The sequence below is a fragment of the Duganella sp. FT27W genome (assembly GCF_009295655.1).
Lineage (GTDB): Bacteria > Pseudomonadota > Gammaproteobacteria > Burkholderiales > Burkholderiaceae_D > Rugamonas > Rugamonas zoogloeoides.
Window position 1 is genome coordinate 448,803 of record NZ_WHIV01000002.1, and the last position, 57,671, is coordinate 506,473.

At 64.6% G+C, this 57,671-nt stretch carries 41 protein-coding genes, 1 tRNA gene, 1 other RNA gene and 1 CRISPR repeat array (2 of these 44 cut by a window edge); of the genes, 13 read left to right on the plus strand and 30 right to left on the minus strand.

Annotation, left to right across the window (positions count from 1 at the left end; all coding sequences use genetic code 11):
* The 3 genes from casA to F8197_RS08270 all read right to left on the minus strand — a co-directional run.
* Positions 1 to 1,201 carry the 5' portion of a type I-E CRISPR-associated protein Cse1/CasA gene (gene casA, locus F8197_RS08260; protein WP_152881480.1) on the minus strand. 449 nt of this gene lie to the left of the window's left edge, so only the first 1,201 of its 1,650 coding nucleotides appear in the window; its start codon is at positions 1,199 to 1,201; its stop codon lies off the left edge, out of view.
* A gap of 235 nt (positions 1,202 to 1,436) precedes the next feature.
* On the minus strand, positions 1,437 to 4,199 hold the full coding sequence (cas3, locus tag F8197_RS08265) for a CRISPR-associated helicase Cas3' (protein WP_152881481.1): 2,763 nt from the start codon (positions 4,197 to 4,199) through the stop codon (positions 1,437 to 1,439).
* 205 nt (positions 4,200 to 4,404) lie between these two features.
* Positions 4,405 to 10,226: a CRISPR direct-repeat array (repeat unit 29 nt; unit sequence CGGTTCAGCCCCGCGAGCGCGGGGAACAC).
* Positions 10,227 to 10,524: 298 nt separating this feature from the next.
* A tRNA-Ser gene (locus tag F8197_RS08270) sits at positions 10,525 to 10,614 on the minus strand.
* A 135-nt stretch (positions 10,615 to 10,749) separates the two neighbouring features.
* On the opposite strand from F8197_RS08270, the gene F8197_RS08275 reads away from it, so the two are divergent.
* Positions 10,750 to 12,882: a TonB-dependent siderophore receptor gene (locus F8197_RS08275; protein WP_152881482.1), complete on the plus strand. Its 2,133-nt coding sequence runs from the start codon at positions 10,750 to 10,752 to the stop codon at positions 12,880 to 12,882.
* 75 nt (positions 12,883 to 12,957) lie between these two features.
* Here the strand turns inward: F8197_RS08275 and F8197_RS08280 are convergent, their stop codons facing one another.
* From F8197_RS08280 to F8197_RS08295, 4 genes are all read right to left on the minus strand, one after another.
* A complete protein-coding gene (locus F8197_RS08280) occupies positions 12,958 to 15,042 on the minus strand; it encodes a bifunctional diguanylate cyclase/phosphodiesterase (RefSeq protein WP_152881483.1) in 2,085 nt (694 codons plus the stop codon).
* A gap of 5 nt (positions 15,043 to 15,047) precedes the next feature.
* The gene (locus F8197_RS08285; protein WP_152881484.1) at positions 15,048 to 16,226 is read right to left on the minus strand and encodes an EAL and HDOD domain-containing protein; all 1,179 of its coding nucleotides are present in this window, start codon (positions 16,224 to 16,226) and stop codon (positions 15,048 to 15,050) included.
* 232 nt (positions 16,227 to 16,458) lie between these two features.
* Positions 16,459 to 17,076 (minus strand): response regulator transcription factor, encoded by a 618-nt coding sequence (locus F8197_RS08290; protein WP_152881485.1) that lies wholly within the window; start codon positions 17,074 to 17,076, stop codon positions 16,459 to 16,461.
* 6 nt (positions 17,077 to 17,082) lie between these two features.
* Entirely contained in the window at positions 17,083 to 18,444 is a 1,362-nt protein-coding gene (locus F8197_RS08295) for a cache domain-containing protein (protein WP_152881486.1), read from the minus strand.
* 186 nt (positions 18,445 to 18,630) lie between these two features.
* On the opposite strand from F8197_RS08295, the gene F8197_RS08300 reads away from it, so the two are divergent.
* From F8197_RS08300 to F8197_RS08325, 6 genes are all read left to right on the plus strand, one after another.
* Positions 18,631 to 20,709 (plus strand): carbon starvation CstA family protein, encoded by a 2,079-nt coding sequence (locus F8197_RS08300; RefSeq protein ID WP_152881487.1) that lies wholly within the window; start codon positions 18,631 to 18,633, stop codon positions 20,707 to 20,709.
* Positions 20,709 to 20,909 carry a YbdD/YjiX family protein gene (locus F8197_RS08305; protein ID WP_019922558.1) on the plus strand — a complete coding sequence of 67 codons (201 nt, stop codon included), beginning with the start codon at positions 20,709 to 20,711 and terminating at the stop codon, positions 20,907 to 20,909. Before F8197_RS08300 ends, F8197_RS08305 begins: the two co-directional genes overlap by 1 nt.
* A 126-nt stretch (positions 20,910 to 21,035) precedes the next feature.
* Positions 21,036 to 21,905: a ThiF family adenylyltransferase gene (locus F8197_RS08310; RefSeq protein WP_152881488.1), complete on the plus strand. Its 870-nt coding sequence runs from the start codon at positions 21,036 to 21,038 to the stop codon at positions 21,903 to 21,905.
* Complete coding sequence (locus F8197_RS08315; protein WP_152881489.1) at positions 21,902 to 22,987, plus strand: nitroreductase family protein; 1,086 nt, start codon at positions 21,902 to 21,904, stop codon at positions 22,985 to 22,987. Before F8197_RS08310 ends, F8197_RS08315 begins: the two co-directional genes overlap by 4 nt.
* 84 nt (positions 22,988 to 23,071) lie before the next feature.
* Positions 23,072 to 23,752 (plus strand): DapH/DapD/GlmU-related protein, encoded by a 681-nt coding sequence (locus F8197_RS08320; protein WP_152881490.1) that lies wholly within the window; start codon positions 23,072 to 23,074, stop codon positions 23,750 to 23,752.
* A 146-nt stretch (positions 23,753 to 23,898) separates the two neighbouring features.
* A complete protein-coding gene (locus tag F8197_RS08325) occupies positions 23,899 to 24,879 on the plus strand; it encodes a PEP-CTERM sorting domain-containing protein (protein ID WP_152881491.1) in 981 nt (326 codons plus the stop codon).
* Positions 24,880 to 24,940: 61 nt separating this feature from the next.
* On the opposite strand, the gene F8197_RS08330 is transcribed toward F8197_RS08325, so the two are convergent.
* Complete coding sequence (locus F8197_RS08330) at positions 24,941 to 26,146, minus strand: glycosyltransferase (protein ID WP_227012161.1); 1,206 nt, start codon at positions 26,144 to 26,146, stop codon at positions 24,941 to 24,943.
* A gap of 174 nt (positions 26,147 to 26,320) precedes the next feature.
* Between F8197_RS08330 and F8197_RS08335 the strand changes: the two genes are divergently transcribed.
* The 3 genes from F8197_RS08335 (at position 26,321) to F8197_RS08345 (ending at position 33,036) form a co-directional block, all read left to right on the plus strand.
* Positions 26,321 to 29,545, plus strand: coding sequence for a response regulator (locus F8197_RS08335; protein WP_152881493.1), 3,225 nt, complete (start codon positions 26,321 to 26,323; stop codon positions 29,543 to 29,545).
* A 1-nt stretch (position 29,546) separates the two neighbouring features.
* A complete protein-coding gene (locus tag F8197_RS08340; RefSeq protein WP_152881494.1) occupies positions 29,547 to 31,706 on the plus strand; it encodes a bifunctional diguanylate cyclase/phosphodiesterase in 2,160 nt (719 codons plus the stop codon).
* Between the two features lie 250 nt (positions 31,707 to 31,956).
* Complete coding sequence (locus F8197_RS08345; protein WP_152881495.1) at positions 31,957 to 33,036, plus strand: hypothetical protein; 1,080 nt, start codon at positions 31,957 to 31,959, stop codon at positions 33,034 to 33,036.
* Here the strand turns inward: F8197_RS08345 and F8197_RS08350 are convergent.
* The 4 genes from F8197_RS08350 to dnaX are packed head-to-tail and all read right to left on the minus strand — an operon-like array spanning position 32,988 to position 37,700.
* A complete protein-coding gene (locus F8197_RS08350) occupies positions 32,988 to 34,214 on the minus strand; it encodes a CaiB/BaiF CoA-transferase family protein (RefSeq protein WP_152881496.1) in 1,227 nt (408 codons plus the stop codon). The two genes, F8197_RS08345 and F8197_RS08350, sit on opposite strands and share 49 nt — an antisense overlap.
* Complete coding sequence (gene recR / locus F8197_RS08355; protein WP_056139262.1) at positions 34,211 to 34,801, minus strand: recombination mediator RecR; 591 nt, start codon at positions 34,799 to 34,801, stop codon at positions 34,211 to 34,213. The genes F8197_RS08350 and recR overlap by 4 nt, the downstream gene beginning before the upstream one ends.
* Positions 34,802 to 34,813: 12 nt before the next feature.
* Positions 34,814 to 35,149 carry a YbaB/EbfC family nucleoid-associated protein gene (locus tag F8197_RS08360; RefSeq protein WP_019922569.1) on the minus strand — a complete coding sequence of 112 codons (336 nt, stop codon included), beginning with the start codon at positions 35,147 to 35,149 and terminating at the stop codon, positions 34,814 to 34,816.
* Positions 35,150 to 35,183: 34 nt separating this feature from the next.
* Positions 35,184 to 37,700 (minus strand): DNA polymerase III subunit gamma/tau, encoded by a 2,517-nt coding sequence (gene dnaX / locus F8197_RS08365; RefSeq protein WP_152881497.1) that lies wholly within the window; start codon positions 37,698 to 37,700, stop codon positions 35,184 to 35,186.
* 164 nt (positions 37,701 to 37,864) lie between these two features.
* On the opposite strand from dnaX, the gene F8197_RS08370 reads away from it, so the two are divergent.
* Positions 37,865 to 38,530 (plus strand): hypothetical protein, encoded by a 666-nt coding sequence (locus tag F8197_RS08370; RefSeq protein WP_152881498.1) that lies wholly within the window; start codon positions 37,865 to 37,867, stop codon positions 38,528 to 38,530.
* A gap of 120 nt (positions 38,531 to 38,650) precedes the next feature.
* Here F8197_RS08370 and ffs read toward each other — a convergent pair.
* An RNA gene (gene ffs, locus F8197_RS08375) (signal recognition particle sRNA small type) lies at positions 38,651 to 38,749 on the minus strand.
* 15 nt (positions 38,750 to 38,764) lie between these two features.
* A complete protein-coding gene (gene ubiD, locus F8197_RS08380) occupies positions 38,765 to 40,249 on the minus strand; it encodes a 4-hydroxy-3-polyprenylbenzoate decarboxylase (protein ID WP_152881499.1) in 1,485 nt (494 codons plus the stop codon).
* Between the two features lie 507 nt (positions 40,250 to 40,756).
* Between ubiD and F8197_RS08385 the strand changes: the two genes are divergently transcribed.
* On the plus strand, positions 40,757 to 41,662 hold the full coding sequence (locus F8197_RS08385) for a lytic transglycosylase domain-containing protein (protein ID WP_152881500.1): 906 nt from the start codon (positions 40,757 to 40,759) through the stop codon (positions 41,660 to 41,662).
* A gap of 67 nt (positions 41,663 to 41,729) precedes the next feature.
* Here the strand turns inward: F8197_RS08385 and F8197_RS08390 are convergent, their stop codons facing one another.
* Entirely contained in the window at positions 41,730 to 42,464 is a 735-nt protein-coding gene (locus F8197_RS08390) for a class I SAM-dependent methyltransferase (RefSeq protein WP_152881501.1), read from the minus strand.
* 224 nt (positions 42,465 to 42,688) lie between these two features.
* Between F8197_RS08390 and F8197_RS08395 the strand changes: the two genes are divergently transcribed.
* A complete protein-coding gene (locus tag F8197_RS08395) occupies positions 42,689 to 43,477 on the plus strand; it encodes a polysaccharide deacetylase family protein (protein ID WP_227012162.1) in 789 nt (262 codons plus the stop codon).
* A gap of 4 nt (positions 43,478 to 43,481) precedes the next feature.
* On the opposite strand, the gene F8197_RS08400 is transcribed toward F8197_RS08395, so the two are convergent.
* The 15 genes in view from F8197_RS08400 to F8197_RS08470 are tightly spaced (at most 19 nt apart) and all read right to left on the minus strand, a layout consistent with a single transcriptional unit that may run on beyond the window.
* Positions 43,482 to 44,093, minus strand: coding sequence for a 4'-phosphopantetheinyl transferase superfamily protein (locus F8197_RS08400; protein WP_152881502.1), 612 nt, complete (start codon positions 44,091 to 44,093; stop codon positions 43,482 to 43,484).
* A 7-nt stretch (positions 44,094 to 44,100) separates the two neighbouring features.
* A complete protein-coding gene (locus F8197_RS08405) occupies positions 44,101 to 44,547 on the minus strand; it encodes an excinuclease ATPase subunit (protein WP_152881503.1) in 447 nt (148 codons plus the stop codon).
* Between the two features lie 12 nt (positions 44,548 to 44,559).
* Complete coding sequence (locus tag F8197_RS08410; RefSeq protein ID WP_152881504.1) at positions 44,560 to 45,792, minus strand: beta-ketoacyl-ACP synthase; 1,233 nt, start codon at positions 45,790 to 45,792, stop codon at positions 44,560 to 44,562.
* Positions 45,789 to 46,526 carry a 3-ketoacyl-ACP reductase FabG2 gene (locus tag F8197_RS08415; protein WP_152881505.1) on the minus strand — a complete coding sequence of 246 codons (738 nt, stop codon included), beginning with the start codon at positions 46,524 to 46,526 and terminating at the stop codon, positions 45,789 to 45,791. The genes F8197_RS08410 and F8197_RS08415 overlap by 4 nt, the downstream gene beginning before the upstream one ends.
* On the minus strand, positions 46,523 to 47,020 hold the full coding sequence (locus F8197_RS08420; protein WP_152881506.1) for a 3-hydroxylacyl-ACP dehydratase: 498 nt from the start codon (positions 47,018 to 47,020) through the stop codon (positions 46,523 to 46,525). The genes F8197_RS08415 and F8197_RS08420 overlap by 4 nt, the downstream gene beginning before the upstream one ends.
* Positions 47,017 to 48,210: a beta-ketoacyl-ACP synthase gene (locus F8197_RS08425; RefSeq protein WP_152881507.1), complete on the minus strand. Its 1,194-nt coding sequence runs from the start codon at positions 48,208 to 48,210 to the stop codon at positions 47,017 to 47,019. Before F8197_RS08425 ends, F8197_RS08420 begins: the two co-directional genes overlap by 4 nt.
* A 9-nt stretch (positions 48,211 to 48,219) precedes the next feature.
* On the minus strand, positions 48,220 to 48,759 hold the full coding sequence (locus F8197_RS08430) for a DUF3261 domain-containing protein (protein WP_229204949.1): 540 nt from the start codon (positions 48,757 to 48,759) through the stop codon (positions 48,220 to 48,222).
* Complete coding sequence (locus F8197_RS08435) at positions 48,759 to 50,003, minus strand: NAD(P)/FAD-dependent oxidoreductase (protein ID WP_152881509.1); 1,245 nt, start codon at positions 50,001 to 50,003, stop codon at positions 48,759 to 48,761. The genes F8197_RS08430 and F8197_RS08435 overlap by 1 nt, the downstream gene beginning before the upstream one ends.
* 19 nt (positions 50,004 to 50,022) lie before the next feature.
* On the minus strand, positions 50,023 to 52,395 hold the full coding sequence (locus F8197_RS08440) for an MMPL family transporter (protein WP_152881510.1): 2,373 nt from the start codon (positions 52,393 to 52,395) through the stop codon (positions 50,023 to 50,025).
* Positions 52,392 to 53,012, minus strand: a complete 621-nt coding sequence (locus F8197_RS08445) for an outer membrane lipoprotein carrier protein LolA (RefSeq protein WP_056139234.1) — start codon at positions 53,010 to 53,012, stop codon at positions 52,392 to 52,394. Before F8197_RS08445 ends, F8197_RS08440 begins: the two co-directional genes overlap by 4 nt.
* Positions 53,009 to 53,440 (minus strand): thioesterase family protein, encoded by a 432-nt coding sequence (locus F8197_RS08450; RefSeq protein ID WP_152881511.1) that lies wholly within the window; start codon positions 53,438 to 53,440, stop codon positions 53,009 to 53,011. Before F8197_RS08450 ends, F8197_RS08445 begins: the two co-directional genes overlap by 4 nt.
* Positions 53,433 to 54,998, minus strand: coding sequence for a histidine ammonia-lyase (hutH, locus tag F8197_RS08455; protein ID WP_152881512.1), 1,566 nt, complete (start codon positions 54,996 to 54,998; stop codon positions 53,433 to 53,435). Before hutH ends, F8197_RS08450 begins: the two co-directional genes overlap by 8 nt.
* A complete protein-coding gene (locus tag F8197_RS08460; RefSeq protein WP_152881513.1) occupies positions 54,985 to 55,926 on the minus strand; it encodes an acyltransferase in 942 nt (313 codons plus the stop codon). Before F8197_RS08460 ends, hutH begins: the two co-directional genes overlap by 14 nt.
* Positions 55,923 to 56,675 (minus strand): glycosyltransferase family 2 protein, encoded by a 753-nt coding sequence (locus F8197_RS08465; RefSeq protein ID WP_152881514.1) that lies wholly within the window; start codon positions 56,673 to 56,675, stop codon positions 55,923 to 55,925. The genes F8197_RS08460 and F8197_RS08465 overlap by 4 nt, the downstream gene beginning before the upstream one ends.
* Positions 56,668 to 57,671: the 3' portion of an AMP-binding protein gene (locus tag F8197_RS08470; protein ID WP_152881515.1), read on the minus strand. It continues 889 nt past the right edge of the window; the window shows 1,004 of its 1,893 coding nt (coding positions 890-1,893); its start codon lies off the right edge, out of view — the gene reads right to left on this strand; it ends in the stop codon at positions 56,668 to 56,670. Before F8197_RS08470 ends, F8197_RS08465 begins: the two co-directional genes overlap by 8 nt.

Genomic DNA, 57,671 nt, shown 5'->3' on the forward strand with positions numbered 1-57,671 from the left:
CGATCAATATGCCGGCCAGTTTTTGAAGATTTTCTTTCTGCTTCGGTGGGCAGTCGCTCAACCGGTACAAGGGAAAGGTCGTTTCGTACCAGCAGCGTGGCTTCATGTTGTCCATGTCATATCCGAACACCCAGAGCCGAATGGCCTCGCCCCGTTCCAGGACTTCCTGCTCGATAACGTGGTTGATGGTGGCCGCTGCCTGCACTTCCTTCTTGCTGCTCTGGCTACCCAAAGCCCAGCCCAGCCAGTTACGGTAACTGAATCCGCCGGGCTGGGGATGCACGGGCAACCAGCCTTCCTTGGTGTTGTAGTAAGGAGAGTACGGATGGCGCCATGGCCCCTTGTAGTTCAGCCCTTGCGGCTTGGTGACATAGCGCTGGAGCAGCTGCGTCGATTCGCGTTTGCAGATATCGCATTGCCCGGCACGCACGTCGTCAAAGTCGAAACGTATGCGGCGCGGCATGGCCCAGAATACGTGGTGCGGATGGACTTGCATCGGCTGGGTTTCGGTGCCGGAAGCCTGGATTCTGGCGATATCGGCCAACCAGGGAAAAGTAAAGAACGGCGCGGTTTTCTGCACATCGCCACTGCGTTCCAGGAACTGGCGCTGGGGCAGCACGTTCAACCACAGGTCGTGCCACAAGCTTTGCGCCGCCGACGCCACCAGCAGCGTGGTCAACGGACCGCCGCCGCGCAGGCTGGTGCGGTGGCCGGCTCCGCCCGCCGGTGCATTGGTTTGCAGCGTGAATAGCGCCGTGGCGGCACAATGCGGACACATGCCGTTGACCGTACCGCGCTTGACGAAATGGTCGGTATTCTTGTCCACGGCAGAGCCACCAGCCGCGTCGATCAGCAACGCATCGATGGTGCATTCGGCACCACCGTCCAGGCCGAGATCCTGCATGAAGCGCGGGCCGTCGCCATCGAACCTGAGCGCGGCTGCCACAGGCTCGAACCAGGCGGCCAGCTGCTCCGGCGCAGGCGGCGTTTTGAACCACTTGCGCCACTCCGCATTGGTTGTGGCCGGCGATACCGTTTGCAGCAGGCCGATCACGAACTGCGCCAGCGCGCCGTTAAAGTCGGCGCGGTTGGCGGCGAAACCGATGATGTCGGGCTCGCCGATTTGAGGAAGTGTTATCCAGTCTTGCCGACCATCGGCTCGGCGTACTGGCAGCCATTTCTCCAACAGCAGTGAGATCATTAAAGCCTCCGCCTAATTAAATTAAGTTGACTTAGTGGGGACAGAGAATCCACCCCAGTTAGAATAGCGTACTTTTCTGGCAACGGCAACCTGAAAGGAAATTTTCTTTGGGAGCGGTTAGCGGACGCGTAATCCAGTCGTGCTAGAGTGCGCACTTCCCCAAAGCTTGGGGATGAACCATTGACGTAGTGGGGCAGCAATCGCTACATAGCGTCGTTCCCCGCCATTGCGGGGCTCAGTCCGATGCAGCATCCGTTGCATCGGACTCCCTGATCCGCAATCCAAGCTCATCGTCGTACAGCCATGTCAACAAGCGCACGGACTTGTCGCGCTCATCTTTCGCTGCGCTCCAAGCCTGGCCTTGCCAGCTGCCATCGGGCCGCAAGGTGAGCGGCAGCAAGGTGCAATATTTGCCCTCCGAGGGCAAAGTCTTGAGCAACGCGTCGTACACCTCGCGTTCCTCGTCGCTGCCTGTCAATTCGATATTTCCCATTTTTCTGGCCGCCAGCTTGACCATGCTGTAAGGCCAGACGCGCTCATCCCAGCGCAGCAAGTGTCCATCCACCCACTTGGCCAGCATGACTTCCCGCGTTTCTTCGCCGAGGCGCGACGGCGTCTTGGTATCGGCCCACCAGTCGCCCACTTCGCCACGTGTGTAGCCTTTATCAAAAGGTAACGAATTCATTTGCGCCTGGCTGGCGTGTGCCCATCCTTTGCCTTCTGCCTTGATGGCGCCCTCGTGCAAAGTAGCCGGCACCTCTTCCTCGCCCGAGTACACCATTTCGATCAGGCGACGGGCATCGCCTGGCATGCTGAACTGCCCCTCCTGCAAGGCCTTGGCGGTAAGCCACATCTGGTCATGGCGGTCATAGACATATTGCGCGGCCTTGAAAGAGGCGCCATACCAGTCACCCGCTGGCGCCTCGGTCCAGGGCGGCGCCAGTACCCACAGACTGGAACCACCGCGCTGATCTACGACATCGCTCTGCCGCAACCGTTCACCCACGGTATCGCGGATGTGACGATGGGCACGTCCGGCCCGCTGCAGCAGCCGGTCGATCGGCGCCAGGTCCGAAATCAGTACGTCAAAATCGACGTCCAGCGACTGCTCGGCTACTTGGGTGGCGATCATCAACCTCCCCTGGCGTTGAGCTGGACTGCTTTTATCGCCAAATAACGCCAGAACTTTTTCCTCGGTCTTCAGGCGGTCGCCCAGTGCAAAGCGCGCATGGAACAGCGTGATTTTTTCCGGTGCAATGTGACGGACCAGGTGCGCGTACGCATCGACCGCATCGCCAACGGTGTTGCGGATCCAGCCGACACATTTGCCATCGGCCAAGGCAGCAAGGACATCAGCATATAGCTGCTCTTTGTCGCACAGGTAACGTACTTTTACGGTTCGGGAAACATTGGGCCGCGATGCCAGCTTTTCCTGCAAGAGCTCCGCATCGCCCTGGCACCAGCGCGTTGCCAGCGGATACGTTTCTTCGAGTGGCGGCAGCGCCAGGCCCGAAGTACTGCCCCCAGCATAGGCACGCAACAGGCCGGACTTCATTCGGTTCGGCAAGGTGGCCGATAGCAGGATCGCCGAACCGCCCATGCTTGCATGAAATCGCAGCAATACTTTCAGGACGCCTTCCATGTATAGGTCACAGGCATGCACCTCATCGATGATAAGCACCTTGTTGAACAGTCCCAGCAAGCGCAATGACTGGTGTTTGCTGTGCAGAACCGCCAATAAAGCCTGATCCACGGTGCCCACGCCGGCCGGCGCCAACAACACCCGCTTGTTGTGATCCGCCAGCCAGGCCGTGCAGCGTGCGCTGGCCGTGTCGTCACGCTGGGCGGCATCGCGCTCGCTTGGGCCAGGTGGCAACACCGACTCGGCAAACCGTTCAACCAGGTCCCTGAAACCGTGGCCCAGCGCCAGGCTGGCATCGCCGTCGAACAATTTTTGATAGACCTCGTACACGCGTCCGTACATGGCATTGGCGGTGGCCATGGTGGGCAAGCCGACAAAAAATCCCTGGGCCGCGCCCTGCGCCATCAAGCGATACGCCAGTATCATCGCCGCCTCGGTCTTGCCAGCGCCGGTCACATCTTCCAGTAAATAAATTTGCGGTGTGTTGGGTAGCTCGACGCTTTGCGCCCATGCCTGCAAGGGCGATGCATTCTCGATATAGGGAAAGAAGTCGCGCAGCGTTTTATCCTGTGCAACCGGTACCGGCAAGACTCCCGTAGCAGCCAGCGCTTCGCGTGCCTTGACGCGAGCCTCGTCCCAGTAGGCATCGAGGCAGCCGGACTCGTCGTGGTAGGCAAAGAAGACGGTATTCGAACCAAGCCAGTCGGCCAGCACCGTCAGGCCGGCGAACCACCAGGACAATGATGGGCTGATATCTTCAAAACCGTCGCCGGTTAGTTCCGGCACGCGCTTTGCCTCGTCACTGAGCAAGCGAGCGGCCATCGCCTTGATGAATTCAGCGACCGCACGTTCGTCCTCGCGACGAAAGTGATAATCGGTCTCGCCCCTATCCTTGGGCGGCATGCCATGATGACCGCAGACTGCCCGCATCCAGTCATTGATCGCTGGCCCGATGCCGGTCAGGCCGATATCGTCGAGTATGCCATCCCTGGCCACCTCTTTCCATATCCAGAATCCAAGCGTGTCGTGTCGCTCCGAATAGTTTCTGGCACTGGCTTCACGCCCCTGCAAATCCATAACAAGATCTGCACGCTGCAATTGAAATGTATTACTGAATTTCCCCAAATCATGCAGGGCAAGGAAAAAACTGGCTAGCGAAAGAAACGCTGCGCGCGAGCACTGCAGACGGTGGCAAAAAAGATCGAGCAGCGCGGGAGATTGCTCCAGAAATGCCTCACCAACTGCGGCCACGTCGAGGCTGTGATAAACCAGCCGATGAAATTTCGGCCCGCTATCAGCAGGTTTTGCCTTGCCCCAGTAGTTCCAGAATTGGTTAATTGCTGCATTGTCGGTCATTGGCAGATGCGGAGTTTTACAAAAAAAACAAATGTAATTTATTTTATTAGAAAATGAAACCTTTATTTTTTTTTAGCAATAATTTTTGTGGCGTTTTGGTGGCGGGGAGCACCCGATAAACGTGCCACTGTGGCGAAAGTCGCGCAGCTTAGCTCCTTGAATGCAGGGAACACATTGGTTTTGTCGAAGTTCACGCACAGGCCGACGGTTCAGCCCAGCGAGCGCGGGGAACACCCGGGAGTAGAGTTTAAGGTTGATTTTCCACGCGGTTCAGCCCCGCGAGCGCCAGGAACACGTCGGAGTCCTCGAACTCTTCGCGGATTTGGCCGGTTCAGCCCCGCGAGCGCGGGGAACACGACGGCGTGACGCTATGGGCGTGACGCCTGAATGGTTCAGCCCCGCGGGGAACACTCCGGCGCACCGGTGCGGCCGAGCCATTGCACCGGTTCAGCACCGCGAGCGCGGGGAACACTTCATGTTGCAGGCCACCTCCCCGAGCATCGACGGTTCAGCTCCGCGAGCGCGGGGAACACTGATACTGGTTGCCCAGGCCGTACCAGTAAGCCGGTTCAGCCCCGCGAGCGCGGGGAACACGTGGTATGCCCACAATAAATTCCACAAGTTGGCGGTTCAGCCCCGCGAGCGCGGGGAACACCGGCCCACCTGCCCCAGCGAGAACGCGAGCTGCGGTTCAGCCCCGCGAGCGCGGGGAACACCTCAAAACGTGGCTAGTTCGGTTCGCGTATTCCGGTTCAGCCCCGCGAGCGCGGGGAACACACCCTTGAGCATCATGGGCTCAACCGCGCCGCCGGTTCAGCCCCGCGAGCGCGGGGAACACGTCATGCAGCACCTCGACGCTGTGCTGACGGCCGGTTCAGCCCCGCGAGCGCGGGGAACACACCCTTGAGCATCATGGGCTCAACCGCGCCGCCGGTTCAGCCCCGCGAGCGCGGGGAACACGGCGGGTAGTGTCGGGCATGGCCACCTCGTGTCGGTTCAGCCCCGCGAGCGCGGGGAACACACGATGCACTGAGCGATACGCATGTCATAGTCCGGTTCAGCCCCGCGAGCGCGGGGAACACGCTGCTACGCCTACGTGGACCAACGTTCACGACGGTTCAGCCCCGCGAGCGCGGGGAACACTTCTCGATGACCGTCCGCGTAGCGTCCATGGCCGGTTCAGCCCCGCGAGCGCGGGGAACACATCGGCCGGCGCCCCGGTGCTCGTCGCCTACAACGGTTCAGCCCCGCGAGCGCGGGAAACACGAAGGGTTAGATCAAGGGGGCTTCGGCGCCGTCGGTTCAGCCCCGCGAGCGCGGGGAACACGGGTCGCGATGCGTCTGGTAACCAGCTGATCACCGGTTCAGCCCCGCGAGCGCGGGGAACACCTGCGCCGCTCATTGAATACCGCGCAAGCTGGCGGTTCAGCCCCGCGAGCGCGGGGAACACGATTTGCTACGCAAATACGTCTCGCCCGGTTTCGGTTCAGCCCCGCGAGCGCGGGGAACACTACTCGTTGCAGCGAAAAAGAAAATCAGTGAGCGGTTCAGCCCCGCGAGCGCGGGGAACACCTATTGCTCACCTGGCGAAATCTGCCGTCCTGCGGTTCAGCCCCGCGAGCGCGGGGAACACTTGCTGGCAACGCTGCGCACCGCATAGGCCGCCGGTTCAGCCCCGCGAGCGCGGGGAACAAGCGCCCCCGCCGCCAGTAACGTGCGAAGAATGCGGTTCAGCCCCGCGAGCGCGGGGAACACGTTCCTGAGAAGATACGCGGGTGTAGCCGAATAGGTTCAGCCCCGCGAGCGCGGGGAACACGGAACGCATCAGCTATCTGGAAAAAGAATTGGCGGTTCAGCCCCGCGAGCGCGGGGAACACTGTGCTGCTACAGGCACCACAGGGGCAGCAGCCGGTTCAGCCCCGCGAGCGCGGGGAACACCGCCACCAGAGCCGCGTTAGGAGCGGATGCGGCGGTTCAGCCCCGCGAGCGCGGGGAACACTGCCGCGCAGCGTGGACAGCGAGCCATTCAGGCGGTTCAGCCCCGCGAGCGCGGGGAACACGTTGAACAGGGCGCGCAGCAGCGACAGACTCACGGTTCAGCCCCGCGAGCGCGGGGAACACGACGCGGCCATTCTCTCGATCGGCGCCGTACGCGGTTCAGCCCCGCGAGCGCGGGGAACACGCCAACTCGGCCACGAAAATGACGATCCCAGGCGGTTCAGCCCCGCGAGCGCGGGGAACACTTGATCTGCTCTCCGCGCTCTTCGTACACTCGCGGTTCAGCCCCGCGAGCGCGGGGAACACGGCAACGCTCTGCACTATTTCATGGAGGGAAACGGTTCAGCCCCGCGAGCGCGGGGAACACCGCTCAGGCCACCGTCGCTGCGGAGATGGCCGCGGTTCAGCCCCGCGAGCGCGGGGAACACAATACCGATGACTCTCAATAATCATGAGGTGGCGGTTCAGCCCCGCGAGCGCGGGGAACACCCCACCACGTTTTTCAACCGGATGCGGCCCACCGGTTCAGCCCCGCGAGCGCGGGGAACACCACCGAAGACCGCAGCATGGTTCGCGCTCACTGCGGTTCAGCCCCGCGAGCGCGGGGAACACGCACGGGCGCCGGCGCCGAGCACAGTCCCAGCCGGTTCAGCCCCGCGAGCGCGGGGAACACACCAGAAAAGATTGCAGGACACCCGTGCTCGCCGGTTCAGCCCCGCGAGCGCGGGGAACACTATGCGAAACGCCATCTTAGCGCTTGTAATAGCGGTTCAGCCCCGCGAGCGCGGGGAACACTAGAACGGGACCTCCCAATCCGGATTAGCAGCCGGTTCAGCCCCGCGAGCGCGGGGAACACGACGGCAGCTACACGCCCGGCACATCGATCTGCGGTTCAGCCCCGCGAGCGCGGGGAACACGTGGAAGGCGTCGCGCTGGGTGATGATCTGGTCGGTTCAGCCCCGCGAGCGCGGGGAACACGGTATCGGGGATAGGCTGCAACTGGCCGCGTTCGGTTCAGCCCCGCGAGCGCGGGGAACACCACGGCTTACAGCGTGCTGCGCGCCAACTCGCCGGTTCAGCCCCGCGAGCGCGGGGAACACTCACGTTAAGTAGGAAACTCATGGACAGGACGCGGTTCAGCCCCGCGAGCGCGGGGAACACGTACCGCACACGCAAAGGGCTGGACACCAATCGCGGTTCAGCCCCGCGAGCGCGGGGAACACGATGCCAGCGCCATCGTTGATGGTGATTTTTCCGGTTCAGCCCCGCGAGCGCGGGGAACACGAAGTAATCCGTACCAGTTGGTACGAAGTACGCGGTTCAGCCCCGCGAGCGCGGGGAACACGTTGCACGGTGGCGTATGGCGCAGTCAATGTACGGTTCAGCCCCGCGAGCGCGGGGAACACTTCGATGTAGCCCACCACACGCACCTCCATGCCGGTTCAGCCCCGCGAGCGCGGGGAACACCAGTGAATAGAACGCGCCTGCTAGTGCGTCGTCGGTTCAGCCCCGCGAGCGCGGGGAACACGAATTTCACCGCGCACCAGCATTTGATCGTCGCGGTTCAGCCCCGCGAGCGCGGGGAACACTACCACGTAGTTGTGATGGCAGTTGATCGCTTCGGTTCAGCCCCGCGAGCGCGGGGAACACGACGAAGGATAGCCAGGCATACCATTAGAATTCGGTTCAGCCCCGCGAGCGCGGGGAACACAACCACGTGCGCATCGAAGGTTGATGGTCCAGCGGTTCAGCCCCGCGAGCGCGGGGAACACCCGGCGGCACGTCGGACAGAAAACGAAGGCCGCGGTTCAGCCCCGCGAGCGCGGGGAACACTTCCGCGAAAAGCTGCGGATAAGTCTCGCCTGCGGTTCAGCCCCGCGAGCGCGGGGAACACACCTTCCGACTATTACGAATATTTTTTCGAGCCGGTTCAGCCCCGCGAGCGCGGGGAACACCCGCCAGCAGCAGCGCCAGCAGTAATGCGCAGCGGTTCAGCCCCGCGAGCGCGGGGAACACGCACGCTGCTGCGCGGTCAGGCTCTTGCCGTACGGTTCAGCCCCGCGAGCGCGGGGAACACCCCATGTTTTTGAGCGCCTCCCAGTAGGAGAGCGGTTCAGCCCCGCGAGCGCGGGGAACACCGTATTACAACTCTGTACCAGACGGACAGAAGCGGTTCAGCCCCGCGAGCGCGGGGAACACTGATCCGCTCGATGCAATCCGCGATATCGTAGCGGTTCAGCCCCGCGAGCGCGGGGAACACACTAAATTCAACTTCCACATAGTGGCGAGAGACGGTTCAGCCCCGCGAGCGCGGGGAACACCCGCCGATCAAGCGATCACAGGTCGGTGATGGCGGTTCAGCCCCGCGAGCGCGGGGAACACCAGAAGGTTTGGAACCCCTGCGACAGCGGGAACGGTTCAGCCCCGCGAGCGCGGGGAACACGTGAGCGTCACCATGCGATCAGCACCAATGGTCGGTTCAGCCCCGCGAGCGCGGGGAACACTCAGTGGACACGTACACGTTTCCAGCGCTATCCGGTTCAGCCCCGCGAGCGCGGGGAACACGTTGCGGTGGACAGGTTGATTGCCGTCGAGGTCGGTTCAGCCCCGCGAGCGCGGGGAACACCTACGGTGCCACCGCTCGACATCGAGAAGATGCGGTTCAGCCCCGCGAGCGCGGGGAACACATTTCTCGAAGATGGGCAACATCAAAGTTGCCCGGTTCAGCCCCGCGAGCGCGGGGAACACATCGTTGCTGACCACGGTGGCGACGACACCCACGGTTCAGCCCCGCGAGCGCGGGGAACACGCGTTTGCGTAAGCATCCAATTTCTCTTGATGCGGTTCAGCCCCGCGAGCGCGGGGAACACCTGCTGGGCAGTATCGTGCCTGGCGTGCATTACGGTTCAGCCCCGCGAGCGCGGGGAACACGACGGCACGCAGCCGACCAAGCAACAGACGTGCGGTTCAGCCCCGCGAGCGCGGGGAACACGACGGCGGCAAGCGTTGTATCTCATTGGACAGCGGTTCAGCCCCGCGAGCGCGGGGAACACAGCCAGTTGCTGCAGGCGCGAGATGATGCCGCAGGTTCAGCCCCGCGAGCGCGGGGAACACTGATGCTCATATGGGTTTCCAATCCAAAAGGTCGGTTCAGCCCCGCGAGCGCGGGGAACACGACCAGACCAATCCGTTGCCGTCTCGCACCGGCGGTTCAGCCCCGCGAGCGCGGGGAACACCCGCGCCCATTCTCCACCGGCCTGCCCGCAGGCGGTTCAGCCCCGCGAGCGCGGGGAACACGAAACTGTCGTTCCGCAGTGGCTTTCTGGCGGCGGTTCAGCCCCGCGAGCGCGGGGAACACGAGCTAATCCGGCCCGTAAGCCAGATGCAGGACGGTTCAGCCCCGCGAGCGCGGGGAACACAACATGGCAGTAGCACTAAAGGAAGGAACGATCGGTTCAGCCCCGCGAGCGCGGGGAACACCCACTAACCGAGGCGCCAATGTTGATGATCCACGGTTCAGCCCCGCGAGCGCGGGGAACACCACGTCGACCAGCGCCGGCGAGGAATCGATCGCGGTTCAGCCCCGCGAGCGCGGGGAACACGCTGGTGAGCACGATATCCCTGATCCGCAACTCGGTTCAGCCCCGCGAGCGCGGGGAACACGTGCTGCTGGTGTGGGTTCATTGACGGTCGAGCGGTTCAGCCCCGCGAGCGCGGGGAACACCGCAAAGGTGCGTTTGCCACGGACGGATATGGCGGTTCAGCCCCGCGAGCGCGGGGAACACTTCGACCGCATCACCGGGCTACGTAGCAGTAACGGTTCAGCCCCGCGAGCGCGGGGAACACATCGGCGTCACGCGAGATATCACGGTCGTCGTCGGTTCAGCCCCGCGAGCGCGGGGAACACGCCGCAGTCCGAGCCGGACAAAAGCGGATCGTCGGTTCAGCCCCGCGAGCGCGGGGAACACCGCGTCGATGGTATCGGAAAACTCTGCTTTCCCGGTTCAGCCCCGCGAGCGCGGGGAACACTCCAATTATAAGTCCTTGAAAAATAAAAGAAAAACAGTACCTCTATTTTCCACCGATTTTTGCATTATTAAATTGTTAAAGATCTTGGCGCTATACATCATAGCAAATGGAGCCATGTGACGATACTTTGGTCTTGATTCGGGCAGCTGTTTAAGCTTGACAGCGCCTCACTGTCATGCGGTGAAAGATAGACAAAAGCTATCTGTAATTTGGTCACCGGCTAAGAAAGGCCAGCAGGAGCCCTGCTCGCTTCCGCCAGAAAACAAAAAACCGCCTCATGGGCGGTTTGTTTGTATCCTGGCGGAAACGGTGAGATTCGAACTCACGAACGGCGCAAACCGTCGGCAGTTTTCAAGACTGCTGCCATCAACCACTCGGCCACGTTTCCTGTCAGCGGGCATTATACAGAATCCACCCCGCTTTGGCGACGAAACCGCCCCACGCCCTACGTACCGACCGCAATTGCGAATGGTTCTCATTTTCTATATCATGCGCACCTCACCTAGCTCTTCACAAAACCACCATGACGCCTACCCGCCGCCCCCGCCGCCCCCGCTACTTCCTGCTCACCTACGCCCTGCCCCTGGCCTGCCTGCCCGGCCTGGCGATGGCGCAAGCGCAACCGGATGACGTGCAGGTGTTGCAGGCGGTGCAGATCACGGGCGCCCGCGCCGACGGCTTGCTGCCGACCACCACCGAGGCCGGCAGCTTTCGCGGCTCGAACATCATGGACGTGCCTTCCACCGTCAACGTGGTCACGCGCGAGCTGATCGATTTGCAGGCGGTGGGCGGCCTGTACGATGCGGTGCGCAATACTGCTGGCGTCACGCGCCAGCAAAACGGTGGCGACACCTGGGACCAACTGGTCATTCGCGGCATCGCGGTGGAAAACCGTACCAATTACCGCCTGAACGGATCCATGCCCGTCATGAACTTCTCGCAGGTGCCGATGGAAAACAAGGAGCGGGTGGAAGTGCTCAAGGGCGCTTCCGCCCTGTACTACGGCTTTACGTCGCCGGCCGGCGTGGTCAACTTTGTCACCAAGCGCGCGGGCAGTACGCCGGTGACCAGCGTGGGTCTGACGGTGGACCAGAACGGTACGGCGGTGGCCAATGCCGATGTGGGCCGCCGCTTTGGCGATCAGCAGCAGTTTGGCGTGCGCATCAATGCTGCCGGTGGCACGCTGGGCTCGTACCTGCGCGATGTGGGCAATGGCAATCGCAAGTTCATCTCGGCCGCGCTGGACTGGCGCGTGACCAACCGCCTGCTGCTCAAGGCCGATCTCGAACATGACCAGCGCCGCGTGACGGAGCAGGCGGGCGTGGCGCTGCCTGCCGCCGTCAATGGCGTGATCACGCTGCCGCGCGCGGTCGATCCGAAGGCGCTGATCGGTCCGGACTGGGCGCGCTTCGAAGCCACGACCAACAATGCCCAGTTGCGCGCCGACTATGCGCTGGCCGACGGCTGGGCCATGACCGTGGAGGCCGGCCACTCGCAAACCGCGCGCGACCGCACGCTGCCGATTTTCCGTTTGAATAACGCTGCTGCACTGGCCACCGGCGCCGGCCGCATTACCGGCAATATGCAGCACAGCGTCACCGGGTCCGACCTGCTGCGCGCCGAGGTGGTGGGCAATCTCCGGACCGGTCCGCTCAAGCACGAGCTGACGGTGGGCGTTGCCCGCACCGAAAAAACCCAGGACCCCATCTACCAGAGCAACTACACGATCGCGTCGCAAAACCTGTACAACCCGGTGGCGATTCCGCTCTCGAGCGTGATGTTCGGCGCCAGGCCCGCCACGCCGACCACGGCTGCGCTGAAAACGCGCGACCAGGGTATCTATGCGCTCGACCGTATCGAGTTCTCGCCGCAATGGCAAAGCGTGCTGGGCGTGCGTCACTCGTCGTACCGGAGCGACCAGGGCGCCACCCACTACGACGTGAGCAAGACCACGCCGATGGTGTCGCTGATCTATAAACTGTCGCCGCAGCTGTCGTTCTATGCGTCCGCCGCGCGCGGCCTGGAGGAAGGCGAAACCGGGCCTACCGGCACCGTCAACCAGAGCGTCAAGATGGCGCCCGGTGTGAGCAAGCAGAAGGAGCTCGGTACGCGCTGGCTGACCGCCAACGGCACGCTGGTGTCGGCCGCGCTGTTCGACATCAGCCGCCCCGGCTATTACACCAACGCCGCCAATTACTTTGTGGCCGACGGCGAGCAGCATTACCAGGGCCTGGAAATTTCCACCCAGGGCAAGCTCACGCGCCAGCTGTCGTGGCAGACGTCGGGCCAGTTGCTCAACCCGCAGTTCGAACACACGACCGCCGACTACAACGGCAAGGCGCCGGAAAATGCGTCCAAGCGCACGGCCAGCACCTTCCTGTCGTATGCGTTCGATGCCGTGCCCGGCCTGTCGGTCAACGGCGGCGCGTATTACTACAGCGCGCGCCCGGTCAACGATTTGAACCAGGCATTCCTGGGCGGCGTGACGCTGTTCAGCGCCGGTGCGCGTTACGTCAACCAGGTGATGGGTCGGCAGACCACGTGGCAGGTCAACGTGGAAAACCTGGGCGATAAGCAGTACTGGGCCGGCTCCGGTACCCGGCTGGCCGCCGGCGCGCCGCGCCTGATCAAGCTGAGCATGAAGGTGGACCTGTAACGAAGGCGCGCAAGAAGGTTATCTGTTGCCAGCGCTGCCGACCCGGTGGCGCAGCGCCGTCAGCGCGACGCCGGTTCAGGCGGCGCGCGTGGCGTGGCCCGGCGCCCAGTTCTCGCGCAGCGCCTGCTCGAAGGCGTCCGCCTCCAGCGGCTTGGCAAACAGATAGCCCTGCACTTCGTCGCAGCCGCTGTTTTTCAGGAAGGCCAGCTGCTCCACGGTTTCCACGCCTTCGGCAATCACCTTGTGCTTGAGCTGCTGGGCGATGCTGATGATGGTGTTGGCGATGGCGCAGTCGTTGGCGTCGCTCGGCAGGCCGATGGTGAACGACCGGTCGATTTTCAGGGTGTCGATCGGGAAGCGCTTCAGGTACGACAGGCTCGAGTAGCCGGTGCCGAAGTCGTCGAGCGAGAGCGTCACGCCGATGGCGGTGATGCGGTCCATGATGCCGATCACGCGGTCGATGTTGTGCATCAGCGTGCTTTCGGTAATTTCCAGCTCCAGCCAGGTTGGCTCCAGGCCGTAGCGGTCCAGCGTGTCCTGCACCCGGCCCGGCAGCGATGACGTGAATTCGCGCGCGGAGACGTTGACTGCCAGCCGGATCGGCGGCAGGCCGGCGTCTTTCCATTGCTTGGCTTGGGCGCAGGCCGCTTCCAGTACCCACTCCCCCACTTGCACCACCAGGCCGGTCGATTCGGCCAGCGGAATGAATTCGGACGGCGGTACCAGGCCGCGCACCGGGTGGCGCCAGCGCACCAGCGCTTCGGCGCCGATGATCCTGCCGTTCTCGATGCAGAACTTGGGCTGGTAGTGCAGCAGCAGTTCGCCGTTGCCGAGCGCGGCGCGCAGGCCGGTTTCGATGCGCATGCGTTCCTGCATGCCCTGGTTCATGTCCTGGCTGTAGAAGGCCACGTGGTCGCCGTCGCTGCCGCCCTCCTGCTTGGCGCGGTACATGGCGATGTCGGCCAGGCGCAGCAGGGTTTCGGCGTCGTCGCCGTCCTGCGGATAAACGCTGATGCCCACGCTGCCGCCCACGCGCAGGTCGTGGCCGTCGATGATGATCGGGCTGTTGAGCGTGGCCAGCAGCTTTTGCGCCACCATGCTCGCTTCGAAATGCTGGCCGATGTCGAACAGGCCCACGGCAAATTCGTCGCCGCCCAGGCGGGCCACCAGGTCCTGGTCGCGCAGCACGGTGCGGAAGCGGCGCGCCACTTCGCACAGCAGCGCGTCGCCGATCTTGCGGCCCAGCGTGTCGTTGATCAGCTTAAAACGGTTGAGGTCGATGAACAGCACGCAGCCGTGCAGGCGGCCGCGCTGGGCCACCATCAGCGCCTGGTCCACCAGCTTGGTCAGCAAGGTGCGGTTGGGCAGATTGGTCAGCGCGTCGTAATAGGCCAGGTGGTGGATACGCTCTTCCGCCATCTTGCGTTCGGTGATGTCGGTCAGGTACGCAATCAGGCCCACCGAGCGGCTGTTGGCGTCGCACAGCGGCGACAGCGACAGGCTGGCCCAGAAAATTTCCCCCGATTTCTTTTTGCGGCGCACTTCCATCAGGCGCCCGCCCTGCTCCACGAACGGGTCGTCGAAGCCCATGTCTTCGTCTTCGTACAGGAACAGGATGTTGCGGCCCACCGCTTCCACGGCGGTGTAGCCGAACAGCCGTTCGGCGCCCTTGTTCCAGCTGAGGATGAACCCGCTCATGTCCATCGTCACCACCGATTCGTGGATGTGGTCGAGGATTTGCGCCTGGTGCTGCAACTTCGCTTCCACCTGGCTGTACGCGTGGGTGCTGCGCTGGGCCAGCGAGTGCACTTGCAGCACGCTGCCGGTCAGCGTGGCCAGGCTGGCCAGGTGCTGGCGGTCGAGGTCGCTGTAGTCGAGGCGGCCCGAGACGGTGAAGCGGCCGAAGTATTTGCTGTCGAACCAGATATCCTGGGTGAGCGTGGGTACCGGCGCGTCGTTGGCGGCGTGGATTTCCGGCGCCGGCAGCTTGGCCAGCAGCGACGCAGCGTCGGCCGGTAAATATTCGCCGAGCGGACTGCCGGTCACGCTGCGCACGATGCGGCCCAGTTCCTCCACCAGCGCGTGGCCACGCAGTCGCAGCACGGCGTCGCAGAGGGCGGCGCTGTTGGCGATGAAATCCGTGACGGGGTGGCTGCGCATGGTCGTTACAGGCTCCGGCTGACCTGCAGCGCCCACTGGTGGGCTTCCAGCTGGGTCTGCCAGTATGTTTCGGCATCGATGCCGGCCTGGGCCAGCGCGGCGCGGTCGTGGCCTTCCACCAGCTTGAGCAGTTCTCCCAGCGGGCCGGCGCGGTCGAGCAAGGCCATCACCACGTCCAGGTCCAGGCTGAGGGCGGCGACGATTTCGGTCATCTCCATGCCGAGCAAGCGGTCCAGCAGCGAAAACACGCCAGCGACGAACGCCATGTCCTGCCGGTCGCGGTCGCCACCCTGGGAGCGCACCAGCGCTTCCATTTGTGCGGCGCGCACGGCGGCCAGCGGCAGCAGCGGGTTGGGCAGGCCGTCGTCCTGCTGGCGCGCGTACAGCAGCAGTTGCAGCCAGCGCTGCAACTGGCGCCGGCCCAGCACGTTGATGGCCTGGCTGAAGCTGTGCACGGGCGAACTGAGCGCGAACGCGGCCGAGTTGACCAGTTTTAACAGGTGGTACGACAGCGACGGGTCCTGCTTGAGCAGCACTTCGAGCTCGCGCGTATCGGCATCGCGCGCCAGCAAGCCCAGCAGCGCCAGCAGGCGCTTGCGCGAGGTGCCGTCGCCAGCGTTGTCGTGGTCCGGGTTGCTGGCAAAGTCGCCCATGAACCAGCTGAAACCGGCCTCGGCGCAAGCCACAATGCGCGCTTCGCTGGGCATATTGGTGGCAAGGTGCGGGCCAGGCTGGCCGATCAGGGCCACCACCGGCGGCAAGTCCACGGAAGCATCGACCATCAGCGAACGGGCGCTGCACAGGGTGGCGGCCGAGCCCGGCGCCACGCCGTCGGTCATGGTGCGGTAGCCGGCGTCGGCCAGGGTGGCCAGTTTTTTCTGTATCGCCGGATCGACGCAGGCAGCGGCCGGCACCCGCAGGATCACGCGGTTAGGCGGCAAGGTGGACAGTTGCGACATTTCCAGCCGGGCTGGTGCGGCCACCGGCACGATCACGTCGAGCGGCGCCAGCAGGTCGAACACCGCCGGGGTTTTGAGCAGGGTCAGTGCGTCCTGAAACGGGTCGGTAACTTCAGCACCGTCGTGCCCGGCAGGGGTGAGCACCAACGCCACCCAGGCGTAGCGGGCGTCGGAGACTGCCTGGAGTTCCGCGAGTGGGAATGGTTTATTTTCAGGCGCAGACATCAAGTTCTCTTTGAAGGTTCGGCGCGCGTTGTTCGGACCCTGTGCGATGTGCCATATGACGAGTAGTGAGCCAACTTACAGGATGGGAAACATTTTATATTTTTACACAATTGCTCTTTTCCAAGCAGTCCGAATATAGCAGATATTGCCCCAGAAACACGGAATATTAGAAAGAGCTTAATACTATTAGGAAAGTGACTCTAAAGTGTTGCATACATACAAATCAAAGACACTATTGCGCGTGCTGCACTGCGAAGCGTATCAGTTCGGCCTGCCCTTCGATGCCCAGCTTGCGCTTGATGTTGAGGCGGTGGGTTTCCACCGTGCGCACCGACAAGTCGAGTGCGCGGGCGATCTGCTTGTTCGATTCGCCGTTGGCGATATGGCGCAGCACTTCGTGCTCGCGCGAGGTCAGCTGGTTGTCCTGGTTCTGCGGCTGGGCCAGCTGGCGCGCCAGCGCGGCACTGTAATAAATCCCGCCCGACATCACGGTTTCGATCGCCACCACGATGTCCTTGCCCGGCGCATCTTTCAGTACATAGCCGCGCGCGCCGGCCTGGATCGCCTGCGACACGTACTCGAGCTTGTCGTGCATGGACAGGATCAGCACGGCAATGCGGGGGAACGCCTGCTTGAACTGGGCGGTCGCTTCGATGCCGTTGGCGCCGCGCATATTGATGTCCATGAGGACCAGGTCGATGGCGTGGCGGCCCGCCTGCTCCAGCGCTTCGGCGGCGCCGCCAGCTTCGGCCACCACCTCGAATTGCGGCATCGCCTCCAGACGGGCGCGCAGGCCGTCGCGTACCAGGGGGTGGTCATCGACCAGCAGGATTTTGATAGGTGTTGTCATAGTCATTTAGCTGTTATAGGCGGCGTAAGCCGTGAGGACGGTGCCGTCAGTGGAGGACACGATCTCGAAACGGCCGCCGATGGCGTCCATCCGTTCCATCATATTGCGCAGGCCGATGCCGTGCTTGGGGTGCAGTGCGATGCTTTCTGCATCAAAACCGTTGCCGTCGTCGCTGATGCGCAAGGTCACCCCGGCGGCGGTGCCGGTCAGGCGGATGCCGATGTGCCTGGCGCCGGCGTGGCGTTCGATGTTGGTGAGCGCTTCCTGCGCTACCCGGAACAGCACGGTATTGGCCACGTCCGACAGGGCATCGACCGCGCCCGTGGTATCGAAGTGTACCGGGGTTCCCGAACTGAGCGTGTACTCCTGGCCCAGGTGGTGCAGCGCGGCGGCCAGGCCCAGGTCGTCGAGGATGGCCGGGCGCAGGTTGTGCGATATGCGGCGCACCTCGCCCATCACGTTGCTCAATTGGTCGGCCGCGTGCTCGAACACGGCGGTGGCGGCCTGGCGCTGTTCGGGTTTCGGCGACGCCAGCCGGATCATGCCCGCCTCGATCTGCAGCTTGATCGACACCAGCCACTGGCTGATGCCATCGTGCAGGTCGCGCGACAGCCGGGCCCGCTCTTCTTCCTGCGACTCCACCACGCGCTGCGCCAGTACCTTGAGCTTGGCGTCGGCCACCCGGTGTTCGCTGACGTTCAGCGCCAGCCCGGCGCCGGCCACCACCAGCGCCGCGGCAATTGCGATCAGGGCGATCCACAGCATGGTGTTGTGGATGTTGCCGGACTGCTGGGTGTCGATCTGCGCCAGCGCCCGATCGACGTCGTCGAGATAAATGCCGGTGCCCATCATCCAGCCCCAGTTTGGCATGGCAATCACGTAGCCGAGCTTGGCCACCGCTTTCTGGGTCGAGGGCTTGACCCACATGTAGCGCTCCAGCCCGCCACCGCTGCGCGCGCGCTGCAGCAGGTTCTGGATGGTGGGCCGGCCCAGCGCATCGCGCATCTCGAACAGGTTTTTGCCTACCAGGTCGGGCTGGCGCGGATGCATCAGGGTGTTGCCCTGCATATCGTAGAGGAAGAAATAGCCATCGTCGCCATAGCTGAGCGATTCGAGGATGCGCTTGGCTTCGTTGCGGGTGGCCTCGTCGTTGCGGCCCGAATTGTACAAATGCGAAATGGAGTGGGTGGCCAGCGCCACGTAGTGCTTGAGTTCGGCCTCCTTGCTGCTCAGGTAGGCTTGCTGGATGGTGTCGCGCTGCTGCTGCGCCAGCAAGGCGGACTGGTGCTGCACCGCCAGTGCGATGGCGCACAGGGCGAAGATCAGCGGCGTAATGGCCAGGAAGATGACTTTTTGCCGCAACTTCATGAGGGTATTCCCATCGAATTTTGTATAGACGAGATTTTACGCCTCCCCGCGCCCTCACCCCTACGTAGAAATACGCAACACAGCTGCGTAATCCTGCGCTTGCTTCAATTATGTAATTCGTGAATACTCGCCATAAGCTGCCGCGATGCCGAATTGGCAAGAGCAGCCCCCATCCTTGGAGGAAGCATGACACCTGTTCCAACCGCACCCCAGACACTCGGCGCCAAGCTGGGCTGGGCCGTCGTCGCCTTGCTCGGCGCTTCCGCACTGGGCTTTATTGCCTTGAAGCGCGGCGAGTCGATCAGCGCCATCTGGATCGTGATTGCCGCCGTGTGCGTCTATCTGATCGCCTACCGTTACTACAGCCTGTACATCGCCAAGAACGTGCTCGGGCTCGACGCCAGGCGACTGACGCCGGCGCAACGCCTCAATGACGGCCTCGACTACGTCCCCACCAACAAGAACGTGCTGTTCGGTCACCACTTTGCCGCCATTGCCGGCGCCGGTCCCCTGGTCGGGCCAGTCCTGGCCGCGCAGATGGGCTACCTGCCCGGCATGCTGTGGATCCTGGCCGGCGTGGTCTTCGCCGGCGCGGTGCAGGATTTTATTATCCTGTTCATTTCCATGCGCCGCGACGGCCGCTCGCTGGGCGACCTGATCAAATCCGAACTCGGACAAATTCCCGGCATGATCGCCCTGCTGGGCACCTTCATGATCATGGTGATCATCCTGGCCGTGCTGGCGCTGATCGTCGTAAAAGCCCTCACCCATTCGCCGTGGGGCAGCTTCACGGTGATTGCCACCATCCCGATCGCGCTGTTCATGGGCGTGTACTCGCGCTTTATCCGCGTGGGCCGCATCGGCGAAGTGTCGATCATCGGTTTTGTGCTGCTGATGGCTGCCATCTTCGGCGGCCAGTACGTGCAGGAACACCCGGCCCTGGCGCCGATGTTCGACTTCACCGGCACCGAGCTGACCTGGATGCTGATCGGCTACGGCTTCGTGGCGTCGGTGCTGCCGGTATGGCTGCTGCTGGCCCCGCGTGACTACCTGTCCACCTTCCTCAAGATCGGCACCATCGTCGGCCTGGCCGTGGGCATTATCGTGGTGGCCCCTTACCTGAAAATGCCGGCCATGACCAAGTTCATCGACGGCACCGGCCCGGTCTGGTCGGGCACCTTGTTCCCGTTCCTGTTCATCACCATCGCTTGCGGCGCCGTGTCCGGCTTCCACGCGCTGATCGCTTCGGGCACCACGCCCAAGATGATCGAAAACGAAACCCACGCCCGCTACATCGGCTACGGCGCCATGCTGATGGAATCGTTTGTTGCCATCATGGCGCTGGTCGCTGCTTCGACCATCGAGCCCGGCATCTACTTCGCCATGAACAGCCCGGCCGCGCTGATCGGCACCACGCCAGAATCGGCCGCTGCAGCCATTTCGCAATGGGGCTTCTACGTGACGCCGGAAATGCTGGTGCAAACCGCCAAGGACGTTGGCGAGCACAGCATCATCTCGCGTGCCGGTGGCGCGCCGACCCTGGCGGTGGGCATGGCCCACATCCTGTCGAGCGTGATCGGCGGCCAGGCCATGATGGCGTTCTGGTACCACTTCGCGATCCTGTTCGAGGCGCTGTTCATCCTCACCGCCGTCGATGCCGGTACCCGCGCCGGCCGCTTCATGCTGCAAGACCTGATGGGCGCGTTCGTACCGGCCATGAAACAGACCGAAAACACGTTTGCCAACCTGGTCGCCACCGGCTTGTGCGTGGCGGCGTGGGGCTACTTCCTGTACCAGGGCGTGGTCGATCCGCTGGGCGGCATCAACACCTTGTGGCCGCTGTTCGGTATCGCCAACCAGATGCTGGCGGCCATCGCGCTGATGCTTGGTACCTGCGTGCTGTTCAAGATGAAGCGCGGCAAATTCGCATGGGTGACCATCGTGCCGACCATCTGGCTGCTGCTGTGCACGCTGACCGCAGGCTGGCAGAAAATGTTCCATGCCGATCCAAAAATCGGTTTCCTGGCGCATGCCTCGAAGTACCAGGCAGCGATTGACGAAGGCAAGATCCTGGCACCGGCCAAGTCGCTGGCGCAGATGCAGCAAGTGGTCTTCAACGATTACCTTGATGCGGGCCTGGCCGGATTCTTCGTGATCGTCGTGCTGAGCGTGCTGGTGTTCGGCATCCGCACCGTGCTCAAGGCGCGTGCCAGCAGCCTGCCGACGGTCAACGAAAGTCCGTTGGTTCTGGCGAAGGCGCAGTAATGTTAGGCGACATCGCCAAGGCCGGCCGTTACCTCGGGCAGAGCATGCGCCTGATGATGGGCCTGCCTGATTACGACACGTATGTCAGCCACCGGGAGGTGACCCATCCGGGCGAGCCGGTGATGACGTACGAGGAGTTTTTCAAGGAGCGGCAAGAAGCCCGCTACGGCGGGGCCGGAAAGCGCGGCGGTTGTTGCTAGGCTCCATGGCATCAATAAAAACGGCATTGTTCGCAATGCCGTTTTTTTTTCGTTTCCTCGGGAACTTTTTGGCGCGTGCGTCGTCAAATAAGCTCAGCCACACAGATGGCTACTTCCGGGAGACACATGACATCCTCATTTTCCTATGACAATGCCTTTGCCCGTAACATCGGCTGGGTGACCCATGCCGAGCAATCGGTGTTGCGCGACAAGCGCGTGGCGATAGCCGGGCTCGGCGGTGTTGGCGGCGTGCATTTGCTCACGCTGGCGCGCCTGGGCATCGGCAATTTTCACGTGGCCGATTTCGATACCTTCGATGTCGCCAATTTCAATCGCCAGGTGGGCGCTACCGTCTCCACGCTGGGCCAGCCAAAGGCCGAGGTGCTGGTGCGCATGGCGCGCGATATCAATCCCGACATCAACATCATCAGCTTCCCCGACGGCGTCAACCAGGACAATCTGCTCAAGTTTTTGCTGGGCGTGGACCTGTATGTCGATGGCCTCGATTTCTTTGCCTTTGCGGCGCGCCAGGCCACCTTTGCTGCCTGCGCGGCGCGCCACATTCCCGCCATTACCGCCGCCCCGCTGGGCATGGGTACCGCTGTGCTCAACTTTTTGCCGGGCCAGATGACGTTCGAGGAATATTTTTGCTGGGGTGACCTGTCCGAGCGCGAAAAGGCGCTGCGCTTCCTGATCGGCCTGGCGCCGGCCGGCTTGCATGGCGACTACCTGGTCGATCCGTCCACCATCAACCTGGCGGAACAGCGCGGCCCATCGACCATCATGGGATGCGAGCTGTGCGCCGGTGCGGCCGCCACCGAGGCGTTGAAAATCCTGCTCAACCGGGGCGAAGTGCTGGCCGCGCCGTACGGTTACCAGTTCGACGCCTACCGCAACAAGCTCACCCGCACCTACCGCCCCGGCGGCAACCGCCATCCGTTGCAGCGCATTGCCATGATGCTGGCGCGCCGGCGCATGGCCGAGGCGGCTTCATGAAGCCGCCGCAAACGCTTGATCCGACGCTGGAAAAAATCCTCGATCTGGCGCGCTGGGCGCCCAGCGGCGACAACACCCAGCCGTGGCGTTTTGAGATACTCGATGCGCGCCGGCTGGTCGTGCACGGCCACGACACGCGCGACCATTGCGTGTATGACCTCGACGGCCACCCTAGCCAACTCTCGATCGGCGCCCTGCTCGAGACCATGGCAATTGCCGCCAGCACGCTCGGCTTGACCACCCAAATCTTTCCCCACGTGGACGCGCCGGCCCACCGCCCGACACTCACTGTCGAATTCAGCGACGATGCGGCACTGGCGTCCGATCCATTGGCCGCGCACATTCTGGCGCGCAGCGTGCAGCGGCTGCCGCTGAGCCGGCGCGCGCTCACGGCCAGCGAGAAGGCAGCACTGACCGCCACGCTGCCGGCCGGCTACGAGGTCATCTGGCTGGAAGGAAAGCAGCGCACGGCTGCGGCCGGCTTGATGTTCCGCAATGCCAAGCTGCGCCTGACCATGCCCGAGGCCCATCAGGTGCACCAGGCCGTGATCGAGTGGAATGCGCGCCACAGTGCCGATCGCATGCCCGACCGCGCGCTTGGCGTCGATCCCTTCACCGCAAAAATGATGCGCTGGGTGATGCACGACTGGCGCCGTGTCGAGTTTTTTAACACCTGGCTGGCGGGCACGGTGGCGCCGCGTTTGCAGATGGACCTGATCCCCGGCCTGGCCTGCGCCGCCCACTTCGTGCTGGCGGCGCCCCATCATCCGCACCGGATTGCCGACTACCTTGCTGCCGGGCGCGCCATGCAGCGTTTCTGGCTTACGGCCACGTCGCTGGGCCTGCAGTTGCAGCCGGAACTGACGCCCCTGATTTTCTCGCGCTACGTGCGCGACGGCCGGGTGTTTTCCGGCACGCGCGGCATGCAGCAGCGCGCTGCCACGCTGTCGCGCGAGGCCGAGCAACTGGTGGGCAAGCCCGTGTGGGAGCGCGCCGTCTTCATGGGCCGCATCGGCGCCGGACCGCCTGCACAGGCGCGCTCGCTGCGCCGGCCGCTGGCCGAGTTGATCATTGCGCCGTAACCAGCGACACCTCTTCGTCACGCGGCAAGTAACGAGCAATAGCTAGCGCGCCACCATCATCAAGTTGTCATCGAGCGGACCACCATGCGAGCGATTCCTCTGCATCATATCGTTGTATTCCTGTGCCTGCTGTGTGCAAGCCTAGCGCTGGCGGCCGCCAGTGCGGCCGGTCTGGCGCTGCTGCCGCTGGGCGACTTTCGCGGCGTGCTGGTCGTGCTGGCCGGCGTGCTGCTGCTGTACCTGTATGCCTTCGTGGTGTACCGCCTGTTCTTGCGACTGCTGCCGCTGCGCGAGGGCGAGGTGGCGCCGGGATCGCAACACGAGCTCATCGCCAACGTCAACATGCTGTTCTACCTGCTGCTGTTCAACTCGCTGGTGCGGTCGCACGTGGTGCCGGTGCCGCTGATGCGGCTGGTGTACCTGGCGCTGGGCGCGCGGCTGGGCACGAATACCTATAGCGCCGGCGCGCTGCTCGATCCGCCGCTCACGCGCATCGGCAGCAACACCATCATCGGCCATGACGCCGTGATCTTCGCCCACGTGATCGAAGGCGAGCGGCTCGAGCTCAAGGCCGTCGTCATCGGCAACACCGTCACCATCGGCGCCACGGCAGTCATCATGGCCGGGGTGCATATCGGCGACCATGCCATTGTCTCGGCCGGTGCAGTGGTCACCAAGGATACCCGGATCGGCGCCGGCGAGGTGTGGGGTGGCATCCCGGCGCGGCGCCTCAGGGCTGCGCCGGGCGCGCCTGTTGAATTGTGACGGATTTTTTTACACTGCACCACGCCATCAAGCGCCGCATGCGCGCAAGTACTTGATTCCACAGCGATCCCAAGCACTGGCAAGGCTTTTGCTCAAGAGCTGGCATGGTCCCGATTTCCGGGTGCCACCTACCTCTGGGAGCAACCATGAAAACATGCAAAACCGCGCTGGCCGCCGCAACGATCGCGGCCGCACTGGCCGCCCCGCTCACCGCCAGCGCCGGCCCCGTGGTCGGGTTCGATCCGACCGGCACCGGCAACTACAGCGTCTATGCCGACCTGTGGACCAACGTTACCGATACCGGCCTGGCCACCGGCTTCATTCCCGGCATCACCGTCGGGCCCGGCGGCGCTGCGCCGTACCTGACCGAGCTGCGTTCGCAGATGGTGGTTGGAACCATGTCCAACAGTAATATCCCGGCCATCGTCACCCCACCCGGCCTCAACCAGACGTTTGAAATCAGCAAAGTCGTGCGCTTCCAGGAGCTGGTCGATTTGCAGACACCCACCACCGCGCACTTCACCCTGCCGCCATCGCAATCGGCCGCCATGGACGTCGATCCGCTGCGTGCCGGCGTGCAGAACCTGGCCATCTATTTCGATCAGATCACGCCCGGCGTCGGCAGCAGTAAATCCGTGCCCGGCAATGGCGTGGGCTCCGTAGCCTGCTATGGCACCGGCTCCACCTCGGCCGGCTGCGGCACGGCGCCCGGCGACCCGGACGGTGACGGCATCATCATCCTGTCGGGCCACCTGGTGTTCAACGACGCCAGCTTCACGGCCACCGGCGCCGTCGGCACCGGTTCGTTCGATGCCCGCTTCGTGATCGACTACGTCGATGCCAACTACCTCGACATCGTCACCGGCTCGATCTTCCAGGACAAGACCACCGGCACCACCAACGTGCCATCGTTCTTCACCCCCACCATGATGTGGGACGGCAGCACGCCCACCACGGTACCGTTCCTGAAGGTCGATTCGTCGCAAACCTTTGCCGCGCTGGCCGTGCCTGAACCGGCCACGCTGGCCATCATGGGCCTGGGCTTTGCCGGACTGGCGCTGACGCGCCGTAAGTCCGGCGCCAAAGACGCGAAGATGGCCGGTGGCGCCGGCCTCTGCCCAGCATAGTTTCAAGCCGTGCCAGCGGCTGCGTTGGGCGGATCGGGCGCCAGCCTGATCCGCCCTTTTTTTATGGGACTCGCAACCGGTCCAGCAACGACGCCAGTTGCCTGCCTGCGTCGTAGCCGGCGAAGTGTCCCGCCAGCCGCAACGCCGCCGCACGCGGCTCGGCCTGGCTCAGCAGCGCCAGCGCAGCCTCGCGCACGGCCGCTTCGCTCAAACGGTCGGAACGCAGCAAGCGCCCGGCGCCGCAGGCCAGCACGCCCGCCATGTTCAGATACTGGTCGAGATTGCCGGCGATGCCCAGCACCGGTACGCCTGCCACCAGCGCCTGCTGGCACGTGGGACTGCCGCCGTTGCACACCACCAGTTGCGCGCGCCGCGCCGCCGCCGCGCCTGGCAGGTACGGCGCCACCCGCGCATTGGCCGGCACCGACTGCGGGCTGGCGCCGCCGGCCGTGGCGGCAATTACCGTCACCGGCAACGACGCCAGCGCCTGCAACACAAGCGGCAACACCTGGCCCGCGCCCGAACTGCCCAGCGTCACGTACACGACCGGCGGCCCGGCATCGAGTTCGTCCCACCACGCCGGCAGCGGCGTCGGTGGCGACCAGGTGACCGCCCCCATGTAAGCGTGAGAGGATGGCAAATCATTCGAGGGAAACATCTGCGGAATATCGGCATATAGCACGTGGTCGGCGTCGGTGTACACGCGCCGCAGGTCCGTCCCCAGCGACGGCAGCCCATGTGCGCGCCGCACCCGGTTGAGCGGCCGGCTGTGCAAGGCGAACGCCAGCGGCTGTACCAGCCGGAACAGGCGATCAGCGAGTGCGATGGGCAGCACGCGCGCAAACGGCAGCGCCGGCACCTGGTAAAGCTGGCGCACGTAGGGGCTCCAGTAGGCGTTGATCAGGCTGATGTACGGGATGCCGGCCAGCCGTGCGCTCACCGACAGCGACAACCTGAAATCGCCGACTACCACCTGCGGCTGCACCGCCCCGAGCACGCGCAGATCATCGGCCACGTACTGTTGCAAAGTGGCCGCATCGTACACAGGTTTTCCCGCCGCCAGCGCGGCCAGAAAGCGTTCGCTGGAAATGCTGTGCAAACGCAGGGGATCGATATTGCTGCCCTTGAAAAACATGTCGTAGCCGGACGCACACGCCACGTCCACCGCGTAGCGGGCAGGGTCCAGCGCTTGCGCCAGCGCCAAGGGGCGGCCCACGTGCGCCAAGGTTACGGCCTCGGCCATGAACAGGACTTTTTGTCGTTCCATCGTCATCAGCTTGCGTTGCCTTTGCCTGTGTTGTTTGAGATAGCGCAAACGTGCCCTGTTTAGATATAGATCAATATCGTTCTGACCTCAAGCCTATATTTTTCCTACTGGCACTAGTGATGAGCCCGCCCGTGCCGACGATTTCGGCGTCCACCGTTGGAGGGTTCCACCGCGATGTCCAACCACGAACGTTCCGGCCTGAGCCAGCGCCTGACCATACTTTCCATGCTCTCGACCGGCAGCGCGCTGCTGCTGGTGTTCTTCACCTTTGCCGCCACCTCGGTGCTGCACGGCCAGGAAGTCGAGCGCGACCGGTTGGCCACGCTGGCGGCGGTGATCGGTTCCAGCGGCGAGGGCGCAGTCAGGCGCGTCTACGGCAAGCAGGTCGCGCAGCAACTGCAGTCGCTGGGCCACGACCACGATATTTTGCAAGCGGCCGTGTACGACCGCGACGGTGCGCTGCTGGCGCGCTACAGCTCGCCACGTTTGCGGCCGGCCCAGGCCGCGCCGGACGTGCTGCCGGCCGATGTAGTGTCTGCTCACCTCGCCGTTGCCGTCCAGGCTGCTGCTGCAGCGACGCTTGATGAGCCTGCGCGCGCCGGCGCAGCATCGGCTGCCACATTGCCAGCAACCGCTACCGTCACGCCGGACGACAGCCTCAGCAGCAGTCCGCTCTGGCAACCGGTCAACCGCGTGATGTGGCCCTTCGTCATCCGGGGTGAGCCGGGCGGCGTGATCCTGCTCGAACGCAGCGCCTTGCCGATGTGGTTCGAGATCCTGAAAAGCCTGGGCGCCGCCTGCGTTGCGGCCGTGCTCGCTTTTATGACAGCGCTGCTGGTCGCGGCCCGTTCGCGTGGCAGCGTGACCGAGCCGGTGGCGCGCCTGATCGCTGCCGCGCAGCAGGTCAGCCGCGGCCAGCCCACATTGCGCATCGTGCACCAGCGCGGCGACGACCTCGGCGCGCTGATCGACAGTTTCAACGACATGCTGGCCCAGGTGGAGGCGCGCGACGGCGCCCTGGCCCAGTACCGCGACCAGCTCGAACGCCAGGTGGGCGTGCGCACCGAGCAACTGGAAAAAGCCAAGAATGCGGCCGAGGCCGCCAGCCAGGCGAAGAGCGCCTTCCTGGCCACCATGAGCCACGAAATCCGCACGCCGATGAACGGCGTGCTGGGCATGACGGAACTGCTGCTGGCCACGCGCCTGTCCGAACAGCAGCGCCACTACACCAGCATGGTCAAGCGCTCGGGCGAGCACCTGCTGGTGATCATCAACGACATCCTCGACTTTTCCAAGATCGAGGCCGGCAAACTGACGGTCGAATACATCCAGTTCAATTTCCGCGACCTGCTCGACGATATCGAACACGTGTTCTCGCCCCAGGCCCAGGCCAAGGGCTTGCGGCTGGAACTGAACGTGGCCTGCGACATCCCGGTTGCCATCAGCGGCGACCCCAACCGGCTGCGCCAGGTGCTGTTCAATTTGCTGGGCAATGCTGTCAAATTTACCGACAGCGGCGAGATCATGGTCAAGGTGGCGGTAGCCGCCGAGGACGCCCAGCGCGTGACCTTGCGCTTCGAGGTGCACGACACCGGCATCGGCGTCTCCAACGAGGCGCGCGGACGCATCTTCGATTCGTTCTCGCAGGCCGATGGCTCCACCACGCGCAAGCATGGCGGTACCGGCCTGGGCCTGGCGATCTCGAAGCAGCTGGTGGAATTAATGGGGGGCACGATAGGCGTCGATCATGCGTTGACGCAAGGTTCGATCTTCTGGTTCGCCGTACATTTCGACAAGCCGCGCGTCGATACCGACGATCCCATCCATACCTCCCACGGAATCCGCACCTTGATCGTCGATGACAACCCCACCAGCAGCGCCGAGCTGGAACGCCTGCTGGCGACCTGGCGCGTCCCTGCCGCCGCCAGCACCGCCACCGACTCCCTGCCCCGCCTGCGCCAGGCGGCAGCCGACGGCCAGCCCTACAACGTCGTGCTGCTCGACATGGCGCTGCCGCGCACCAGCGGCCTGGCGCTGGCGGCGGCAATCCACGCCGAACCGGACCTGGCCGGCCTGCGGATCATGCTGCTGAGTACAGAGCGCGATGCAGCCGACCGCGTCCAGCAACGCGCTGCCGGGGTCGCTTTCCAGCTGATCAAGCCACCGCGCGAATGCGATCTGCACTACTGCCTGCTTGCCCGCGCTGGCGCCGCGCCATTGACACTGCGCAGTGCCAATGGCGCGCCGGTCCATATTCCAGCGCGTATGCCTGCCGGTATGCCCACACCCAGGCCGGCGCCTGCGCCTGTCCTTACACCTGCGCACGGCCCCGCGCATGCGTCCGTCAATTTGCTCGTAAATTTGCCCGCCGATCCGTCCACCTATTCGCCAGCCTATTCGCCCGAGAACTCGCACGCCATGCTGCCGCCGCTGCCTGCCGCCGTGGCGCCGGCCGCGCCGCCGGTGACGGCATTGAGCACTTCCGGCCCGCCGCCGCGCGCGCGCCGGGGCCGCAAGGTCTTGCTGGCCGAAGACAATCCGGTCAACGTCGAGGTGGCCAGCGCCATGCTCGAGAGCCTGGGCCTGGAAGTGAGCCGCGCCTGCAACGGCCAGGAGGCATTGCACAGCTTGCAGTCGGACGACTTCGACCTGGTGCTGATGGATTGCCAGATGCCGGTCATGGACGGTTTTGCCGCCACCACCGAAATTCGTCGCCGCGAACAGCAGCACGGCCACGCCCGCACCCTGCCCATCATCGCCATTACCGCCAACGCCCTGCAGGGCGACCGCGAGGCATGCCTGGCGGCCGGCATGGACGACTACCTGAGCAAACCGTTCACCCAGCAGGCGCTGGGCCAGACCATCGCCCGCTGGATCACCCTGCCGCGCCTGGCGCCAGGCCTGCTGGCGGCGCAGGAGGCCGACGCCCGATCACTCCAGCCGGCCTCGCTGCCGCACCCCGCTCCTGCGCCTGTGCCAATGCCGACCCAGGCCCCGCACGCGGGTTCGTTGACGGTGCCCGTGCCGACCAGCCCTGCCGGTGACAACGCGATCAACACCCAGGCGCTGGCCAACATCCGCGCGCTGAGCGCCAGCAACGGCGAGGCATTGCTCGAACGCGTGCTGCACGCCTACCTGGCCGACACCCCGCCGCACCTGCAAGCGCTGCACACCGCGATCGCAGCCGGCAACACCGACCAGTTGCGCAAGACCGCGCACACGCTTAAGAGCAGCAGCGCCAATGTCGGCGCGCTGGCCCTGTCGCAACGCTGCAAGGACCTGGAACAACTGGGCCGCAACAACACCACCGCCGGCGCCGCCGAGCTGCTGGCGGACATGGAACGATCTTTCCAGGCCGTGCGGCAGGCATTGGGCGCTTTGCTGGAAAAGGAAACCTGATATGGCTACTCCCCCACCCCGTGCGCGCGGCCTGGTCCTGGTGGCCGACGACGATCCCGTGATGCGCCTGCTGATGCTGGAAATGCTGGCCCAGGTGGACCTGGACGCAGTGGAAGCCGTGGACGGCGTGCAGGCGCTGGCGCGCTACCAGGAACTGGCGCCCGACCTGGTGCTGCTCGACGTGGAAATGCCCGGCATGGACGGCTTTACGGTCTGTCGCGAAATCCGCCGCCTGGAAACCCACCCCATCGCGCCCATCATCATGGTGACCGGCGGCGACGAGCTCGAATCGGTCACCAAGGCCTATGAAGCGGGCGCCACCGATTTCGTCTCCAAGCCGATCAACTGGCCCATCCTCGGCCACCGCGTGCTGTACGTGCTGCGCGCGTCCGATGCGATCACCCGGCTGCGCATTGCCGACGCCCAGCACCGGGCCGTACTGGCCGCCATTCCCGACACCTTTTTCCGCATGAACAAGGACGGCTACTACCTCGACTACGAACAGGGCCACGAGGCCAGCGACGTCTTCTCCAGCGACCTGTGCGTGGGCCGCCACCTGAACGACGTGCTGCCGCCCGACATCGCCCGCCGCATGCTCGACAAGGTGCGTGCCGTGCTCGACACCCAGCGCATCAGCTCGCTAGACTACGAACTTCCCGTCACCGGCGGCGCCACACCGCTGCGCGCGCGCCATGGTGAACACGCGGTACCGCCGCCGGTACGCCACTTCGAGGCGCGGCTGGTAGCCACCGGCCCCAGCGAAGTGCTGGGCCTGGTGCGCGATATCAGCGAGCGCAAGCGCACCGAAGAGCAGATCCGCCGCCTGGCCTATTGCGACAGCCTCACCGGCATCCCCAACCGCCAGGCCTTCCTGGAAACGCTGGAGGCCGAACTGGTACGCTCGCGCAAGGGCAACAAGAAATTCGCAGTGCTGTTCATGGACCTCGACGCCTTCAAGCGCATCAATGACACGCTGGGCCACGACGTCGGTGACCACCTGTTGATGGCGGTCTCGGAGCGGCTGCGCGAAACTACCCGGCCCAGCGATTTGGTCTCACGCACCGAGGTCGGCATCAACAACCTGGCGCGCCTGGGTGGCGACGAATTCACTATCCTGATCCCGGATCTCGAGCGCGTGGAAAACGCCCTCAACGTCGCGCATCGCGTGAAGGAAGCCATGCGGCGGCCGTTCCAGATCGACGACCACGAGATTTTTGTCACTGCCAGCATCGGGATTTCGCTGTACCCGGAAGATGGCGAGGATTGCAGCTCGCTTCTCAAGTTCGCCGACACCGCGATGTACCACGCCAAGAGCTGCGGCAAAAACAACGCCAAGCTCTACAGCTCGTCGCTGACGATGCAGATCATGAGCCACGTGCAGCTCGAAGTGGGCCTGCGCAAGGCCTTGCAGAACGACGAGCTGTACCTGCTGTACCAGCCGCAGATCGCCGTGGCCAGCACCAGCATCGTGGGCGTGGAAGCGCTGGTGCGCTGGCGCCATCCCGAGCGCGGCATCATCTCGCCCACCGAGTTCATCCCGCTGGCCGAGGAAACCGGCCTGATCGTGCCGATCGGCGAATGGGTGCTGCGCACCGCCTGCCGCCAGGCCATGGCGTGGCAGGCGCCGGGGCAGCGCACACTGCGGGTGGCAGTCAACCTGTCGGCCAAGCAGTTCAAGGACGAGAACCTGACCCAGATCGTGCTCTCGGCCCTGCACGACACGGGATTGCCGGCCCACCTGCTGGAACTGGAACTGACCGAAGGCACGCTGATGGACGACGCCCGCGCCACCATGGTCACGCTGGAGCAGTTGCGCGGCATCGGCGTGTACCTGTCGATCGACGACTTCGGCACCGGCTACTCGTCAATGAATTATCTGAAACGCTTCAATGTGCGCGCCCTGAAGATCGACAAGAGTTTCATCAGCGGCCTGCCGCAGGACTCGGAAAACGCCGCCATCACGCGCGCCATCATCGCCATGGCGCACGGCCTCAAGCTGGCCGTGGTAGCCGAGGGCGTGGAAACCGGCGAGCAGTTGGTGCTGCTGGAAGAATACGGCTGCGACCTGGCGCAAGGCTACCACCTGGGCCGGCCGTCGCCGCCGGAGGTCATAGTCCAGATGCTGGGCGGCGGCGCGGCGCCGGACAGCGCGGCCTCGTGAACTGCGCCAGGTGTCCTGCGGTCCGGTTGACGCGGCAACCGAGATCCAGTGACCTGCTGCCCCCCTGCCCCCTGCCCTCTGCCCCCTGCCCGACGACCATCAGGGGCGCGATTGGTTCCGCGCCGCGCATTGAGGCAGCGCAGAGGGCGGCCTGCGCCACCGCATAAGATGAGCTGATCGCCACGCCAGCCCGTCTTTTCGCTATCTTCTCGCCGTGTTGTCGCTATCTTCTCGCCATCTTCTCGCCACCATGTCCGCCAACCCTGCCGCCAACTTCGCCACCGCGCTGATCGAACGCCACCGCTTCGAGGAAGCTTTTGTATTCTGGCACGCGCGCCATGCGGACGATGCGCAGGGAGCACTGGCTGCGCTCGCTTCGCTGTCGCGCCAGGCCACGCGCGAGCGCCAGCATCAGCTGGCGGCCGGCTACCACGCCATGCACACGGCGCTGCGCCGCGGCAGCCGCTGGTACCCGGGCATGCTGGCCAATCGCCTGCTGCCACTTGCCGACGTTGCCGTCAGCAGCCACCGCCTGCGCCATGATGCCGCGCAACTGGCCTATCTGCACCAGCTGGGCGTGCTGGGCGACGCCTTCCCACCGATCATTGCCCGCTACCGGCGCCTGGCGGCCCGGCTCGAATCGCACCTGGACCGCCACGACCTGCTCAGCACCGATGAACAGGACGCCATCGACGAAGCCTACGACCGCATCATCCACCTGCGCCCCACCCCGAGCGTGGCGCAAGCTTTTTCCAGCCATGCGCTGGCGGCCGCGCGCCGGCCCCCACCAGCCCACGGCATCGTTGTCATCGACGATTTTTTGTCACCACATGCATTGGACGAGCTATGGCGCTTCTGCGTGCAATCGACGATCTGGTTCGGCGAACAGGGCCATGGCCGGCTGGCCGCCACCTACGACCACGGCTTCAATTGTCCGCTGCTGGTGCAGGTGGCGCACGGCGTGTTTGGCGATGACCGGCAATTGCTGGGACTGCGGGCGGGCAAGCACCCGCCGCGCCTGCCGGGCGAATCGCTGCATGGCGCGGTGGATGGATTGAAGGTGCAGCTATGGCTCACGCCTGATACGGCCAATCTCGACCAGGCCAAGGGCGGCCTGGTGATCCGCGACCACGACGGCTGCACGCGCCACATCCCTTACCGGCAAAACCGCGCAGTGCTGTTCGATGCGCGCCTGGCGCACGGTGCGGCCAGTTGCCACTTCCGCGATGACCATGCCAGCGCCCGCATCGAGGTGGCCATGCTGTATGCCTGGACCGGCTATTACAGCACGCCTTCCTTCCGCATGGCGGCGATCTCGTCATCGCCATAGCCGAGCGTGCGCAGCACTTCGTCGTTGTGCTGGCCCAGGGTCGGGCCGATCCACTGGGTGCGGCCCGGGGTGGCCGACAGCTTGGGCGAAATGGCGGGCAATTTGATCGGCGTGCCGTCGGCAAACTGGTGCTGCTCGAACATCTCGCGCGCAAGAAATTGCGGGTCGGTCATCATGTCGCGCACCGAGTAGATTTTCCCGGCCGGTACGTCCGCCGCCTGCAGCACGGCCAGCGCGCTGTCGATGTCGTGGGTGTCGCACCAGGCCTGGATGGCGGCGTCGATTTCTTCGGTGCGCTGCACGCGGCCGTCGTTGCGCGCCAGCTGGGCGTCGCCGGCAAGGTCGATGCGGCCCATGGCCAGCATCAGGCGCTTGAAAATCGCGTCGCCGTTGCCCGCAATGACGATGTTCTCGCCGTCGCGGGTGGTGTAGGTATTCGATGGCACGATGCCGGGCAAGGCGCCGCCGGTGCGTTCGCGTACCACGCCCGCGTGGTCGAACTCGGGCACCAGCGACTCCATCAGGTTGAACACGGATTCGTACAGCGCCACATCGACCATCTGGCCTTCGCCTTTGAGCTTGCCACCGGTCACGTCGCGGTGGCGCAGCGCCATCATGGCGCCGATCACGCCGTGCAGGGCCGCCACCGAGTCGCCGATCGACACGCCCACCCGCACCGGCGGGCGGTCGGCATGGCCGCTCACGTAACGCAGCCCGCCCATCGATTCGCCGATGGCGCCAAAGCCCGGCAAATCTTTCATCGGGCCGGTCTGGCCAAAGCCCGACAGCCGTACCATGATGGTGGCGGGATTGAGCGCCTTCAGTTGCTCGTAGCCGAGCTCCCATTTTTCCAGCACGCCGGGGCGGTAGTTTTCGACGATGATGTCGGCCTCGAGCGCCAGCTCGCGCGCGATGGCGCGGCCACGCGCGTCCTTCATGTTCAGCGTCAGCGATTTCTTGTTACGCGCCTGCACCGACCACCACAGCGACGTGCCATCCTTGAGCACGCGCCACTTGCGGATCGGGTCGCCGTCGCCGGGCGCCTCGATCTTGATCACCTCTGCGCCGAACTCGGCCAGCATGCGCCCACAAAAAGGGCCCGCGATCAGCGTGCCCAGTTCCAGTACCTTGATGCCCGCCAGCGGTAATGCCGTGGCGGCCGTTTGCTTGTCGCTCATGTCGTCCTTCGGTCCAGCATGGCGCGGGCGATGGTGCCGGCGTCCACGTATTCGAGTTCGCCGCCCATCGGCACGCCGCGCGCCAGCCGGCTTACCTGCAGTCCGCGCGCCTTGAGCATTTCGCTGATGTAGTGGGCGGTAGCTTCGCCTTCGTTGGTGAAATTGGTGGCCAGCACCACTTCGGTGACCAGGCCGTCCGCCGCGCGGGCGATCAGCTTTTCCAGGTGGATGTCCTTGGGGCCGATGCCGTCGAGCGGCGAGAGCCTGCCCATCAGCACGAAGTACAGGCCTTTATAGGTCAGCGTCTGCTCGATCATCAGCTGGTCGGCCGGCGTTTCCACCACGCACAGCAGGCGGCGGTCGCGCGTGTCGTCCATGCACAGGTCGCAGACGTCTTCTTCGGTAAAGGTGTTACAGAGCGCGCAGTGATGCACGGCGTTGACGGCCTGGTGCAATGCGCGCGAGAGCATGTCCGCGCCTTCGCGGTCGTGCTGCAGCAGGTGGAACGCCATCCGCTGCGCCGACTTCGGGCCGACGCCGGGTAAACGGCGCAGCGCCTCGGTCAGGAATTCCAGCGATCTGGACATGCAGGTGCTAACTTAGAAAGGCATCTTGAAGCCGGCTGGCAGGCCGGGGATGTTCATGCCGGCGGTCATGCCGCTCATTTTTTCGGCCGAGGTAGCTTCTGCCTTGCGCACGGCGTCGTTGAAGGCGGCAGCGACCAGGTCTTCCAGCATGTCCTTGTCGTCGGCCAGCAGCGACGGGTCGATCGATACGCGCTTGACGTCGTTCTTGCAGGTCATCACGATCTTGACCAGGCCGGCGCCCGACTGGCCTTCGACTTCGATATTGGCCAGCTCGTCCTGCGCTTTTTTCATATTGTCCTGCATGGCCTGGGCTTGCTTCATCAAGCCTGCGATTTGGTTCTTCATCATGATAGGTCTCTCCGTGTTGAAATAGTAAGGGGAATCAGGCAGCCGAAGCCGCTTGCGGCTGCGGCGGCACGATGGACCCGGGCACGACCCAGGCATCGAACTCGGTCAGCATGCGGTTGACCAGCGGATCGTTGGCAATGATTTCTTCGGCGGCCCGCTGGCACGCGGCGCGGAACGCTTGTGCCTCGGCGCTGGCCGTGTACCAGACCGGGCCCAGCTCGGTATCGACACGCACCGCGCGCCCGAACCGCTCCGACAGCGCCGTGGTAAGTTTTTCGACATTGCCCGGCGTGCGCCAGGTTTCGATCGGCACGCGCAGGTTGAACACCACGGCGTTGCCATCGCTGCTGCAATTGATCAGTTCGGCCTGCATGGCCAGTTGCTGCGCCACGCCGCGCAGCGGCAAGGCGGCCGCCACGGCCGGCCAGTTACCGTCCCAGTCGAGCGCAGGCACCGGTGTGACCACGTAGGCGTACGGCGCCTTGAGCGGTCCCGCCGCCGCGCGGGCCGGCATGACGATTTGCTGCTCGTCGCCGTAAGTGGACGATGCCGATGGCGCCGACGATGGCAGCGATGAGGCGTAAGCAGTCGATGGCGGCGCCATCGGCGACGACAGTGCGGCAGGCATCGGCGCTGCGATGGCGCTGTCGTCGGAAAACTCGGTGACCCACGACGGCATGTCGTCGTCGCTCGACTGTTCCTCGTGGTATTGCGGCGGTGGCGACACCACGGGAGCAACTGGCGCAGCGGGCGCCACTGCCGCCTGGCGTGCCGGCGCTTCGAGTACGGCGGCGCCGCCACCGGCGTCGGCCGGCGGCATGTCTTCCCACGGCGCCGGGCGCGCCGCAGTGACCGGGCTGCCATGGCTGGCGGCCGGCGCCTGCGGCGGGACCGCTGCCGGCGCCATGGCACGCATATGCGGCGCTGGCGCTAGCGCGGCAGCCGGGGTGGCGGCCGGGACCGGAGCCGGAGCCTGTGCTGGCGCAGCTGCCGACGGTGCTGGCGCAGGCGGCTGCGCACGATTGCCACCGGGACGCGACGCGGCACGCGCTGCTTCCAGCGCGGCATTGATCGCCGCCCGCGCCGGACTGACCGGGCCGGACGGTACCGCGGACGGTGCCGGTGCTGCGCTGGCGGCAGGCGCATGGCCAGGCGTCGGGGTTGGAGCCAGCGCTGGCGCCGGCGCCCGTACCGGCATCGCCGGGGCTGGAACCGGAACCGGGACCGGAACCGGGACCGGCACCGACGGCGGCGCCTCGTTACGCGCCATGGCAGCCGCGCCGGCCATCACCGCCTGCGGCGTCACGCTGGCGTGGCTGGCCTGGATATTGGCAGCCGCCCGCGCCGGCGGCGTGCCGGCAGAACCAGCGCCGGCAGCAGCGCGCGCAGCCGCCACGCCGGCCGGGCGCGACATTGCCGGCGCAGCGGCAGGTTGTCCCTCGGCGCCGCCTACGCCGGGCCGAAAGGCCAGCATGCGCAGCAAGGTCATCGAGAAGCCCGCGTATTCGTCGGGCGCCAGGCCCAGTTCGTTGCGGCCGTGCACGGCGATCTGGTAATACAGCTGCACCTCTTCGGCCTCGAACTGGCCGGCCAGGCGCACGATGTCGGCGTACTCGGGCAAGTCGTCGGGCAAGGCGGCCGGCACCGTTTGCGCCAGTGCAATGCGGTGCAACAAGGTACCGAGGTCTTGCAGCGCGCCGTTGTACGACAGGCTGCGCGTGGCCATTTCGTCGGCCACGGCCAGCAGGTCGGCGCCGTCTTGCCTGGCCAGTGCGTCGAGCAGGCGGATCAGGTAGGACTGGTCAAGCGCGCCAAGCATGCCCTGCACCGCTTCGAGCGTCACTTCGCCGGCCGCGTAGGCGATGGCCTGGTCGGTCAGCGACAGCGCATCGCGCATCGAACCGTGGGCGCCGGCCGCCAGCAGGCGCAGGGCCGGCTGCTCGAACGTGATCTGTTCCTGGCCCAGGATGTTTTCCAGGTGGCTGATGATGTGGCCGGGCGGCATCTGCTTGAGGTTGAACTGCAGGCAGCGCGACAGCACCGTCACCGGGATCTTTTGCGGATCGGTGGTGGCCAGGATGAACTTGACGTGCTCGGGCGGCTCTTCCAGTGTCTTGAGCATGGCATTGAACGCGTGGTTGGTGAGCATGTGCACCTCATCGATCATATAGACCTTGAAGCGGGCATTGCTCGGCGCATACACAGCCTGTTCCAGCAACTGCGCCATCTCGTCCACGCCGCGATTCGATGCCGCATCCATCTCGATATAGTCAACGAAGCGGCCGGCGTCGATTGCCGTGCACGCCTCACACACGCCGCACGGGGTGGCAGTGATGCCGCCATTACCGTCCGGGCCGATGCAGTTGAGCGACTTGGCCAGGATGCGCGAGAGCGTGGTCTTGCCGACACCGCGGGTACCGGTGAACAGGTAGGCGTGGTGCAGGCGGCCGCTGTGCAGCGCATGCGTGAGCGCGCGCACGACGTGCTCCTGGCCGACGAGCGTTTCGAAGTTCTTGGGACGGTATTTACGGGCGAGGACTTGATAGGACATACTAAGATTTTACCGTAGATAGCGATTACTAAGCGCGAAGCGGCAATTGTAGCAACTTGGGGTCCGCTTGGGCCAGATTAGATATGGCGCCCGGCCGGCCAGCCACCGCCCCGTCGCGGTCCAATTCTCGCTTACAATTGTCCTTTCGCCCAACACGATCACCCATGAAGAAACTTGCCCTGCTGTCCCTGATGGCCTTGTCCGCCATCGCCCTGCCCTCGCAAGCCGCCGAGCGCGAGTGGGCCAACTACAAATCCATGGTCGAAGGCTTGCGCATCGACCGGTTCTATTCAGTGCCGGCCGCCGAGCGCGACAAGATCAAGCTCTATATTAGTGTGAAGCCGGTCAACAAGGAGATCAAGCCGCAGGACGTGGTGCTCATCGTGGTCAACGGGGCCGAACGCCAGACCCTGCCGCCGCTCACGCCCGAGTACCGGCTCGACTTCGGCGCGCCCAATCCGCGCTGGATGGACGGCACCACGCGCATCGTCACCACCCTGCCCGCCGGCGAAAAATCGGCGATCGGCTACGAAGGCCTGGTCGTGCTGCCCGCCGGCCTGCAATGGAACTACGCCACCATCATGGGCAGCGTGGGCCAGATGAACAATGCGATCAATGCCATGGCCGGCGCCATGCGCTGGTTTGCACCGAGCGTGGAAGTAGTGGTATTCAAGTTTGCCAAACCCGCAACGCTGAAGGTGGGGGTTACCGAGTACAAGACCAATGCGAAGCACATGATCATCCTGAAGCCGGAAGCGGCCCTGATGAAGGCAAATCCGTTGATGGTGGCGTCCGAACGACCGCTGGAGGCGGAGTTGCGCGACGAGTAGTCGGCTACAGGTGTAAAAAAGCTGCCCTGCGGCAGCTTAAGCAGCTACAAAAAAGCTGATCGAAGGCAGCGTAAGTCCATACAAAAAAAGCTGCCCGAGGGCAGCTTTTTTGCTGAATTAGGAGGCGAGCCTGATCTGCGGCACTTATGGTTAACGGCCGTGGCTGCTTCGTTCCCGACCTGACCAGGTTAGCCATGCCACAATGCGCAGGGGCCCGCCAGCAATCATTATAACCTACAGCCCCAGCTCCTGCCAAATACCATCCACGTGCGCTTTGACCTCCGGCGTCATGGTGATGGTCGTGCCCCATTCGCGGTTGGTTTCGCCGGGCCATTTATTGGTGGCGTCGATACCCATCTTGCTGCCCAGGCCGCTCACCGGCGAGGCGAAATCGAGGTAGTCGATCGGCGTGTGGTCCACCAGGGTGGTGTCGCGGGTGGGATCGACGCGGGTGGTGATCGCCCAGATCACCTCTTTCCAGTCGCGCACGTTCACATCCTCGTCCACCACCACGATGAACTTGGTGTACATGAACTGGCGCAGGAAACTCCACACCCCGAACATCACGCGCTTGGCGTGGCCCGCGTATTGTTTCTTGATCTGCACCACCGCCATGCGGTAGCTGCACCCCTCGGGCGGCAGGTAGAAATCGGTGATTTCGCTGAACTGCTTTTGCAGCAGCGGAATGAACACCTCGTTCAGGGCCAGGCCCAGCACGGCGGGCTCATCGGGCGGCTTGCCGGTGTAGGTGGAGTGGTAGATCGGATCGCGACGCATGGTGATGCGGTCGATGGTAAACACCGGGAAGCTGTCCTGCTCGTTGTAATAGCCGGTATGGTCGCCGTACGGACCTTCGAGCGCATGTTCGTAACCGGACGGATGGTTTTCGTCCGGGTAGATATGCCCTTCGAGCACGATCTCCGCCGAGGCCGGCACCCGCAACTCGCTGCCGATCGCCTTGACCAGTTCGGTACGACTGCCACGCAGCAAGCCCGCGAACTGGTATTCCGACAGGCTGTCGGGTACCGGCGTGACCGCCCCTAATATAGTAGCGGGATCGGCGCCGAGCGCCACGCACACGGGATACGGTTTGCCCTTGTTCTGCAAGGCGTGTTCGCGGAAGTCGAGGGCGCCGCCGCGGTGCGCCAGCCAGCGCATGATCACCTTGTTCGGTCCCAGAACTTGCTGGCGATAAATGCCGAGGTTCTGGCGCTTTTTGTTCGGTCCCTTGGTGATCACCAGGCCCCAGGTGATCAGCGGCGCGATGTCGCCGGGCCAGCAATGCTGGATCGGCAACCTGGCCAGATCAACGTCGGCCCCTTCCCACACGATGTCGTGGCACGGCGCGCCGCGCAACTCTTTCGGCGCCATGTCCCACACCGCCTTGACCAGCGAGCCCATGCCCATCAGATCCTTGAAACCTTTCGGCGGTTCCGGCTCCTTCAGGCGCGCCAGCACGTGGCCGATCTTGCGCAATTCGCTGACATTGTCGGCGCCCATGCCCAGCGCCACCCGGCGCGGGGTACCAAACAGATTTGTCAAGACCGGCATGCTGTGGCCGGTGGGATTTTTGAAGAGCAAGGCCGGTCCGCCGGCACGCAAAACCCGGTCCGAGACCTCGGTCATCTCTAAATGCGGGGAAACGGGCGTCAAAATGGACTTAATTTCGTCCATTCGTTGCAAATGGGAAAGAAAATCGCGTAGATCGGTATATTTCATCGTTTTTTAATATTTTCTTACAATCGGGTGCACTGTTTAAAAATACAGTTCAAGTGGTTGATTTTATTGGTTTTCTAGCGCACACATGGCAAAAAGCTAGACTTAAAAGTTATAGCTTTCAATTGCGTTAGTATTGACTTGATATAATACCGCCCCTACAATCTGCCCTACTTGAAGAGAACACCGCCTCCGGGCTCGTAGCGACCGCAAAGTGTCCCAACGAAGTTGTTGCTCATTCATTCACGGAGTCGGGGCTCCACATGACATTTTAAGGAGTGTTTTCAAAAGGCGTCTGCCTTACCCCCGAAAGAGGTTGTATTGCAACTGATCTACTCCCACTGCGAGGGATCAGCTCAAGCAAGCAATTACGGCGTCCATGCCCGCACCCACAGTGCGATGGACGGTGATATTTCTGATGCACGGCATGAGCACCCCAACGGGCTGCGTATTTCTTTATGTCATACGCTGGCAGGGGCCCGCTTTTACGGCATTTCAGAGGGGAACTCTATGATTAATCGCTTCACCGGTGCTTCCGCATTTGCCAGCACCATCCTGGCTCGCCAGCCAGCGGCGTGGTTGTCCAACACCCGCATTTCGGCCAAGGGCGTATTGACCACCGCCCAGCACACTTTGACCATTCTTGGTGTGACCGCTCTGGTTGTTATGGCAGTACTGTTTTTCCGTCCCGATCTGGCTAAATCGCTGAGCGACAGCCTGAACCCGGTTCCTGAAGCCGAGCCAATCAGCCTGGTGGCGCCACCGCTGTCGGCCCTGATGGACGCTCCAGCGCCCGCCGCAACGACTGCGGCCGGTGCTTCGTCCCAGTTGTCGGCCGAAGAGAAAGCCCTGCTGGGCACCCAGAAGCAGCAACGCTGGGTGACCGACTGGCTGTCCAAGCGCTATCGGGTAGCGGGCGACGCCACCAATATGCTGGTGTCCACCGCCTACCTGACGGCCCGTGAAATCAAGCTCGACCCGCTGCTGATCCTGGCCGTGATGGCCATCGAATCGGGCCTGAACCCGTTCGCGGAAAGCCCGATGGGCGCGCAAGGCCTGATGCAGGTGATGTCCAAGGTGCACCATGAACGGTTCCAGGAAATGGGCGGCCTGCAAGCGGCGCTCAACCCGGTCGCCAACATCCGCGTCGGCTCGCTGATCCTCAAGGATTACGTTACCCGTGGCGGTTCGGTGGAAGCCGGCCTGAAAAGCTACGTCGGCGCGGCCGCATTCGCCCACGACGACGGTTACGGCGCCAAGGTGCTGGCCGAGTATCAACGCCTGAAACAGGTATCGAGCGGTAAAAAGGTGCCAACCATCACCCCGGTGATGGCGCAAGCGAAGCCAGCGCCGAAAGCGGAAACGCCAGCGGCACCGGCTGCCTCGGCTGCCGATACGCAAATCGCAGGCCTTTAATATAGAGCGCATAAAAAAAATGGCCGGGTCCTGTGGGGGACCCGGCCATTTTTTATGGGTAAAATAATTACGGTTTGACCGCCACCAGGTTGATCAGGGTTTCCTCGCGCACCGCCTTCGGCTTGATGCGCAAGGCAGTTTCCAGCAGTCCCAGGTCTTCCCTGCTCCACCACAGGAACGGATACGACACCGCGCTGTCGGGCACCGAGAAACCGGCCGCGCGCACCAGCGCCAGGTATTCAGGCGCGGTTTTTTGCACGTCCATCGGGTGGGCGAACAGCAGGCGGATGATCCACGAGTGAATGTAGCGGCGGGTGGACTCGGCAAACAGCAGCACCCCGCCCGGCTTGAGCACGCGGAAAAATTCCTCGATGGCCTTTTCCTGGTCAATCAGGTGGTGGAAGGTCTGGTGGCAAAACAGCAGGTCCACCGAGTTGTCGGGCAGCGCGATATTGGAACTCGAGCAGCAAATGAATTCGGCGTTGATGCCGGCGGCCGCCACTTCCTTGCTTGACGCTTCGAGCATCTCCGGCTCGATATCCATGCCGATCAGGCGCGTTGGCGCAAAGCGCTGGTGCAGCTTGGGCAGCGAGCGGCCGTACCCGCAGCCCACGTCCGCCACCACCTCGAAACTGCGGCGGCCAGCTGCAGCCGTGGCAGGCATCAGTCGTTCGAGATCCTGCAAGGCGCGTTCGAGCACGTGAACGGTCCAGGTCTCGGTGCGCAGAAACCATTTGCCGAATGCCGTTTCCGGCACGTGCGGGTCGCCTGGCGGCTGCATCGTTTGTAAATTGGCGCTCATACTTTCCCTGTTTGGCTGTTTTGATATTGAAATTCGCTACGCTGCCAGCCGCGTACGGCTTGCGCGTCGATCACGTACAATGGCGGTCCTTCTTTGGTCGCTCCCCCTCGTCCGTGCCAGTACTCCGCATCCGTACACTGCTTGCCTTGCCACTCCTGCTGTCACTGTCGTGCCTGGGACTGAGTGCGGCTGCGCAGAACGCTGCAGCACGAACGACAACGATAATGACGACAACACCGGCACCGATCCGCTTCCTGCTCACCTTTGACGATGGCCCGGCCGCCGCGTCCAGCGGCAACTCCACCATGCGCATCCTCGAGACGCTGGCGCAGAACGGCCAGCAACGGGGCATCAAGGCGGTCTTCTTCACCCAGACCCGCGCCTGGCACGGCGGTGGCACCGACGTGGGCCGCGCCCTGATCCGGCGCGAACACGACGACGGCCACCTGGTGGCCCTGCACAGCGCCACCACCTTCCATTCCAACCACCGCTTCATGAGCAGCCAGGCGCTCGACGAATCGATGCAGGACGGCGTGGCAGACCTGCTGGCCATTACCGGCGTACCGCCGTCCCTGGTGCGCCCGCCGTTCTGGGCCTACAACGCCGACACCCTGCTCACGTATCACGCTTACGGCCTGCAGATGCTGCTCACCGACCTCAATGCCAACGACGGCAAGATCTACGGCATCAACTGGAGCTGGCACAAGCGCGCCAATATGCTCAAGCACCTGGCCGAGACGCGCGTGCGCTGGGCCGCCGGCCACATGCCGGAAGTCGATGGCGCCACGCCGGTGGTCGTGACCTTCCACGACGTCAATACCTATACCGCGCGCCACCTCGAGGAATACCTCGCGATCCTGGTGGACGTGGCGCGCGAACTCGATGTGCCGCTGGCGGCCAGGCCGTTTTACGATAGCCGCGAAGAACTCGAACGCGCCGCATTGGCCAGCACCGTGGCCGACGCCGCATCGCGGCCGCAACTGCCGGGCTTCTGGAACTGGCTCTGGCAATAAGGCTTCACGTCAGCGCCACCAGCTCGATCCCGGGCGCCTCATCCAGCCGGCGCGCACTGCACACCACCACCGACAATTCGTCGTGCGCGATCGTCACGCAGTGGCCCTCGGCCCCCAGCTTGAAGCGCGCTTCCTTTTCACTCCACAAGCGATAAAAGCCGTCGATGCGCCGCGCGGCGGGCAGCGCCTGCCACCGGGCGATCTCCTGCGCATCGAACGCCTGCGCAGCCAGCGCGTCGAGATCGCGGCTGGTGTCGAGCAGTTCGATATCGAGCCCCAGCCGGGTATGGGCGCTGACCGCGCAAGCGACCCAGCGGCCGCTGTGCGAAATCGAAAAACCGCCCTCGAACCCCTTGACGGCCGGCGCAGGGGCAGCGAGCAACGGCGCGCCGGCCACCTGCTCGTCCAATACGACCGCCCGCGCCGGCACGTTCAGCACCTGTCCCAACGCCATGCGCGCCAGCACCCGGCCGATGACGAACTGGCGCAGGCGCTGCGCGCGCGCAAAGCGCTGGCAGCGCGCCTGCTCGCCCGGCGCCAGCCACTCGCGCCAGCGCGGCAGATCGGCGTCGGGCACGGCGTCGGCATCGACCATGAGCAAGCTGGCGGTGGTCATCGACGCCTTACTTGGCCAGCTTGACGAAATCGGCCTTGAGCGCCACGCCGGCCATGATGGCGCCGTCGGCGCATTCATATTCGGTCACGCTGGAAAATTCCTGGTCCTTGAAGTTGGAGACGATATTCACCACCGCATCGGCGCCCAGTTCGTTGGCGCGCTTTTGCAGCGCCAGCATCGCCGACAGGAACACCCACTGGCAGGCCGTATCGGTCGATTTGTTAAAGCCGTTGGTGCGCTGGCTGGTCTTGTCGGTAGCGATCACGCTGGCGATTTTCGGCGTTTTCTGGCTGCCGAAATAAAACTTCACCGTATCGCCCAGGCGCTGCTGGGCGTTGTTGGCGGCCAGCGCATCGGCGATCGGCAGCTTGACCATGGTGTCGGCGGCAAAAGCATTGACCGACGTGACGGACGACGCGACCAGCAGTGCGGCGATGGCAAACATTTTTTTCATGATTAACCCTTTCTATTTGTCGTAGCGTTTGAAAATCAGGGAGGTGTTGATACCGCCAAAGGCGAAGTTATTCGACATCACATACTCGCATTGCAGCGCACGGCCCGCGCCGGCGATGTAGTCCAGTTGCGCGCACTCGCCGTCCAGGTGATCCAGGTTGATGGTGGGGGCGAACCAGCCCTCGCGCATCATCTCGATGCTGATCCACGCTTCCAGCGCGCCGCACGCGCCCAGCGTGTGGCCCATATAACTTTTCAGTGAACTGATCGGTGTGTTCGCTCCGAACACCGCCAGCGTGGCCTGCGATTCGGCGATATCGCCCTGCTGGGTGCCGGTACCGTGAGCGTTGATGTAACCGATGTCCTGCGGTTGCAGGCCGGCGTCGCGCAGCGCCAGGCGCATGGCTGTTTGCATGGTGGCCGCATTCGGTTGCGTGACGTGGCAGCCGTCGCTGTTGGTGCCGAAGCCCACCAGTTCGGCGTAGATGGTGGCGCCGCGCTGCTGCGCGTGTTCCAGGTCTTCGACGATCAGGCAGCCGGCGCCCTCGCCGATCACCAGGCCGTCGCGGCCCGCGTCGAACGGGCGTGGCGTGGTGTAGCCGGCGTCGTTGCGGGTGCTGGTGGCAAACAGCGTGTCGAATACCGCCGCCTCGGTTGCGCACAGCTCCTCGGCGCCGCCTGCCACCATCGCCAGCTGCTTGCCGGCGCGGATCGCCTCGTAGGCGTAGCCGATGCCCTGGCTGCCCGACGTGCAGGCGCTCGACGTGGTGATCACCCGGCCCGTAATGCCGAAGAACACGCCGATATTGACCGGCGCCGTGTGCGACATCATCTTGATGTACGTGGTGGCGTTGATACCCTTGGTGGTGCGCTCCTCCATCATGCGGCCAAAGTCGCCGATGGCGCTTGGCGTACCGGCGGACGAACCGAACGACACCCCCATGTCGCCACTTTGCAGCAGCGGGTGTTCGAGCAGGCCGGCGTCTTGCAGCGCCAGTTCGCTGGCGCGCGTGGCCATCAAGGCCACGCGGCCCATGCTGCGGATGGCCTTGCGGTTGTAGCGCGGCGTGAGTTCGAACGGCGCAGCGGGCGCGCCCAGGCGGGTGTTCAAGCCTTCGTAGTCTTCCCAGTCGGCCATGCGCACCACGGCGTTGCGATACTCGCCCAGGCGCGCGCGGATGGTGGCCCAGTCGTTGCCGATCGGGCTGATGCCGGCCATGCCGGTGACAGCGACGCGGCGGCTCATGCCAGGCCGCCGTTGACGGAGATGACCTGGCGCGTGATATAGCCCGCTTCCTCGCCGATCAGGAAACTGACGGCGGCAGCCACTTCTTCCGGCTTGCCCACGCGGCGCGCGGGAATCATCTTGAGCGCTTCGTCCATTGGCACGTCGCCGATCATGTCGGTCTCGATCAGCCCCGGCGCCACGCAGTTGACAGTGATGGCGCGCTTGGCCAGCTCCAGCGCCAGCGCCTTGGTGGCGCCAATGATGCCGGCCTTGGCGGCGCTGTAGTTGACCTGGCCGCGGTTACCGATCAGTCCCGACACCGACGCGAGGGTGACGATGCGCCCCGGTTTGCGGCGCTGGACCAGCGGCATCACCAAGGGATTGAGCACGTTGTAGAAGCCATCGAGATTGGTTTGCAGGACGATGTCCCAGTCCTCGCCCGACATGGCGGGGAACGCATTGTCGCGGGCCACGCCGGCATTGCACACCACGCCGTAGTAGCAGCCGTGTTCCGCGATATCGGCTTCGAGCGCAGCGGCGGTGGCGGCGCGGTCGCCGATATCGAACTGCAGCACGCGCACGGCGCGGCCCATGGCCGCGATGTCGGCGGCCACGGCGTCGGCTTCGGCACGCTGGCTGCGGCAATGGAGCACCACGTCGTAACCGTCGCGCGCCAGGCGCAGCGCGATCGCCTTGCCGATGCCGCGCGACGAACCCGTGACCAGCACGCTCATGGACTTATTCTGATTCATCCTGCTTTTCCATCTTCGAGAAATTGATTGACATTATCGGGCTGGAACACCGTCACCGTGGCGGTAGCCAGGGCCGGCGCACCTTGACCAGCATCGGCCACATCGGCTGCATCGATCCTGCAGTCGAAGGCGCCCAGCCCGTTTTCGCCTTGCAGCACACGATGTACATGCACGCGCAGCACGCTGCCCGGCACAAAATACGGCACGGCGGCCTGGTACTTGCGCGAGCCCAGCAGGAAGCCGACCTTTACCGCCTCGTCGCGCCGCAGGGCTTTCCAGCCCGCGTGCGCGGCGATCGCCTGCGCCATGTATTCGATGCCCACCCAGGCGCCCACGCCGTCGCCGGTGGCCAGCATGCTGCCGGCGTGGATGCGCACCTCGGCGCACAGGTTATCGTCATCCGCACTGACCACGCGGTCGAGCAGCACCATGGCGCCCGAGTGCGGCAGCAGATCGCGAACCGGTGGCAGCGGTGGCAGCGGTGGCAGCATCATGACACGCGCCCCAGCAGCAGCGCCGCGTTGGAGCCGCCAAAGGCAAAGGAGCTGCTCAGCACCCGCCGCAGCGGCCGGCCCAGCGCCGCGCCGGGCGCCACCAGGTTCAGGCGCGGCAGCTCGGGATCGGGCACGCCGTCCCACAAGTGCGGCGGCAGGCGCCCTTGCTGGTTATCGTCCTGCATCGCCAGCCAGCACAGCGCCGCTTCGATGGCGGCGGCCGCGCCCAGCGTGTGGCCCGTGAACGGTTTGGTCGAACTGACCGGCACCTCGGTGCCAAACAGTGCAGCGATCACGCGCGACTCCATGGCGTCGTTCTGCGGCGTGGCAGTGCCGTGCATATTGATGTAATCGACCTCACCGGCGGCAACGCCGGCACGTTGCAAGGCCTGCGTCATCGCCAGCGCGGCGCCGGCGCCGGTGGGATCGGGCGCGGACATATGATGGCCGTCGGACGATTCGCCCCAGCCCATCAGGGCAACCGATGTGTCGTCGTCTGCCTCGGCAGTCATCAGGAACAGCGCCGCCCCCTCGCCGATATTGATGCCGTAGCGGTTGGCGCTCATCGGGTTGCAGGGCGCCGCGCTCACCGATTCGAGCGACGCAAAGCCGGCCACCGTAAATGTGCACAGCGAATCGGCGCCGCCGGTCACCACGGCGTCGCACAAGCCCATTTTGATCAGGCGCGCGGCGCTGGCCATGGCCTTGGCGCTCGACGAACAGGCGCTCGAATGCGCGTAAGCCGGTCCGGCCACGCCCAGTTCGTGCGCCAGCATGACGGCCGGCGAACCCATTTCCTGGCGATCGTACTGGAAGTCGGCGGGCAGCGCGCCCTCGGTGGCGTACGCGCGGATCGCGTGCTCGGTCTCGCCGATGCCCGAGGTGCTGGTGCCGATCACCACGCCCACGCGGTCGGCGCCGTGGCGAGCGATGGCCGCATCGACGGCCGGGCGGATTTGCGCCAGCGCGGCCAATACCAGCGCGTTGTTGCGGCTTCGCAGGGCTGGCGGCAGGTGGTCCATCGACGGCAACTCGGTCAGCACCCGGCCCAGCGGCAGTTCGCGGTCGGGCGTCCAGGCGCGGGTGGGCGCCACGCCCGGTTCGCCGGCGAACAGGCGCGCCTTCACCTGCGCGTGGCCGGCGCCCAGTGCGCAAACGATGCCGCAGGCGTTAAGGTAGTAATTCGACATGTGTTTCAATCAATCGGCGGCAAACTGAATCGTGAGCTTATAGTGATATCGCAGGTTTTCCAAGACCACCGTGCCGCTCCAGCGCGGCTGGCCGCTGTAGACTATTTTCATGATAGCTTCGTCGTCGAGGTACAGCGTGCGGGTGGTGCCTTGCTCGGCAATGCGCCACCCGGCCGGCAGCGCGGCCGCCACCGCCTCGGCCGGCCACAACGTCAGTTGCATGTCTTCCAGCACATCCTCGGCCTTGACCTGCGACGGCAGCATGATATGGCGCCACGACGTCAGTTCCTTGCCGTCGTAATGCAGGGTGAGCACGCGCTGGCCCATGGCCAGGCCGACTACGTCGATCGCATCCGGCTCCACCTGCAAGGCCACGTCCATGTCGTCGGTGCGGCCAGCCCGTTCGACTTTCAGGTGCTGCTGCACGCTGATCGACGCACCCAGCGCGGCGGGCGGCAGCTTCAATCCGAGCCGGGCCTGCGGCGGCGGCGCGGTGGTGGCGCAGCCAGCCAATACCAGTGCCGCCAGCAACGCTGCGGCTTTGTGCATCAACCCGCGCATACCGCCTCCAACGCCGCCAGCCGGCGCGGCGTCTCTTTCACGTACGGGTTGGTCTGGTCCCACGCATAGCCGGCCAGGATCGACGCGATCATGCGCTTGATTTCCGGGCGCTGCTCCTGGTGGAAGATGATGGTCTGGAAGCCGCCCGCGTACCACGATTCGACAAAGGCGCGGAAGGTATCGACACCCTTGCGCAGCGGTGCGCCGTAGTCGACCTGCCAGTCCACGGTTTCGCCGGCGAACTGGCGCTGCAAGGCGGCTGCCGCCAGGCTGGCCGACTTGAAGGCGATGGTCACGCCCGACGAAAAGACCGGATCGAGGAACTCGCCGGCATTGCCGAGCAAGGCGTAGCCCTCGCCCCACAATTTATCGACGTTGGCCGAATAGCCGGTGATCTGGCGCGCCGGCGTATCCCACACGGCGTCGGCCAGCAGCGCATGCAGCGACGGTTCTTCCGCGATGATCGCCTGCAGCCGCTCGGTGGGCGTGCCCTGGTACTGGTCGAGGAAGCTGGTTTCGGCCACCACGCCCTGCGAGCAGCGCCCGCCGGCAAACGGGATGGTCCAGAACCACACGTTGCAATGCTTGGGGTGAACCGTCACGCGGATCTTGTTGCGGTCGAAGTGGGCGCCCCGGATGCCGTCTTCCACGTGGGTGAAGATGGCGCCGCGCACCGGGAAGTTCGATGGCGTTTCCAGCTTGAGCAGGCGTGGCAGAATGCGCCCGAAACCGCTGGCGTCGAGGATGAAGACGGCGCGCACCTGGTATTCGGTGCCGTCCGGCTTTTTGACGGTGACCAGCGCCGGTGCGCCATCCCGCCCCAGCACGATGTCGAGCACCTCGTGGCGGTAGCGTACCTCGGCGCCAAAGCGCTCGGCCTCTTTCGCCAGAATATGGTCGAAGTGGGCGCGCTGCACCTGGTACGTGGTGCCCCACCCTTTTGAATGCTTGTCGCGGAAATCGAAGTCCGTATAGCAGCCGTCGCGCATGAAGGCGGCACCATTCTTGAACTGGAAGCCCGCCTCCACCACCGCTTGCAGCATGCCGGCCTGCTCGAGGTACTCCATGCTTTGCGGGAGCAGGCTTTCGCCGATCGAAAAGCGCGGGAACTCTTCGCGCTCGATCACCAGCACCTGGCGGCCCTGCTGACGCAACAGCGCGGCGGCAACGGAACCGGCCGGGCCGGCGCCGACGATCAGGATTTCTACGGATTCAGGCGGTACGTCGTTCATCGCGCAGTTTATCAATGCATCAGACATGTTTGCTCTCGGAGGAGGAAGTGATGGTGGAGGTGGTGGTACCGAAACAGGGAACGATCAGCCAGACCAGCGCAGTCCCCAGCAGCATGGTCAGGCCGAACGCCTGCAAGGCCGGGGTATGGCTCAGGCCCAGCAGGCCAAACGACAAGATGGTATTCGCAGCCGACATGCCCACCGCCAGCCACGGCGTGTGGTCGCGTCGGTCCGGGTGTTCCTGCATGAAGATGCCGTAATCGACGCCTACGCCCAGCAGCAACATCAGCGCCAGCACGTGGAACAGCTGCAGGTTTTGCGAGGCAAAGCCAAGGATCGCCAGCGCGGCGATGCTGGCGATTGCCGTGGGCGCCAGCACGCGCCAGGTACGGCCGCGATAGCGCGGGAACAGCAGCACGAACACCACTGCGTACGCGCCCAGCACCACCCAGCTCATATTGACGCGATAGCGGCCCAGCACCGACGAAATCTCGGCCACCTTGTCCACCCACTGCACGCCCTGCACGCCATCGGCCGCACGCATCACCTGCGGCACGGCGGCCATGCCAAGGCCGCGCAGCGCCACGATGCTGGCGTAGCCGCCGTCGATCTGGCCCAGCCACAGGTGGCGCCACGGCTCGCTGGCCGGCGTTTTGAGGAAGTCGTCCATCGCCAGCGGCGCGCTGGACGCCAGCAGGCCGGTGCGGGTGGCGTCGATCCATGCGGCGTCCTCGCCGGTCTCGCGCGCCAGTCCCTGCAAGGGGCCATCGTCGCCCAGCAGTTTTTGTTCGATCAGCGCCCGGCGCGCGGTTTGCGTGGCGGCCGACGGCACCCAGTTCGACATGGCCTGGTAGCCGGAGATCTGCTTGCCGGCGATCAGCGGGTCGAGGCGCGCCTTCAGTTGTTCTTCGCGTTGCAGCACCTGTTCGGCCGACGGTGCACGCACCAGGAAGTACTGCACCGGCGTGGGCGCGTCGAGCAGCTTGCTCAACTTGATCTGGTCGGCGATCAGGTGCTTGGGCGGATTTTGCAGCAGGCGGATATCGTCGTTGGCGCCCAGGCGGCTCACGCCATAAGCGGCGGCCACCGCGAACACCAGCACCGCCACCAGCGTGGCGCGATTGAAGCGCAGCAGCGGCCAGGCGCGCAACGCGGCGCCGTAGCCACGCACCAGCGCCCCGCTTTTCAAGGTGCGGCTGCCGATCAGCGCCGGGAACCAGCACACCACCGTCAGCCACGCGAACACCAGCCCCAGCGCCGAGAACACCGCCATCTGGCGCAGGCCCGGGAACGGCGTCAGCGCCAGTCCCATGTAGCCGATCACCGCCGCCAGCAGCGTGAAGCACAGGCCCGGCATCAGGCGCCGCAGCAGCGCAGGCGAATCGAGTTGTTCGCCGGCGGCCAGGCGGTTGCACAGGAAGTAGATGCCGTAGTCCTGCGCCACGCCGATCAGGCTGGCGCCAAACACCAGCGTCATCAAATGGATCTGGCCGAACAGCAGCCAGCACACCGACAGCGCGCCGAGGAAACCCACGCCGATCGACAGCAGGATCAGCGAAATCGGCTTGAACGAGTGGAACGCAAACCACATCAGCGCGATGATGCCGAGCAGCGAGCCGATGCCGATGGTGGACACCTCGCCACTGGCCTGGGCGCTGGCATTGGCCGCGTGCAGGATCACGCCGGCCTGTATCAATTCAATTTTCGGCGCGGTGTTGCGGGCAGCATCTGCGGCCTGTTGCAGCAGCGGCAGCACGGTTTCCTGCGCCGTCATCGACAGCGCCGGCACTTTCAACGTCAACGGCAGCAGCACATACTGTTTGTGCGCATCGGCCACGAACAAATGGCCGTCGCGCGGACGCACCGGGGTTTCCTGGGCGCGCTCCTGCACCCAGCCGCCGAACAAACCGAACGGATCTTCCTGCCACGACCCGAGCTTGGGACCGCCGAAGGGGCTGTACAACTTGGCCAGCGCGGCGTCGAGCCAGTACTGCGCGGGCTGGGTACGCAGCTGCGCTTCCTGCTCGGCCGTCAGCAGGGTCAAGCGATGCTGCTGGAAGACCGACAGCCAGTCGTTCTGGGTTTGCTCGTCGATGGCAGCGGCCGCGAATAAATCGCTGCGCGTGCCAAGCACCGCCTGGTATGCATCGGCTGCGCGTTTGGCATCGGTCCATTCCTCGGCGCCGACCAGCACGATCACGCGCTGCTGGGCCGCATCGACCATGTGCGCGAACGACGCCTGCAACACCGGGTCGCGCTCCTGCACCGGCAGCAGCGCCATGATGTCGGTATCGGGCACGATGCGCTGCACCAGCCACAGGTAGGCGTTATGCCCGAGCAGCAGGCACACGGCCAGCGCCCACAGCGCCGCGAGTTGTCGGGTACGCGTCAAAACAGCGCCGCTTCCTCGGCGGTCAACGCCGATTCACCGGTCTTGATATCGGAGAAAACGATATTGGTGCGGTCGCCGCTGTTCTCGCTCATCACGATGTTTTTCACGTACGCGCCGCCTTCGAGCTTGATGGTGCCGATGGCCTTGTCCAGCGCCGCCTGTTTGGCCTTGAGCGATACGTTCCAGCTGGACGCGTCCACCGTGCCATCGACCTCGAACAGCGATTCGAGCTGCGCCAGGTCACCCGACAGCAGCGAGAACAGCACGTTGTTAATCATGCGCACGGTCGGCTCGGTCTTGGCGTCGAGCCGCATGGCCACGCGGTCGCCCTGGTAGTTGACGATTTCGTCGCGCGTGAGGCGCATCGTGCTCGGGAAGGGTTTCAGGGTACGCCACAACACCCCCTTGCCGGCCACCACGCAAAAGCGCCCATTGGAGGCCAGCGGCTTCTTCATGCCGGCCAGTGTCTTGGTCTGGTCGAAGCGGCCGCACATGATGGCCGGCTTGGCCAGCATGGCCTGGATTTTCGATACCTGCACCGCTGCTTGTGCCGGAAAGGTCGTCATGACCAGGGCAGCCACGGCCAGCGCGGCGCGTATCATTTTGCTTGCGTTCATACAGGTTCCAATCCCAGTTTTTCAAACAGCACCGGCGGCGACACGAAGCACATCTCTTTGGTCGCGATATCGACCGCCACCATGGTGGTGCTGGCACGGTTCAGGCGCTTGCCGGTTTCGGCGTCGGTGATCAGGTAATCGATCTTGAGGCGGTTTTCCCACTCGACGATATCGGCGCGCAGCTTGAGCTTCTGGCCGAATACGGCCGAGCCCACGTAGCGCAGCTGCATGTCGATCACGGGCCAGGCATAGCCCGACGCCTTCATCTGCGGGTAGTTGTAGCCGATCTTGTCGAGCAGCGCGCAGCGCACCACTTCCAGGTATTTCACGTAGCGACCGTGCCAGACGATTTCCATCGGATCGAGGTCGAAGAACTGCACCTGCATCTCCACTTCCGCAAACCAGCGGCTCTCTTTGGCCTTACGCATACAGGCTCCAGGCCTGGTCGCGGATACGGCCGATCAAGAGGCGCAGGTCCGGTTCCAGGCGGCGGTCTTCCACCACCGGCGCCACGTCCAGCCCCAGCGCTTCCTGCATCGCGGCCAATGCGGCCTGCGGCAGCACGTCGGGCGTCGCCTGGCAGCGCAGCCAGACGCCCTGGCGCACCGTGATCAGCAAGGCGGCCACCACCTGTTCGGTCAGTTCCAGCACGCGCAGGCAATCACGCGCAGCGATGGTGCCCATGCTGACCTTGTCCTGGTTGTGGCACTCGGTCGAGCGCGAGAACACCGACGCCGGCATGGTCAGCTTCAATGCTTCGGCGGTCCACGCCGAAGCGCTGATCTGCAAGGCTTTGAGGCCGTGGTTGATCGGCGCGCGGTCGCCGGTGGCGCCGGACAGGTTGGCCGGCAGGCCGTGGTTGTAGCGGCTGTCCACCAGCAGCGCCATTTGCCGGTCCAGCAGGTCGGCCAGGTTGGCCACCGCGTTCTTCATGCCGTCCATGGCAAAGGCGATATGGCCGCCATAGAAATGGCCGCCATGCAGCACGCGCTCGTTGTCGGCGTCGATCAGCGGATTGTCGTTGGCGCTGTTGAGTTCATTTTCGATCATGGTGCGGAACAGCGGCAGCGTATCGGCCAGCACGCCGATCACGTGCGGCGCGCAGCGGATCGAGTAGCGGTCCTGCAGGCGCTTGCCGTTGCGCTCCCACTCGGTGGTCGGCAGGTCGCTGCGCAGCCACGCCGCCACCTGCTGCATGCCGGCGTGCGGCTTGGCCGCGAACAGCACTTCGTCGAAGTGGTGGGCGTTGCCGTCCATCGCGAACGACGCCATGGCGGTGATGCGGGTGGACAGGCGCACCAGGTATTCGGCGCGGTCATAGGCCAGGCAGGCCAGCGCGGTCATCACGGCCGTGCCGTTCATGATCGCCAGGCCCTCTTTCGGACGCAGGCGCAGCGGCGTGATGCCCGCTTCCGCCAACGCCTGCGCTGCCGGCACCTGCACGCCGTCGCGCCACACTTCGCGCTCGCCGCACAGCACCGCCGCCAGGTACGACAAGGGTGTCAAGTCGCCGCTGGCGCCTACCGATCCTTCGGACGGGATCAGCGGCAGCAGGCCGGCGTCGAGCAGACGGGTGATTTGCAGCAGCAGCTCCACGCTCACGCCCGAGTAGCCCTTGGAGAGCGAGGCCAGACGAGAAGCCAGAATCGCCCGCGTTTGCGCCGGCGTGAAGTACTCGCCCAGGCCCACGCCGTGGTAGGTGTACAGGTGGTGCGGCAGCTCGGCCACCAATGCCGGCGGCACGGTCACGGTGCACGAGTCGCCGTAGCCGGTGGTTACACCGTAGATGGTGCCGTCTTCGCGCAGCAGGCGTTCGAGGAACTCGGCGCCGCGCGCGATGGCGCTGCGAAAGGCCGGATCGTCGGACAGTACGGCGGTCGCACGGCCATGGGCGATGTCGACGATGTCTTCGAGCGTGAGCCGCTCGCGGCTGAAGTGCACCGTGCGCGGCGATGGTTGAAGTCGGGCTGTGTCAGCGAGGTGCATCGGGAGATTCCAGTTCGGGTAAATGCCAAAAATCATAGAAGTTAAACCATTCCAGCGGCGCCTGCATCGTATGGTGCTCAAGCCGGCGCGCATAGTCGCCGGCCAGCTCGGCCAGCGCAGCGTCGCGGTCCTTGCGCGGAATGCGCACGCGTTCGCGGAACGTTTCGAAATAGACGTGCGCGCGGCCACCGCGGCGCATGGAAAAAATCAGGTACACCGGGCATTGCAGGATGCCGGCCAGGATGTGCGGTCCCACCGGGAACGGCGCCGGGGCGCCAAGAAAATCGGCAATCGCCACGCGGGGATTGTGCGAGACCGGCACGCGGTCGCCGGCGATCACCACGAATTCGCCGCGCGCCACGCGCTCGGACAGCAGCATGGCGGTGGCCGGCGACATCTCGGTCACCTGCATCAGATTGAGGCTGCTGTCCGGATTCAGGCTGGCCAGCATGTCGTTGAACGCCTGCGCGTGCTTGGTGTGCACCAGCACCGTGAGCTTGATGTCGTGGCGCTGGCGCGACAGCACGCGGCACAGTTCCAGGTTGCCCAGGTGGGCGCAGATCATCAGCCCGCCCTGCCCCGCCGCCACGGCGTCGGTAATCAGTTCGCCGCCGTGCAATTCCACGTCGTCCACCGGGTACAGGCCACCCCACAACAGCATCTTGTCGAGGATGCTCTCGCCGAACGCGGCGAAGTGGCGCATCACGCCCGGCAGCTTGCGTCCCGTGTGCGCCTGCATGCGGTCCAGGTAGTCGCGCGAAGCGCGCCGTGGCAGCGGTTTGGTAAGCACATACCAGGCCAGTACCGGGTACAGCACGATGCGAAACGGCCAGCGGCCGAACACCCGGCACACCCAGAACAGAAAACGCATGCCGGCGACGAAACTGATTTCGTTGATCGACGCCCAGTGCAGGCCGCGCGCGCTCATGCCGACCGCCACTTGCGCGCCAGCAGGCGCGGAATGCGCGGCAGCATGCCGAAGAACAGTTTGGTGTGCATCCACGAGATCTGCACATTGTCGCGCCACACGCGGAAATGCGAGACGCCGTCGGCCGGGTAGCTGACGCGGGTTGGCACGTTGACCACCCGCGCGCCTTCCCAGAAAAGGCGCACCAGGATGTCGGTGTCGAAGTTCATGCGCGCACCGATGTGCTGGCGCGCCACCAGCGCACTGACTGCGGCCACCGGGTAAACGCGAAAGCCGCACATGGAGTCGATAATGTCGAACGACAGCGTGTTGATCCAGACCCAGATGTGGGTGGCGTAGCGCCCGTACAAACGCGCCTTCGGCACCGATTCATCATATACCGGGTGGCCGACGATGATGGCTTGCGGGTGCACCTTCGCCTGCGCCAGGAACATGGGCACGTCGCCGGTCCGGTGCTGGCCGTCGGCATCGATTTGCAGCACATGCGTGTAGCCCAGTTGCGCCGCGCGCGCAAAACCGGCCAACACGGCGGCGCCCTTGCCCTGGTTGACGGCCAGGCGTACCAGCGTCACGCGCTGCGGGTGCGCCAGCGCCAGTTGATCGAGTACCGCCGCGCAGCCGCTGTTGCTGCCGTCATCGACCAGGATCACCGGCACACCATGCGCCAGCAAGCCATCGACGACGGTGGGGATCGCGTGTTCGTGGTTATACACGGGGACCACGATGCAGGGGTTGAACACGTCAGGCATTGTCCTGCTCCCCGGCCAGCATGATGCGCCCGCTCGAATGCTGGCTGCCTTCCGACACGTAGCGGAAATTCAGGCTGCCCTTGGCCGTGTCGTGCACCAGTTCGAGTTGCACCGCCATGTCCGGTCGCACCACCTGCTGGAACTTGAGCAGATTCACACCGGTGAAATTCGGCGGCAGCGTGAAGTACTGGCGGCCGTAATGCAGCGCCCACTCCACCTGCACCACGCCCGGCAGGATGGGCGCGACGTCGAAGTGGCCATCAAAGTACAGCAGGTCGGCCGGGGCTGTCACTTCCAGCAGCACGCGGTGTTCGTCGCGTTCGAGTTCGCGCACGTGCGGGAAAATCGGTCGAGGGACAGGCTGAGGGGCAGTTACCGGCGCTGGGGCAGCATCGAGCAACGCCTCCAGCGCTGCCAGCGTAGTCTTGCCCTGGGCGTTGACCGGCATGCGGTCGAGGTAGCGCCAGCGGCGCGGCAGGGCCACCGCAGCGACGGTGGCCGCCAGCGCTGCGCGCAGGCGGTTGTTGAGTGCCACCTTGCCTTCACGGGCCAGCAGTTCAGCGCCGGCAGCGGTAGGCACGACAAATGCCGCGATCCGCTGGCGGTCGCCAGTCGGCGCCACAACCGCTTGCGCGCCAGCGAGCGCCGCGCTTGTCACTGGCGTCGCCGGTGTCACTGACGTCGCCGACGCGGCATGCACTGCCGGCGTTGCAGCTGCCGGCTCGCACACGATGACACGCGCCTCGGCCGCCAGGCCCGACGCCAGCAAGGCCGCTTCCATCGCGGTGAGCGACACCCGCTTTTCCTCGATCTTGACAATACGGTCGCTGCGCCCGCGCAGCACGAAACCGGCATCAGCGGCATCACCGGCCGGCGCAGCGCGGTCGGCCAGCACCAGCCAGCTGTCGTCGGGCAGGTGCGGCGAGCGCACTTCCAGCGCGCCGTCCTTGCCCAATCGCCAGGCCACGGTAGGGAATGCGCGCCAGGCGTCGTCAT

Coding starts and splice junctions, on each gene's coding strand:
- cas3 (WP_152881481.1), bottom strand. CDS start 4,199: ATGACCGACAATGCAGCAATTAACCAATTCTGGAACTACTGGGGCAAG.
- F8197_RS08275 (WP_152881482.1), top strand. CDS start 10,750: ATGACGCCTACCCGCCGCCCCCGCCGCCCCCGCTACTTCCTGCTCACC.
- F8197_RS08280 (WP_152881483.1), bottom strand. CDS start 15,042: ATGCGCAGCCACCCCGTCACGGATTTCATCGCCAACAGCGCCGCCCTC.
- F8197_RS08285 (WP_152881484.1), bottom strand. CDS start 16,226: ATGTCTGCGCCTGAAAATAAACCATTCCCACTCGCGGAACTCCAGGCA.
- F8197_RS08290 (WP_152881485.1), bottom strand. CDS start 17,076: ATGACAACACCTATCAAAATCCTGCTGGTCGATGACCACCCCCTGGTA.
- F8197_RS08295 (WP_152881486.1), bottom strand. CDS start 18,444: ATGAAGTTGCGGCAAAAAGTCATCTTCCTGGCCATTACGCCGCTGATC.
- F8197_RS08300 (WP_152881487.1), top strand. CDS start 18,631: ATGACACCTGTTCCAACCGCACCCCAGACACTCGGCGCCAAGCTGGGC.
- F8197_RS08305 (WP_019922558.1), top strand. CDS start 20,709: ATGTTAGGCGACATCGCCAAGGCCGGCCGTTACCTCGGGCAGAGCATG.
- F8197_RS08310 (WP_152881488.1), top strand. CDS start 21,036: ATGACATCCTCATTTTCCTATGACAATGCCTTTGCCCGTAACATCGGC.
- F8197_RS08315 (WP_152881489.1), top strand. CDS start 21,902: ATGAAGCCGCCGCAAACGCTTGATCCGACGCTGGAAAAAATCCTCGAT.
- F8197_RS08320 (WP_152881490.1), top strand. CDS start 23,072: ATGCGAGCGATTCCTCTGCATCATATCGTTGTATTCCTGTGCCTGCTG.
- F8197_RS08325 (WP_152881491.1), top strand. CDS start 23,899: ATGAAAACATGCAAAACCGCGCTGGCCGCCGCAACGATCGCGGCCGCA.
- F8197_RS08330 (WP_227012161.1), bottom strand. CDS start 26,146: ATGGAACGACAAAAAGTCCTGTTCATGGCCGAGGCCGTAACCTTGGCG.
- F8197_RS08335 (WP_152881493.1), top strand. CDS start 26,321: ATGTCCAACCACGAACGTTCCGGCCTGAGCCAGCGCCTGACCATACTT.
- F8197_RS08340 (WP_152881494.1), top strand. CDS start 29,547: ATGGCTACTCCCCCACCCCGTGCGCGCGGCCTGGTCCTGGTGGCCGAC.
- F8197_RS08345 (WP_152881495.1), top strand. CDS start 31,957: ATGTCCGCCAACCCTGCCGCCAACTTCGCCACCGCGCTGATCGAACGC.
- F8197_RS08350 (WP_152881496.1), bottom strand. CDS start 34,214: ATGAGCGACAAGCAAACGGCCGCCACGGCATTACCGCTGGCGGGCATC.
- recR (WP_056139262.1), bottom strand. CDS start 34,801: ATGTCCAGATCGCTGGAATTCCTGACCGAGGCGCTGCGCCGTTTACCC.
- F8197_RS08360 (WP_019922569.1), bottom strand. CDS start 35,149: ATGATGAAGAACCAAATCGCAGGCTTGATGAAGCAAGCCCAGGCCATG.
- dnaX (WP_152881497.1), bottom strand. CDS start 37,700: ATGTCCTATCAAGTCCTCGCCCGTAAATACCGTCCCAAGAACTTCGAA.
- F8197_RS08370 (WP_152881498.1), top strand. CDS start 37,865: ATGAAGAAACTTGCCCTGCTGTCCCTGATGGCCTTGTCCGCCATCGCC.
- ubiD (WP_152881499.1), bottom strand. CDS start 40,249: ATGAAATATACCGATCTACGCGATTTTCTTTCCCATTTGCAACGAATG.
- F8197_RS08385 (WP_152881500.1), top strand. CDS start 40,757: ATGATTAATCGCTTCACCGGTGCTTCCGCATTTGCCAGCACCATCCTG.
- F8197_RS08390 (WP_152881501.1), bottom strand. CDS start 42,464: ATGAGCGCCAATTTACAAACGATGCAGCCGCCAGGCGACCCGCACGTG.
- F8197_RS08395 (WP_227012162.1), top strand. CDS start 42,689: ATGACGACAACACCGGCACCGATCCGCTTCCTGCTCACCTTTGACGAT.
- F8197_RS08400 (WP_152881502.1), bottom strand. CDS start 44,093: ATGACCACCGCCAGCTTGCTCATGGTCGATGCCGACGCCGTGCCCGAC.
- F8197_RS08405 (WP_152881503.1), bottom strand. CDS start 44,547: ATGAAAAAAATGTTTGCCATCGCCGCACTGCTGGTCGCGTCGTCCGTC.
- F8197_RS08410 (WP_152881504.1), bottom strand. CDS start 45,792: ATGAGCCGCCGCGTCGCTGTCACCGGCATGGCCGGCATCAGCCCGATC.
- F8197_RS08415 (WP_152881505.1), bottom strand. CDS start 46,526: ATGAATCAGAATAAGTCCATGAGCGTGCTGGTCACGGGTTCGTCGCGC.
- F8197_RS08420 (WP_152881506.1), bottom strand. CDS start 47,020: ATGATGCTGCCACCGCTGCCACCGCTGCCACCGGTTCGCGATCTGCTG.
- F8197_RS08425 (WP_152881507.1), bottom strand. CDS start 48,210: ATGTCGAATTACTACCTTAACGCCTGCGGCATCGTTTGCGCACTGGGC.
- F8197_RS08430 (WP_229204949.1), bottom strand. CDS start 48,759: ATGCACAAAGCCGCAGCGTTGCTGGCGGCACTGGTATTGGCTGGCTGC.
- F8197_RS08435 (WP_152881509.1), bottom strand. CDS start 50,003: ATGAACGACGTACCGCCTGAATCCGTAGAAATCCTGATCGTCGGCGCC.
- F8197_RS08445 (WP_056139234.1), bottom strand. CDS start 53,012: ATGAACGCAAGCAAAATGATACGCGCCGCGCTGGCCGTGGCTGCCCTG.
- F8197_RS08450 (WP_152881511.1), bottom strand. CDS start 53,440: ATGCGTAAGGCCAAAGAGAGCCGCTGGTTTGCGGAAGTGGAGATGCAG.
- hutH (WP_152881512.1), bottom strand. CDS start 54,998: ATGCACCTCGCTGACACAGCCCGACTTCAACCATCGCCGCGCACGGTG.
- F8197_RS08460 (WP_152881513.1), bottom strand. CDS start 55,926: ATGAGCGCGCGCGGCCTGCACTGGGCGTCGATCAACGAAATCAGTTTC.
- F8197_RS08465 (WP_152881514.1), bottom strand. CDS start 56,675: ATGCCTGACGTGTTCAACCCCTGCATCGTGGTCCCCGTGTATAACCAC.